This is a genomic window from Brachyspira hampsonii (genome assembly GCF_002214805.1).
Classification (GTDB): Bacteria; Spirochaetota; Brachyspiria; order Brachyspirales; family Brachyspiraceae; genus Brachyspira; species Brachyspira hampsonii.
In genome coordinates this window covers 2,537,543-2,595,213 of the sequence record NZ_CP019914.1, presented here as the reverse complement: position 1 = coordinate 2,595,213, position 57,671 = coordinate 2,537,543, and the positions used below count along the sequence as shown (strand labels likewise).

General features: G+C 27.2%; 44 protein-coding genes and 1 pseudogene (2 of these 45 running past the window's edge). 21 read left to right on the top strand and 24 right to left on the bottom strand.

Going from position 1 to position 57,671, the window contains the following annotated elements:
• The 4 genes from BHAMNSH16_RS11365 to BHAMNSH16_RS11350 all read right to left on the bottom strand — a co-directional run.
• A protein-coding gene (locus tag BHAMNSH16_RS11365) for an epoxyqueuosine reductase QueH (RefSeq protein ID WP_008726844.1) crosses the window boundary here: on the bottom strand, positions 1 to 446 show its 5' portion. Its footprint begins 100 nt before the window's first position; 446 of the gene's 546 nt are visible here — the first part of the coding sequence; the start codon lies at positions 444 to 446; its stop codon lies off the left edge, out of view.
• Between the two features lie 9 nt (positions 447 to 455).
• Positions 456 to 1,697, bottom strand: coding sequence for a hypothetical protein (locus tag BHAMNSH16_RS11360; protein WP_008726845.1), 1,242 nt, complete (start codon positions 1,695 to 1,697; stop codon positions 456 to 458).
• 171 nt (positions 1,698 to 1,868) lie between these two features.
• A complete protein-coding gene (locus tag BHAMNSH16_RS11355; RefSeq protein WP_008726847.1) occupies positions 1,869 to 2,858 on the bottom strand; it encodes a glycosyltransferase family 9 protein in 990 nt (329 codons plus the stop codon).
• 17 nt (positions 2,859 to 2,875) lie between these two features.
• Positions 2,876 to 4,003 carry an AI-2E family transporter gene (locus BHAMNSH16_RS11350; RefSeq protein WP_069731561.1) on the bottom strand — a complete coding sequence of 376 codons (1,128 nt, stop codon included), beginning with the start codon at positions 4,001 to 4,003 and terminating at the stop codon, positions 2,876 to 2,878.
• Positions 4,004 to 4,124: 121 nt separating this feature from the next.
• On the opposite strand from BHAMNSH16_RS11350, the gene BHAMNSH16_RS11345 reads away from it, so the two are divergent.
• The 8 genes from BHAMNSH16_RS11345 to BHAMNSH16_RS11315 all read left to right on the top strand — a co-directional run bounded on the left by BHAMNSH16_RS11345 (position 4,125) and on the right by BHAMNSH16_RS11315 (position 14,718).
• The gene (locus tag BHAMNSH16_RS11345; RefSeq protein ID WP_069731562.1) at positions 4,125 to 7,514 is read left to right on the top strand and encodes a UvrD-helicase domain-containing protein; all 3,390 of its coding nucleotides are present in this window, start codon (positions 4,125 to 4,127) and stop codon (positions 7,512 to 7,514) included.
• Positions 7,515 to 7,670: 156 nt separating this feature from the next.
• Positions 7,671 to 8,384 (top strand): tetratricopeptide repeat protein, encoded by a 714-nt coding sequence (locus BHAMNSH16_RS11340; protein WP_069731563.1) that lies wholly within the window; start codon positions 7,671 to 7,673, stop codon positions 8,382 to 8,384.
• Entirely contained in the window at positions 8,381 to 9,634 is a 1,254-nt protein-coding gene (gene dprA / locus BHAMNSH16_RS11335) for a DNA-processing protein DprA (protein ID WP_069731564.1), read from the top strand. Before BHAMNSH16_RS11340 ends, dprA begins: the two co-directional genes overlap by 4 nt.
• Positions 9,635 to 9,683: 49 nt before the next feature.
• Positions 9,684 to 11,831 carry a type I DNA topoisomerase gene (topA, locus tag BHAMNSH16_RS11330; protein ID WP_008730397.1) on the top strand — a complete coding sequence of 716 codons (2,148 nt, stop codon included), beginning with the start codon at positions 9,684 to 9,686 and terminating at the stop codon, positions 11,829 to 11,831.
• Positions 11,777 to 12,721 (top strand): N-acetylmuramoyl-L-alanine amidase family protein, encoded by a 945-nt coding sequence (locus BHAMNSH16_RS11325; protein ID WP_008730396.1) that lies wholly within the window; start codon positions 11,777 to 11,779, stop codon positions 12,719 to 12,721. The genes topA and BHAMNSH16_RS11325 overlap by 55 nt, the downstream gene beginning before the upstream one ends.
• A 53-nt stretch (positions 12,722 to 12,774) precedes the next feature.
• Positions 12,775 to 13,350 carry an AAA family ATPase gene (locus tag BHAMNSH16_RS14675; RefSeq protein ID WP_241033612.1) on the top strand — a complete coding sequence of 192 codons (576 nt, stop codon included), beginning with the start codon at positions 12,775 to 12,777 and terminating at the stop codon, positions 13,348 to 13,350.
• Positions 13,340 to 14,119 carry an AAA family ATPase gene (locus BHAMNSH16_RS14670; RefSeq protein WP_241033611.1) on the top strand — a complete coding sequence of 260 codons (780 nt, stop codon included), beginning with the start codon at positions 13,340 to 13,342 and terminating at the stop codon, positions 14,117 to 14,119. The genes BHAMNSH16_RS14675 and BHAMNSH16_RS14670 overlap by 11 nt, the downstream gene beginning before the upstream one ends.
• Positions 14,116 to 14,718, top strand: coding sequence for a hypothetical protein (locus BHAMNSH16_RS11315; RefSeq protein ID WP_069731565.1), 603 nt, complete (start codon positions 14,116 to 14,118; stop codon positions 14,716 to 14,718). The genes BHAMNSH16_RS14670 and BHAMNSH16_RS11315 overlap by 4 nt, the downstream gene beginning before the upstream one ends.
• 5 nt (positions 14,719 to 14,723) lie before the next feature.
• On the opposite strand, the gene polA is transcribed toward BHAMNSH16_RS11315, so the two are convergent.
• From polA to murJ, 6 genes are all read right to left on the bottom strand, one after another.
• On the bottom strand, positions 14,724 to 17,489 hold the full coding sequence (gene polA, locus BHAMNSH16_RS11310; RefSeq protein WP_069731566.1) for a DNA polymerase I: 2,766 nt from the start codon (positions 17,487 to 17,489) through the stop codon (positions 14,724 to 14,726).
• A 53-nt stretch (positions 17,490 to 17,542) separates the two neighbouring features.
• Complete coding sequence (locus tag BHAMNSH16_RS11305; protein WP_206193849.1) at positions 17,543 to 18,883, bottom strand: TonB-dependent receptor domain-containing protein; 1,341 nt, start codon at positions 18,881 to 18,883, stop codon at positions 17,543 to 17,545.
• Positions 18,884 to 18,993: 110 nt separating this feature from the next.
• Positions 18,994 to 19,437: a DUF2752 domain-containing protein gene (locus BHAMNSH16_RS11300; protein ID WP_008727007.1), complete on the bottom strand. Its 444-nt coding sequence runs from the start codon at positions 19,435 to 19,437 to the stop codon at positions 18,994 to 18,996.
• A gap of 36 nt (positions 19,438 to 19,473) precedes the next feature.
• Entirely contained in the window at positions 19,474 to 19,857 is a 384-nt protein-coding gene (locus tag BHAMNSH16_RS11295) for a rod-binding protein (protein WP_008727009.1), read from the bottom strand.
• A 116-nt stretch (positions 19,858 to 19,973) separates the two neighbouring features.
• Positions 19,974 to 22,868, bottom strand: a complete 2,895-nt coding sequence (locus BHAMNSH16_RS11290) for a methyl-accepting chemotaxis protein (protein ID WP_069731568.1) — start codon at positions 22,866 to 22,868, stop codon at positions 19,974 to 19,976.
• An 81-nt stretch (positions 22,869 to 22,949) separates the two neighbouring features.
• Positions 22,950 to 24,563, bottom strand: coding sequence for a murein biosynthesis integral membrane protein MurJ (gene murJ / locus BHAMNSH16_RS11285; protein ID WP_069731569.1), 1,614 nt, complete (start codon positions 24,561 to 24,563; stop codon positions 22,950 to 22,952).
• Positions 24,564 to 25,670: 1,107 nt separating this feature from the next.
• Here murJ and BHAMNSH16_RS14665 point away from each other — a divergent pair.
• The 4 genes from BHAMNSH16_RS14665 (at position 25,671) to BHAMNSH16_RS11270 (ending at position 29,369) form a co-directional block, all read left to right on the top strand.
• Positions 25,671 to 25,817 carry a hypothetical protein gene (locus BHAMNSH16_RS14665; RefSeq protein WP_241033610.1) on the top strand — a complete coding sequence of 49 codons (147 nt, stop codon included), beginning with the start codon at positions 25,671 to 25,673 and terminating at the stop codon, positions 25,815 to 25,817.
• A gap of 60 nt (positions 25,818 to 25,877) precedes the next feature.
• Complete coding sequence (locus BHAMNSH16_RS14660; RefSeq protein ID WP_241033609.1) at positions 25,878 to 26,363, top strand: hypothetical protein; 486 nt, start codon at positions 25,878 to 25,880, stop codon at positions 26,361 to 26,363.
• Between the two features lie 465 nt (positions 26,364 to 26,828).
• Positions 26,829 to 28,373 carry a glutamine-hydrolyzing GMP synthase gene (guaA, locus tag BHAMNSH16_RS11275; RefSeq protein ID WP_008731777.1) on the top strand — a complete coding sequence of 515 codons (1,545 nt, stop codon included), beginning with the start codon at positions 26,829 to 26,831 and terminating at the stop codon, positions 28,371 to 28,373.
• Positions 28,374 to 28,394: 21 nt separating this feature from the next.
• A complete protein-coding gene (locus tag BHAMNSH16_RS11270) occupies positions 28,395 to 29,369 on the top strand; it encodes a DNA-methyltransferase (protein ID WP_069731570.1) in 975 nt (324 codons plus the stop codon).
• 93 nt (positions 29,370 to 29,462) lie between these two features.
• Here the strand turns inward: BHAMNSH16_RS11270 and BHAMNSH16_RS11265 are convergent.
• The 3 genes and pseudogenes from BHAMNSH16_RS11265 to BHAMNSH16_RS11255 all read right to left on the bottom strand — a co-directional run.
• A pseudogene (locus tag BHAMNSH16_RS11265) lies at positions 29,463 to 29,618 on the bottom strand (methyl-accepting chemotaxis protein); the annotation flags it as partial.
• Positions 29,619 to 29,957: 339 nt separating this feature from the next.
• A complete protein-coding gene (locus tag BHAMNSH16_RS11260; RefSeq protein ID WP_008731310.1) occupies positions 29,958 to 31,907 on the bottom strand; it encodes a methyl-accepting chemotaxis protein in 1,950 nt (649 codons plus the stop codon).
• A gap of 187 nt (positions 31,908 to 32,094) precedes the next feature.
• The gene (locus BHAMNSH16_RS11255) at positions 32,095 to 33,480 is read right to left on the bottom strand and encodes an MATE family efflux transporter (protein ID WP_008731314.1); all 1,386 of its coding nucleotides are present in this window, start codon (positions 33,478 to 33,480) and stop codon (positions 32,095 to 32,097) included.
• A gap of 138 nt (positions 33,481 to 33,618) precedes the next feature.
• Between BHAMNSH16_RS11255 and BHAMNSH16_RS11250 the strand changes: the two genes are divergently transcribed.
• A complete protein-coding gene (locus tag BHAMNSH16_RS11250) occupies positions 33,619 to 35,142 on the top strand; it encodes a bifunctional metallophosphatase/5'-nucleotidase (RefSeq protein ID WP_008731315.1) in 1,524 nt (507 codons plus the stop codon).
• Positions 35,143 to 35,203: 61 nt separating this feature from the next.
• Here BHAMNSH16_RS11250 and BHAMNSH16_RS11245 read toward each other — a convergent pair whose 3' ends face one another.
• From BHAMNSH16_RS11245 to BHAMNSH16_RS11215, 7 genes are all read right to left on the bottom strand, one after another.
• The gene (locus tag BHAMNSH16_RS11245) at positions 35,204 to 35,623 is read right to left on the bottom strand and encodes a rhodanese-like domain-containing protein (RefSeq protein ID WP_069731572.1); all 420 of its coding nucleotides are present in this window, start codon (positions 35,621 to 35,623) and stop codon (positions 35,204 to 35,206) included.
• Positions 35,624 to 35,837: 214 nt separating this feature from the next.
• Positions 35,838 to 37,871, bottom strand: coding sequence for an AAA family ATPase (locus BHAMNSH16_RS11240; RefSeq protein ID WP_069731573.1), 2,034 nt, complete (start codon positions 37,869 to 37,871; stop codon positions 35,838 to 35,840).
• Between the two features lie 352 nt (positions 37,872 to 38,223).
• Positions 38,224 to 42,531 carry an acyl-CoA dehydratase activase gene (locus tag BHAMNSH16_RS11235; RefSeq protein ID WP_008728458.1) on the bottom strand — a complete coding sequence of 1,436 codons (4,308 nt, stop codon included), beginning with the start codon at positions 42,529 to 42,531 and terminating at the stop codon, positions 38,224 to 38,226.
• Positions 42,532 to 42,551: 20 nt separating this feature from the next.
• The gene (locus tag BHAMNSH16_RS11230; RefSeq protein ID WP_008728459.1) at positions 42,552 to 42,902 is read right to left on the bottom strand and encodes an aspartate 1-decarboxylase; all 351 of its coding nucleotides are present in this window, start codon (positions 42,900 to 42,902) and stop codon (positions 42,552 to 42,554) included.
• Between the two features lie 142 nt (positions 42,903 to 43,044).
• Positions 43,045 to 43,869, bottom strand: coding sequence for a DUF2262 domain-containing protein (locus BHAMNSH16_RS11225; RefSeq protein ID WP_069731574.1), 825 nt, complete (start codon positions 43,867 to 43,869; stop codon positions 43,045 to 43,047).
• 94 nt (positions 43,870 to 43,963) lie between these two features.
• Positions 43,964 to 44,716 (bottom strand): leucine-rich repeat protein, encoded by a 753-nt coding sequence (locus tag BHAMNSH16_RS11220; RefSeq protein WP_008728706.1) that lies wholly within the window; start codon positions 44,714 to 44,716, stop codon positions 43,964 to 43,966.
• A gap of 20 nt (positions 44,717 to 44,736) precedes the next feature.
• Entirely contained in the window at positions 44,737 to 45,996 is a 1,260-nt protein-coding gene (locus BHAMNSH16_RS11215) for a hypothetical protein (protein ID WP_008728705.1), read from the bottom strand.
• Positions 45,997 to 46,267: 271 nt separating this feature from the next.
• Here BHAMNSH16_RS11215 and yedE point away from each other — a divergent pair, with 271 nt between their 5' ends.
• On the top strand, positions 46,268 to 47,353 hold the full coding sequence (gene yedE, locus BHAMNSH16_RS11210) for a YedE family putative selenium transporter (protein WP_008728704.1): 1,086 nt from the start codon (positions 46,268 to 46,270) through the stop codon (positions 47,351 to 47,353).
• A gap of 262 nt (positions 47,354 to 47,615) precedes the next feature.
• A complete protein-coding gene (locus BHAMNSH16_RS11205) occupies positions 47,616 to 47,849 on the top strand; it encodes a sulfurtransferase TusA family protein (protein WP_008728703.1) in 234 nt (77 codons plus the stop codon).
• 81 nt (positions 47,850 to 47,930) lie between these two features.
• Here BHAMNSH16_RS11205 and gatA read toward each other — a convergent pair whose 3' ends face one another.
• Together gatA and BHAMNSH16_RS11195 are read right to left on the bottom strand one after the other, a co-directional pair.
• A complete protein-coding gene (gatA, locus tag BHAMNSH16_RS11200) occupies positions 47,931 to 49,379 on the bottom strand; it encodes an Asp-tRNA(Asn)/Glu-tRNA(Gln) amidotransferase subunit GatA (protein ID WP_008728702.1) in 1,449 nt (482 codons plus the stop codon).
• 158 nt (positions 49,380 to 49,537) lie between these two features.
• Positions 49,538 to 50,440: a hypothetical protein gene (locus BHAMNSH16_RS11195; RefSeq protein ID WP_008728701.1), complete on the bottom strand. Its 903-nt coding sequence runs from the start codon at positions 50,438 to 50,440 to the stop codon at positions 49,538 to 49,540.
• 242 nt (positions 50,441 to 50,682) lie between these two features.
• Between BHAMNSH16_RS11195 and rpsF the strand changes: the two genes are divergently transcribed.
• The 6 genes from rpsF (at position 50,683) to BHAMNSH16_RS11165 (ending at position 55,348) form a co-directional block, all read left to right on the top strand.
• Positions 50,683 to 51,030 carry a 30S ribosomal protein S6 gene (gene rpsF, locus BHAMNSH16_RS11190; protein ID WP_008728700.1) on the top strand — a complete coding sequence of 116 codons (348 nt, stop codon included), beginning with the start codon at positions 50,683 to 50,685 and terminating at the stop codon, positions 51,028 to 51,030.
• 12 nt (positions 51,031 to 51,042) lie between these two features.
• Complete coding sequence (locus BHAMNSH16_RS11185) at positions 51,043 to 51,471, top strand: single-stranded DNA-binding protein (RefSeq protein ID WP_008728699.1); 429 nt, start codon at positions 51,043 to 51,045, stop codon at positions 51,469 to 51,471.
• Between the two features lie 34 nt (positions 51,472 to 51,505).
• Positions 51,506 to 51,835 carry a 30S ribosomal protein S18 gene (rpsR, locus tag BHAMNSH16_RS11180; RefSeq protein ID WP_008728698.1) on the top strand — a complete coding sequence of 110 codons (330 nt, stop codon included), beginning with the start codon at positions 51,506 to 51,508 and terminating at the stop codon, positions 51,833 to 51,835.
• A gap of 220 nt (positions 51,836 to 52,055) precedes the next feature.
• Positions 52,056 to 53,006 carry an aldo/keto reductase gene (locus tag BHAMNSH16_RS11175; protein ID WP_008728697.1) on the top strand — a complete coding sequence of 317 codons (951 nt, stop codon included), beginning with the start codon at positions 52,056 to 52,058 and terminating at the stop codon, positions 53,004 to 53,006.
• A gap of 106 nt (positions 53,007 to 53,112) precedes the next feature.
• Positions 53,113 to 53,691, top strand: coding sequence for a flavodoxin family protein (locus BHAMNSH16_RS11170; protein WP_008728695.1), 579 nt, complete (start codon positions 53,113 to 53,115; stop codon positions 53,689 to 53,691).
• 691 nt (positions 53,692 to 54,382) lie between these two features.
• Positions 54,383 to 55,348, top strand: a complete 966-nt coding sequence (locus BHAMNSH16_RS11165; protein ID WP_069731575.1) for a leucine-rich repeat domain-containing protein — start codon at positions 54,383 to 54,385, stop codon at positions 55,346 to 55,348.
• Between the two features lie 96 nt (positions 55,349 to 55,444).
• Here the strand turns inward: BHAMNSH16_RS11165 and purD are convergent, their stop codons facing one another.
• Positions 55,445 to 56,698 (bottom strand): phosphoribosylamine--glycine ligase, encoded by a 1,254-nt coding sequence (purD, locus tag BHAMNSH16_RS11160; RefSeq protein WP_008728692.1) that lies wholly within the window; start codon positions 56,696 to 56,698, stop codon positions 55,445 to 55,447.
• Between the two features lie 70 nt (positions 56,699 to 56,768).
• Positions 56,769 to 57,671: the 3' portion of an Rpn family recombination-promoting nuclease/putative transposase gene (locus BHAMNSH16_RS11155; protein WP_083250049.1), read on the bottom strand. 9 nt of this gene lie beyond the right edge of the window; the window shows 903 of its 912 coding nt (coding positions 10-912); the start codon falls outside the window, past its right edge; its stop codon occupies positions 56,769 to 56,771.

The following is a 57,671-nucleotide window of genomic DNA, read 5'->3' as shown; positions in this document are numbered from 1 at the left end:
TCAAAATGCAAATACTCTATCCCCTCATAACTCTCAGCTAAACTTTTACCTATCATCTCAATAACCTTGCTGTTTTTATGCGGGCTTACAGTCATTACAGTGGCAACATACTTGGCATTTATACTAGCAGCATATTCAAAAGCCTTTTTCATTCTATGCCTAAAACAAATACTGCATCTAGCACCTTTTTCAGGCTCATTCTCAAAACCTTTTATATCATTGTACCATTCAGCAACATCATTATCTTCTTCAGATATATAAGTTTTTATGCCCAAAGCTCTAGTATAATTTATAAACTCATCTCTTCTTCTTTGATATTCTTCAATAGGATATATATTAGGATTATAAAAATAAAATACAGAATCATAATCCTCTAAAATAGTACGCGGATAACTCATACAAACAGCACAGCAAGTATGAACAACCAATTTTTCTTTAATTTCCATAACTAAAAATTACCTCTTACTTGCCTTTAAAGTGATAGTCTTATCGTCAAAACTGCTTATTATTATCTGATAGCCCATATTTTTAGCTTTAGAATTAATATCAACTGCCAAATCTCTGCTGCTTCCTACATAAGTAACAACATATCTGGAAGATTCTCCTGATACTCCTCTATTATAAACATTTTTTAATCCTCCTATATTCTTTTTCAACGCATCTTCAAAACCAATAGATTCATCAAAATCAAGTCCGTTTACATATATAGTATACTCTGTGCCGTTTTGAACTTCACTCTGCCATTTATTAACTATTTGATTAACAAAATCATCTGATACATAATCTGCTGATTTCACCAAAGCTATAGAATGTGCATCCTTATCGCTTCCTCCAACACCTCCTGCCTGATGTGTAGCACGGGCTATAGTAGTATAATCTGATATATTAATTGCAGTTATTGCAACATCACTTCTGTAACTTTTCATAGCAGTGCCTTGTATGGTTGTAAAGAAAGCAGCATCAGCTTTTCCTATTATTGCTATTTGTGCTCCTGTGGCATCGGCTATTTTTTTTATAGATGATGATGAACGAAAACCTCTTGTATCTTCATAGCTTATATTTTCTTTTCTCATTACACTTTGCAATGATGAAGCACTAACAAATTTAAATCCTTTCTCACTCATATTTTTTTCTAATTCTACATTAAAAGATTCGCTTAAATTTCCTGTTTCATCAGTAACAAGCACAACTATAAGAGGAAGATTTTTCCTATCCATAAGTATGCCCATTGCCTGAAGATTATCCTCTATCATATCCACTCCAACTGTAGCTTCTATCTTAGAATACCAAACAGAACCGGATTTAGATATATTAATAACTTTATACGCTGATATATAACCTGTTGTATTATCATATATTTTAGAGCTTATAAGTCTGTTATTTTCTACTAAGGTATTACCCTGAACTATAGAACCAACAGCCTGTTCAACAGCATTTCTTTTAGCACTCTCGATAGCTCTTTCTATAGCATCAGCCTCGCCTCTTCCGTCAGCAGATGCATAACCTTCAACAGTTATTTTTGTAGTTTTTCCGCCCTTAAAATCAGGATTCTTCCAATTATTAACTATTCCTATTTCTCCTGTATCTTCTCCTACATATACACCGCCGCTTGATGTACTTTTAGAAGTTGTAGCACAAGATACAAAAAATAAAGATAAAAATATAAATAAATATAGCTTATTCAATGTAAATTCCATAGTCGTCATAAACCTCAATTAATATTTATATAAAACTATTATATAAGCAAAAAATAAAATTTTTAATAAAAAATAATGCTATTAACATATATTTTATAATAAAGTTATATTTTTTCAAGAAAGAAAATGTAATAAATTTAATTCATAAAATAATACTTTGTAAAAATAAAATCAAATATCTTTATAAACAGACAAAAGCACAGGCAGAATTTCTTCAGCCTCAAGTTTTTTTAAGCAGTCAATAGTTTTGCAGCCTCTTTTTATATATTCACATCGAAAACTTTTTAATGCTGTACAATATTTTTTTCTAGCCTCTATATTAAAAGCCTTTTCTCCCCTAGCTCCGTAGATCAACGGCAAAGTATCTCCGAATATACCTATAGAATATATATTGCATGCATTAGCTATATGTAAAGGGGCACTGTCTCCTCCAATCAATGCATAAGAATGTTTAATCACAGATATAAGCTCTCTAATACTCAATTTATTAGTAAAATCATCAGCTATTATATTTCCTAATCTTTTATTCATTTCATTAGAAAAATCTAAATCATCTTTAGAACCTATTAATATTATAGGAACCTGTTTTTCCTTATAAAATAAATCTATAAGTTTTGAAAAATTATCTATGCCGTATCTCTTACTTATTCTAGTAGCCCCTCCATGAACAAGCAAGGCATTCTTATAATTTCCCATTTTACTAATACCGAATTCATTTTCTTTTTCACTTAAAAAAATCTCTGTATTAATACCATCATCTTCTATATTCATAGGCTTCAATATAGAAAGAATTGTATCTACTATATGCCTTTTATGTTTTTTCCAAGAAGTTTTTTTATTAAGAAGAAATCCTCGGCATTCACTGTTTACTCCTGCCCTTATTGGTATTTTTGCTTTATATAAAAGTGAAGCTCCGTAAAATGCGGTTGTGGCAGAAATACCTATATCATAATTCTGATTGCTTATATATTCTGATACTTTATCATCTCCAATTATAATATTATTTATACAAGGATTTTCTCTTAAAATATCTATTCCTCTTATACCATTTACAACATCAATACTACAGTCATTATAGTGTTTTTTCAAAGCTCTTATAAGCGGAGTTATAAATATTGTATCTCCTATATAATTCATTCCTATAATCAATATCTTTGTCATACATAAAACTCTTATGATTATTTATATGATGATAACCTTCTTCTTTTGGCAATCCTTTCTTTTTTTTCTTCTAATAATCTCTCTTCATTGTATATTTTCATAATCTCAAAGAATAGTATAAAACTCAAAGGTCCCAATATTATTCCTGAAAGTCCGAAAAATAATACCCCGCCAAGTATAGCAAAGAAAATAAATAATGGATGAAGCTCTATTCTGTTCCCAAGAAGCAGAGGACGAACAAAATTATCAGGTATAGTAATAAATATCCAAGAACATACTATAAATATAATAGCTTTGATAATTTCTCCATCTATTGCAAATAATACCCCTAAAGGAATCCATATTATAGTAGTTCCTATTATAGGCATAAAAGATGCTATTATAGTAAGAAATGCAAATGTAAATGAATTTGTAACCCCAAATACAGTATATACTATAAAAGCACAAAAACCCTGAAATATTCCTGTAAACAAATTGCCGAAAACTATTCCTTTAATACCTTCAGAAACCTGTTTTATAAGTCTGTCAATATATTTCCTCTCTATAGGAATTAATGTTCTTACCTGATCTATTAAATATTCTCCGTCTACAAAAAAGAAAAATAAAGAAAACATCATAAATATAAATGAACTTACAAATCCGCCTGTACTTTTTAATAAGCCCGCTACATTCTGAGTAAGATATGAACTTATAAATGTTAAATTTGAAAGAGAAGAATCCTGTATTCTTTTTAATATAGTTTCCATAGACACATCTATAGGCAGAGATTTAAGAAAGTTATTTATGCTGGAATTATTAATAACTTCATTAACATCTAAATTCATAAAATACTTAATACCAATATTAGAAATATCTATAAGCTGAACTATTATAGTATAAGCTAATATACTTGTAGGAACTAAGAATATAATTAGAGATATAAGAGAAAAAAGCAATGCTAAAGTGTTTTTTTTAATCATGGAGATTTTATCTGTTTTTTTATAACTCTTTCCCATAGCCCTTATAAAAAGAGGATTTAATATGACATAAAAAACAACGGCAAAAAATATTATCATTCCGAATGGTTTTAATAATTTATACATTATAAATATAGACAGGAATATAAAAACTATAAAGAAAATATAGCCTATATTGTTTTTATTCATAAAATCTCCAAAAATAAAAAGTTTAATCAATGAAATTAATTAGGTTTTTATAATAATATATATAATATATTTTTCAAGCATTTTAATTTGAATTATTAAATATTTATGTTATTATATAAAAATGGTATTCAATTTAAATGATAAGCAAAAAGATATAATAAAATGTTTTGAAGATAATAGATTATGCTTTGTTAATGCATCAGCAGGTACGGGTAAAACAAGCACTATAACAGAAATATATTTAAAACTATTAGAAAATAAAGAAAAAGTTTCCAATATAGTAGTTATTACTTTCACAAAAGCAGCAGCTAATGAAATGCTTTTCAGAATAAGATCCAAAATAAGAAATAAAATAGAAAGTATAAAAAATACTGATGATGAAAAATCTTTAAAAGAAAAAAAATATTGGCAGAATGTTTATAAAGATATACTTACAAGTTCTAAAATTTCAACAATAAATGCATTTGCTAATTCTATAGCTATGGAAAATGCAATGTATCTTTCAATACCCCCTAATATGGCAATATTGGAAGACAGCATTGATATTCAGGAAACATTAAAAAGCGAAATTTTAAATATCTTAAGACAATCAAAACATGCTGAAACTATACGCTCGCTATATAGAATATCAACAGAGGATAGTAAAAATAAATTTGCTCAAAGAATACTGCAATTCCTATTAAAAATAAAACCGAGACTTGAAAATATAAACAGATTTGAAGAAAAAGCATTAGAAATCATAAAAATAGATGATAAAGAATATGATAAACTATATAATAACATATATAATTACAGCATAGAACTTATAAATGATAATTTAAAAAGCGGAAAACTTATAACAGAATGTAAAAATAGAATATCTCTTCTTCTTAATAAAATTGATTTGATAAAACACAAAGAAAAAATAAAAAAATTAACTTTGGAAGATTATGAATATATTAGAATTGCATTATCAGATGTATCGAGTGCCAAATTGGGAAATACTAAACATGATGAGTTTAAGGCTGTATTAGAAGATTTAAAAAAATGCACTGTATCTATGCTTAATTATGTTAATATATTATATAATGAAGAAAATTATAAAGCAGTAATAAACTTTATAAAAGAAACATACAATCATATAGAAAAAGTAAAATCTAATATAGGCATATACTCTCATGAAGATATGATGTATAAAGCCATAGAAGCATTAGAAAATGATGCTGTATCAAAAGAAATAAGAGATAATATATCAGCATTAATACTAGATGAGGCTCAGGATACTAGCATTTTGCAGTTTGACTTCATAAATTTAATAGTATTCGGACAAAGAGAGATAACAAGCACATCAAAAACAGATAAAAAATTAATGATAGTAGGAGACAGAAAGCAGTCTATATACAGATTTAGAAATGCTGATGTAAATGCTTTCACTAATACTCAGGAAAATTTCAGCAATTATGTAAGATATTTAAAAGACAATTATAGAAGCAATTCTATGCTAATAGATTTCTTTAATGATTTATTTAAAAGCACTGTATTTGTAAATGATGATATCAATTATAAAGATGAAGATGATCTGGATTATAATAAAAAAACAGATGATAAAGCAGTATCTTTACTAATATTTAATAATAATATAGAAGATGAAAGTATTCATTTATATGCAGATGATAAAACAGAATTAGAGGCTTATGCTATAGCTGAATATATAAAAAATAATTACAGCAATGATTATAAAAATACGGTTATACTTCTTCCAACATTCAGCAGATTAGATAAATATTTAAAAGCCTTATCAGATTATAAAATACCATACTATATAGACGGCGGAAATAAATTCTACTCAAGAGAAGAAATAGTATTAATAAAAACATTTTTGGAATATTTAATACTAAGAGATCATGCTAAACTTCCTGAAATACTTAGAAGCGAATTATTTGATATTGATATAGGCAATTTATCAGATTTTTTATTTAGTTTATATGTAAAAAATTTGGATATAAAAGACTATTTTCCAAAAATGGTATATGATGAAAATAAATACAAAGAAATAGAAAGTATAGCTAAGTCAAAAAGTTATTATAATCAATTAAAAACTGCCAAAGAATTATTAAATAATATAGAAAGTAAAATACATAAGATGAATGCCGCTGAAATAATAGAAACTATATGTATTGATACGAATTTTTATAATTATTTAATGACTATGAATGATGCTGAAATTTCTTATGCTAATATAGAAAAATTAAAAAAAATAGCAAATGATTTTGAAAATCAAACAGGCAATAATATTTATGATTTTGTATTAAATATCAAAAATACCAATGATAATGAAGCATACTCTGCAATACCAAAATTATCTGTAAAATCTGTAAAAATAATGACTATACATAAATCTAAAGGACTTGAATTTAATAATGTATTTGTGGCAGGGATAGGCGGATATATAAAATCTAATTTATCAGATTTTGATTTTATAGCAGATGCATCTTTTATAAAACTTCCTGTAAAAAATAAACATTACAGTGTAGATTTTTCTGCTTTAAATACGGACTACAATAAAAAAAGCGAACTTTCAGAAAAAAGAAGATTATTATATGTAGCACTAACAAGAGCATCAAATAATTTAATACTTTTAGGAGAGCATACCAAAGAAGAAACATACAGATCATATTTAGATAAATATCTTAATGATGAAACAAAAAAATATAAAGCCGATATTATAAGCGAAGATACAAAAGGATTGATAAAAATTGATAATATAGAAAATAAATTTATTACTACATATTTATACGGATTATCAGTAAAGCCAAATGAAGAGATAAATATTAAAAATGCCGAAGAAATAAAACAAAAAATAAACAGCATTTCAAAAAAAGATAAAAAAGAAAAAAGCAATGAATATATAAAAAATATTAATCCTTCTTTAAATAACATATTTAATAAAAATTATGTTAACATATCAAAGCTATTAGATAGAAAAATATCCAGATTAGAAAATGATATAAATAATACAGATAATCAATATAATGATGATATAGAAGTAATATCATATAAAGATATAGGAATAATAATACATAAAATGCTTGAATATTTTAACTTTGATAAATATCAAAAAGAAAAAGAAAAATATTTGGAAAAAATAAAATCATGCATTCTAAAAAGTAATAACCATTATAGCAAAGAGCAATTAACAGAAAGTTTAAATACAGCATTCAAAAAGTTATTTGAAAATAATCACATACAAAATATATTAAGCGGAAATGAAGAAATAATTTCAAGAGAACATACATTCCAACATTATGACGGAAAAGATTTAATAACAGGAAAAATTGATATTATAACTAAAAATAAAAATGATGAATATTATATTTTAGATTATAAAGTAGCTCAAGAAAGTGGATATAACATAAATAAATATCAATATCAATTAAATACTTATAAATTTATGTTTGAAAAGGTTCTTGAAAAGAAATATCCTAATATAGATAAAAATAAAATAAAAACTGATATTATATTTTTAAAATAAAGTGTAACTATTAACTTTTTATTCTAATTTTACGGCAAAAATATACTATATTTTTATATTATAGTGATATATTTTTATTAATTATTTCTATTATATTAATAATTTTCTTTACTTTTTTCTATTATATTGTATATATTATATTTGTGAGGAAAATAAATGAAAGTAATTTTTAAATATTTTACATTAATAATTTGTTTTTTATCTATAATATCATGTAATAAGCAGGTTATTTTCAATAGATTTAATTTAAATAGAGCTTACAGTCTATATGAAAAAGGAAAAAATGTAGATGATGATAAAGCCTTGCTTGAAATAACATCTACTTATAATGATATTATAAATCAGAAAATATATGCTCAGGATAGGCTTGCATCTGTATACAGAACTTTAGCAGAAAGAAGTTTAGTAAAAGAACAGTATGCTTATTCAGCAAAATATTTTAATGAAGCATTAAAAATACTTCCAAACAGTCCTTATTTAAGATACGGACTAGGAATATCTTATGCCAATTTAGCAGAAAGTGCTGATACTTATGAAAAAAAGAGTAATTTCATACAAAGGGCAGAAAGCAATATTAGTTTTGCTATAAATAAAGACCCTAATAATGCCAACTATTATGCGGCTTTAGCATCATTAAAAGGGTTACAAGAAAATAATTATGAGGAAGCATTTGATAATATAAAAAAAGCCGTAGAAATGAATCCTAATAATGCAGACTATTTAATGTTATTAGCAAGAATACAGTACAGCAGGGGAAATTATAATGAAGCAGTAGCTGCATACAGAAAAATACTCAATCTTCCTGTTGAAAATAATATAAAAGAAACGGTTTTAAAAAATATTGAGCAAATTATAGGACAGCAAAATTGAGTAAGAATTATGATATTAAAACTTATTTGATTGCCTTAAATCAAATTGATAAAGTAGGAGATAAAAGAATATCCGAGCTTATTAATCATTATGAATCTGTAGAAAATATTTTTGATGATAAAGAAGAAAATATAAAGGAATTATTAGAAAAAAAATTTAAATCTCAAATAGGCAGCTTTGATAAAAATGAAATATTAGATAAAGCAAATACAATAGTAGAAAAATCAAAAAATTATGGTATAGGAATATTAAGTTTATTTGATGAAGAATATCCTTTTAATTTAAAACAAATAGATAATCCTCCTTATATACTTTATTACAAGGGAGATTTAAAAAAACTAAGAAGAAATGCTATAGCTATAGTAGGTACAAGAGAGCCTACAAATGAAAGCCGTAAATATTCTTTTGAACTTGCAAGTAAATTATCATCTTTAAATATAACAGTTGTTTCCGGAATGGCTAAGGGAGTTGATAGAGAGGCACATCTTGGGGCTATATCATCACTTGTTAATACGGCTGCAGTTTTAGGAAGCGGAATAGATAATGTTTATCCTTCTGAAAACTTAAAAATATATAATAAATTAATAGAAAAAGGTGTAATAGTAAGCGAGTTTGAAATAGGAAGGAAACCAGACAGAATTAATTTTCCTAGAAGAAACAGAATAATATCAGGACTTTCATATGCTGTTGTTATGGTTGAAGCTGCAAGCAAGTCTGGTGCTTTGATAACAGTTGATTATGCTCTTAATCAGGGAAGAGATGTTTATATAGCGCCTTATGATGAAAAAAACAGTGCTTATTTTGGTAATCACAAATTATATAAAGATGGTGCTAAAATAGCATACAGCATTATGGATATACTAGAAGATTTTGATTCTATATTTTCAAATGATGATGATTATTTGAAGATGAAATTAAAATATTTTGAAGGCGGCGATATAAGTATTAAATCAAAAGAAAAAAATAAAAAAGAAGAAAGTAAAGAGAAAAAAGAAAATAAAAAACATAAAGAAGAAACTCAAGAAACTAATAAAAAACATAATAAGAAAGTTAATGAGCTTATCAGCAGTTTGAATGATGATGAAACTTCACTTTATAATATAATAAGTAAATCTGATAAAATACATATAGATGATATAGTGGAAGAGAGCAATATAAAAGTACATACTGCTGCATCTATTTTGATGCAGCTTGAAATTAAGGGTGTAATAAAGCAGTTATCTGGGAAATATTATACTATAGAAAAATAAATATTAATTATATATAACTTTTTAGGATATAAAATAAGGAGATTTAACTATGTCTAATACAATAACAGAAGAAAAAGCAAAAAAAACACCAGCTAAAAGGGGCAGGAAAGAATCAAAAAAGAAAAAACTTGTTATAGTGGAGTCTCCAGCAAAAGCTAAAACTATTAATAGATATTTGGGCTCTGATTATCTTGTAATGTCATCAATGGGGCATTTAATAGATTTGCCTAGAAGCAGACTAGCTATAGATGTTGATCATGGATTTGAACCAGAATATATTACAATAAGAGGAAGAGCTAAAATATTAAATGATTTAAAAAAAGAAGCTAAAAAGGCAGAAGAAGTTTTACTAGCAGCCGACGATGATAGAGAAGGAGAAAGCATTGCTTGGCATATAGGAAATAAAATAAGAGGTGTTAATTCTGCTGTACCTATAAAGAGAATAGTTTTTCATGAGATAACTAAAGATGCATTAAAGGAGGCCATTGATAAGCCTAGAGACATAGATATTTCAAAGGTAAATGCACAAAAGGCAAGAAGAGTATTAGACAGACTTATTGGTTATAATCTTAGTCCTTTGCTTTGGGATAAGATTAAAAGAGGACTTTCAGCAGGACGCGTACAGAATGTTGCTCTGCTTATAATATGCAACAGAGAAGATGAAATTGAAACTTTTGTACCAGTAGAATATTGGACATTCGGAGTATTTTTAAAGCATAAAAATAAAGAGTTTTTAGCAGACCTTCAAAAATATAAAGGTGAAAAACCAGATTTAAAAACAAAACAAGATGTTGAAGATATAATGGAGTATCTTAAAGATAAAACATACACAGTTTCAGGTATAGAAATAAAAGACAGATTAAGAAATCCTGGAGCTCCTTATACAACAAGTAAACTTCAGCAGGCGGCAAGCAGTGCATTAGGATACAGTGCTTCAAAAACTATGCAGGTAGCTCAATCCCTTTATGAAGGTGTTGACATTGCAGGAGAGGCAACAGGTTTAATAACTTATATGCGTACTGACAGTGTAAGAATATCTCCTGTAGCTCAGGAACAGGCAAGAGAGTTTATAGGTAAAGAGTATGGAAGTAATTATTTACCTGCAGAAGCCCCTACATACTCAGTAAAAAAGAATGCTCAGGATGCACACGAAGCTATAAGACCTACTAATGTATTTTTAACACCTGACACTATAAAAGAATATTTAAAAACAGATCAATATAAACTGTATAAACTTATATGGGAGAGATTTGTATCTTCTCAAATGCTTCCTGCAAAAATGAAAAATACAAGAGCGATAATAACAGCAGGAGACTGTGAGTTTTCACTTTCTTCCTCAAAAATAGAATTTGACGGATTTATGAAAGTTCTTACAATAGATAAAGAAGATAAAGAAAAGGCTTCAAAAATGCCTAATTTATCAAAAGATGATGTATGTGAATTTGTTGAAAATAATCCTCAGCAGCATTTCACTACGCCTCCTCCAAGATATACAGATGCTTCGCTCGTTAAAATATTAGAAGAATCTGGAATAGGAAGACCTTCTACTTATGCTCCTACTATCAAAACAATAATATCAAGGCATTATGTACAGAGAAAAGGAAAACAGTTAATACCTACAGAATTGGGAAAACTTGTTAATGAACTTATAAGCGAAAACTTCCCAGAACTTGTAAATATTAATTTCACAGCCGACATGGAAAGTAAACTTGATAAAATAGAAGACGATAATATAGAATGGAATAATATATTAAAAGAATTCTATCCTCATTTTTTGGATACATTGAAAACAGCTACTGAAAATATTAACAATATGAAAGACTTTTTCAATGAAGAAACAGATTTTGTATGCGAGAAATGCGGCAAGAAAATGATTAAAAGACTTGGAAAATACGGATATTTCATAGCATGTTCCGGATTTCCTGAATGTAAAAATACTAAAGGAATACCTTTCGGAGTATGTCCTAAATGTGGCGGAGATATTACTTTAAAAAGATCAAAAAGAGGAAGAGAATTCTACGGATGTTCCAATTATCCTAAATGCGATTTTGTAAGCTGGGATAAACCTCTTCAGGAGCCTTGTCCTAAATGCGGCGGACTGATGGTTGAGAAGAATATTAAAAACAAAGGATTGTTTAAAGTTTGTATCAAGGAAGATTGCGGTTATTCAGAGGAGATAAAAGAAGACGAAGAATAACATTATTTTTCATTATTGTATTAGCTCTGTTTAATACTTATTTAGTTTATGCACAAAATAATGATAAAATAAAACTAAATAATCTAAATATAAAAGTGGAGGATTTGAAAGAAGCTTTTAATCCTGCGGTAAGTAAATTTAATGAAAAAACTATATCTACAATAATTATAGATCCCGGACATGGCGGAAAAGACCCCGGTGCTATTGGAGTAAATAAATTATTTGAAAAAGATGTGGTTCTATCTTTTTCTTTAGAATTAAAAGAAGAGTTAGAAGAATTACTTCCCGATGTAAAAATAGTCTTAACGCGTACTAATGATATATATCCTACACTTGAAGATCGCTTTAAGATAGCAAATGAGGCTGCTAAAATAAATACTGATAAATCTAAAAATGCATTATTTGTAAGTGTGCATGCGAATGCTTCATTCAGTACAAGTGCTAGAGGTTTTGAGGCTTATTTTGTTAGTGCTCAGGAATCAAGCGAATATGCCAGAGCTGTGTCGATGTTTGAAAATGATGCTTTAGTAAAATTTGATAATATAGATACCTCCAAGTATGAAAATGATTCTTCTCAAATTACACATAATTACATGCTTGTAGAGCAGTATCAAAAAGAAAGTAAATTATTAGCAGAATCAATTACAGAAGAGGTTCTTAAAATATCAGGAGTTGCTAGAAGAACAAGACCTGTACAAAATGCTTTATTTTATGTATTAAAAGGTGCTGTAATGCCTTCAACATTAATAGAATTAGGATTTATCACAAACCCAACTGACGCCAAACTTATGAATACTAAAGAAACAAGATTAAAAATGGTAAAAGCAACTGCTAGAGGTATAAAGCAATACATAGAACTCTTTGAAAAGACTAAAGGTTTTACAAAATAATTTTTTACTATATTATAATATCATAAATCATTTAATAATAACTTGGAATTAATATGGAACTTCAATTAAGAAACATTGGAATGATAAAAGAGGCTGATATCATATTGGACGGACTTACTTTGATAGCAGGAGAAAATGATACAGGAAAAAGTACGGTAGGAAAGGCTTTATATGCTGTTGTTGCTGGCCTGAATAATGCTGAAAAAAATTATAAAGAATATGTTGAAGAAATAAAAATATCCCCAATAACAAGAAATATAGTAAGAAAATTAGAAAATGAATTCATCAAAAAAATGAATGATGAAAACTATTTAATTAGAAAAAATAAATTAGATATTAATGATTTTCAAGAAAAAATAAATGAAATAATAAGTTTTTTTGATTTTAATATTGATAATTTGGATAAACATTATCATATATTTGAAGATTATAAAAATACTCTTCAAGCATATGATTTATATAACTGTATAGAAGAAGATATAAAAGAATATTTTAATATACTAAAACATCAGCCAAATATTAATGAAATAAAATATTACAGTATCAAGCAGCATATATTAAATGAATTAAAAAATAATATACAATCTTTTAATGCTGAAAAAATCGAATATATCTATTTTGGAAGATAATAATAAAATTATAAACATAGATATTATAAATAACAAATTTGATGATGATGAATTAATAGGAAATGTATATGCATCTGACATAACATATATAGAAACTCCATTTATATTTAACATAATAGAAAATTACATTACACCTTATAAATTAAAAAAATATACGGTTGATAATCATTTAATAGATTTAAGTAAAAAAATAATTGAAAATAGAAATAAATATATTACAGATAATAATTATTTTCTTTTTGAAGAATTAAATAAAACAAAAAAATTATCAGATAGTATAACAAAAAATATCAATGGATTTATAGAATATGATGATGTAAAAAATATATTAATATTCCTAAAAAATAACAATTATATAGAACTTTCAAATACTGCTGTTGGTATAAAATCTTTTGCTATAATAGATTTGCTGCTTAAATCTGGAGTTTTTAATGATAAGCATATTTTAATACTAGATGAACCTGAAGTGCATTTGCACCCAAAATGGCAGATTGAATATGCTAAACTTATGGTTAAAATGGCTGAAGAATTGGATATACAAATTTTAATTAATTCTCATAGCCCATACTTTATAGAAGCTATACAAAAGTATTCTGAAAAGTCAGAGAAAATTGCTGATAAAACGAACTTTTATTTAAGTGAAAAACAAGATGATGATTATGCTGTAATAAAAAATATTAATGATGATATAGAAAGCATATACAAAACTTTAGCCGATGCTTACAGAAAATTAGATGAAGATACATTATGGAACGAAGCTAAAAAATGACATCAGAACAAATAAACTATATTACAAATCAATTAAATAACATATTAAATACAGATTTTAATAATTGTAAAGATAAGATATCAGAAGTATGCAAAGATTTTGATAAAGATATAAGCAAAATAAATTCGGATACAGAAGTTTTTGATTTTGATAAAATAACTTTTAATATAAAAAAGAATAACAGACCAAAATCAGCCGATATGATACATATACAAGATAATATAATATATTTAATAGAATTTAAAAATACATCTTTATTAATAAATTCAGAAAACAGTAAAGATTTTAAGCAAAAATTAAAAAATGAAATAAAATTAAAAGGCATAGAAAGTTTAATAACAATACATAAAATAATTAATAAAATGATAGATGCAAATATTAAATTTAATTCTATTTTAGAGTTAAATATATACTATTATCTAATAGCAAATGAAAATTCAGAAAACAATATTTCAGAAAATAAAGAAAATAGAAATAGAGTTAATATGAATGAAGATTGTGCCAGATTGACAACAGATTATAAAAACCGTTATTTCAAAGATATAAAAATATCGTCTTTTGAAAGTTTTGAAAAAGATTTCATTTCAAAATATTTTTGATATTATTAATGAACCTCTCCCCAGCTCATACCTTTATGTATATCAACGGTTATAGGAACATTAGTTTTTACAGAATGCTCCATTATTTCTTTCATTATAGTCATAGCCTTGTCTGCCTCTTTTTCAGAAACTTCTACTACTAATTCGTCATGAACTTGCATAACTATTTTGGCAGTTTTTAAATGATTTTTAAACTCTTTATGTATTGCAACCATAGCAACCTTTATCATATCAGCTGCACTTCCTTGAATAAGAGTATTTAACGCCATTCTTTCAGCCTCATTTCTAGCCATAGCATTTGAAGAATTAATAGTCTTTGATAAATCTCTAATTCTTCCGCACATAGTTCGTACATAGCCTTTATTTCTTACTTCCTCAACAACTTCTTCGCAGAAAGGCTTCACTCTTGAATAAGTAGAAAAATATCCCTTTATAAAATCTTCAGCTTCTTTGCGTTTTATTCCAAGCTCTTTTGAAAGTCCGAATGCTGTTTTACCATAAATGATAGAGAAATTTATTATCTTAGCAATATTTCTCATTGAGGCAGTTACATGATCTTTACTTACAGAATATATTTTCATTGCTGTTTTTCTGTGAATATCATCATTATTTTTGAATGCCTCTACTAATGCCGGGTCCTTACTGAAATGTGCTAATAATCTTAATTCTATTTGCGAATAGTCTGCTGCTATAAGTAAATTACCTTTTTCCGGTATAAATGTATTTCTTATCTCTCTGCCTTCTTCTCCTCTAACAGGAATATTCTGCAAATTAGGTTCTGATGATGATAATCTTCCTGTTGCTGTTACAGTTTGATTGAATGAAGCATGTATTCTTCCTGTTTTTTCATTTATTAAAGTAGGAAATACATCAAGATAAGTATTTTTTAATTTTGCATATTTTCTGTATGTAAGCATATATTCAGCTATCTTATACTTTTGAGAAAGCTCTGTTAATACTTCCTCATCGGTAGAAAATCCTGTTTTTGTTTTTTTGGTAGGAGGTATTCCTATTTTATCGAATAATATATACTCAAGCTGTTTAGGAGACTGCAAATTAAACTCTTCACCAGCCTCTTCGTATATTTTCTTTTTAGTCTTTTCTAATAGTGAAGAATACTCATCAGATAAAGCTTTCATTCTTTCGCTGCTTATATATACTCCGTCAAATTCCATATCGGCAAGTACGCTAACCAAAGGCATTTCTATATTAAAAAATAATTCCTCAAGATTATGAGTTTTTAAAAGCGGAGCAAAACATTCATAAAATCTAAATGTTACATCAGCATCTTCACAAGCATATTCAACAACATCTTTTAAAGGTACATCTAATAATGTCTTTTTAGCATTATCAGTTAAATCGCTGTATTTGATAGTATTGTATGAAAGATAGCCAATAGCTAAATCGTCCATATTATATCTTCCTCTTGTAGGATTAATCAAATATGCCGCCACCATAGTATCAAAGTACATATTGCCTATACTTTTGCCTATAGCCCTCATCATCTTGTACTCATATTTAAGATTATGCCCTATAACCTTTATATCTTCTTTTGCTAAAGTATCAAATACAAGATTCATACATTTTTCTTTATCTATTTTCGTTCTGCCGCTTAAATCTAAATAAAATGCTTCATTAGATTTCATAGCAAAAGAAATTCCTATAATAGCGTCTTTAAATACATCAAGCCCTGTAGTTTCAAAGTCTATACATACAAGCTTTTTACTGTTAATATCATTTAAAAGATTTTGAAGTTCGGTTTCATTTTCTATTAAATAATAACTTGCTTTATTATCTTTAGCACTAAGTATAGGACTTTCTTTATTTTGATTATCATTATTATTTATTTTTTCATCAGAAATTTTTACTTTTTCTTCTTTTTTAGCGGAAGAAGAACCATATATATATGAATTGATTTTATCTCTTATTTGCTTTAATTCTAATTCATCTAATATTTTATTAACTTCATCAATATTTATTTTACTGCTTGCTATCTCATTATAATCTAAATTAAAATCTTTAATATCTCTTTCAATAGTAGCAAGTTTATAGCTCATATATGCCATATCTTTTGATTCAATTAATTTTTCCTGAACTTTTCCTTTAATGGAATCAATATTTTCATATATTCCATCTAAACTTTTATATTCTTCGAGAAGTTTTAAAGCAGTTTTCTCCCCTACTCCTTTAACTCCCGGTATATTATCAGAAGCATCTCCCATAAGAGAAAGCAAATCTATTATTTGATTAGGATAAACTCCCCTTTTTTCTTTAACTGCCTGAGCATCATACTCCATAAGTTCATTATCTTTATTGCTTGCAACAACTCTTACATCATCGCAAACAAGCTGAAGTATATCCTTATCAGGAGAATAAATAATAGTCTTTATATTCTCTTTTTTGTTTTTTTCAGCAATAGTGCCTACTATATCATCGGCCTCATAATTGTCAAGAACTATCCTTGATATACCTAAAGCATCTATAAGATTATAAAGTATAGGTATCTGACTCCTTAAATCATCAGGCATGCTCTCTCTATTCTCTTTATACTCTTTATATATTTCATTTCTGAAAGTTTTTCTCGAACTATCCAAAGCTATAGCAACATATTCTGCCGGATATGTATTAATAAGCGAGAAATAAGTTCTCATAAAACCATTAATAGATGAAACATTCTGCCCCTTAGAGTTTAAAAGAGGTCTTTTCAAAAAAATAAAATGGTATCTGTAAAGTATACCAAAAGCGTCAATAATAAGAAATGTCTTTTTCATAATATTGTCATTATACTATTTTATGAAAAATAAGTAAATATTGAATTATATTATTATCTTAATTTTGATGTTACATTTACAAAGTATTCTCTGCTTGATATAGGATAACCTTTAATAGTTTCATATTTAACATCTAATACATTTTTAACTCCAAACTTTAATGATGTATATTTCTTAAATACAAAGGAACTTATAATATCAAAAGTAGTATATGATTTATCAACTTCAGATTTTGTTGTATTATTATATTGATCTCCTATATATTGTACATTAAAAAGTATGCTTGATTCAAAATCGCTATTTTGGCTATATATATATTCTAATGAAGTATTGAATTGATGTCTTGGAAGTCCGGGTAAATCATTATTATTTACACTTACATTATATAAATTTTTACCAACCAAATATGAATAATTCCCCTTTATTCTTATAGTTGAACTAATATCCTTTATTGGTATATTAAATATTATACTAGTTCTACTCCCCTGTGTTGTAAGATATTGATTATTATTTGTAAGTAAATCTTTTTTAGAACTTATAAAATACAAAGCCTCCAGAGTAACTATATCATGCGGCTTTAATGATATGCCTATATTTCCTCCCTGATAAATATTCTGATTTTTTATATTATTAGTATAACCTTTATTAAGCATTGCAATATCTGTCTGCATATTAACAAAATACTTTCCTGTTAAACTTATTTGTTTTACCGGATTTAATTTAAAATCTACATCTCCATTTATATATGATCTGAAATCAGCTGTTTTACTTTTCCTGCTGCTAAATCCTCTCTCCTCTCCTGAAGTATCTAAATTGAATTTCAATGAACTGTTATTTTGATTCTTTAGATTATATTCAAGTAAATTCATCTTTCCAGAAGACTTACTTTCATTAGTCTGCGTTTTTACATATTTAATAGTTTTATCTGATTCCATCTGAACATCTTTTAATAAATTCACATACAAAAGCTCTTCAGATTTAGAATATTTCTTACTTAAAATATTATATACAATACTTCCTATTGATCCGTAATAATCTATATAAATTGAGTCTATATCGTCTTTATTATATAGAAATAAATATACTTTTTTTTCTTCATTATTGAGTACTCTTCCATTCAATATAAATGTAGACTGCGAATATACCGTTTTATTTTTTATATCTATGCCGCAATATTCTTTTATTAATTCTGCTGTATTTTTTGCTTTAGAAGATTTTATTTGATTTTTACTTATATTGATTGATCTGTCTAAAAGAAATCCTTTTTCTTTATGAGATGCTTGAATCTCATTTGTTTCCTCTTCTATGATTTTATAATCAAATGTATTTTCATCTTCTGCATAAATATGAAAAGACAGAAACATATATAGCAATATCAATAAAAATACAGGCATATTTTTAATTCCTATCTTGTTTTTTATATAGTTAAAAAATATATAGAATTAAACCAATAAAATAGAAATTTGAAAAATTAATATTCATAAAATAAATTTACATAATATAATTATTTAAGAATATTTTTTACAATTGTGAATGCTTTGTAAAATTTACTGTCATAATTATATGTAAAAGGCTCTTCATTTGGGAATAGTAATACAAATCTAACAATATAGACTATTATAAAAATTAATAATATAGAGATTATAATGTAATTATTATGATAAATATAATTTGCAATTTTGAATCTTTTTCTAAAAATTACTGCAAAGAAAATAATACTTGGAAATATGAACAGCGGATGATAATAAAACGCCTTTTTAAAATCTAATTTCAACATTTCTATATGTGCTCTTGTCATTCCGCATCCGGGACATGGAAACCCTGTAACATTTCTAATCATACATAATTCATCTATAGAAATAGAATATATATCAGAATATTTATTACTGTCAGAATTTATAAAAAATGCTATAAAAGATATTAATATAAGTTTTAAAATTTTTATCATAATATTAAATTATTATGCTTATAAATTAAAACTATATTATACATATTTTTCCATTTGATTATATATGATATCAGCAAGACCAAAAGTTTTTGTTTTTGAGAATTCTTTTGCATACTCATCATAAAGCATATCCTCAAATATCTGTTCTGCCATACCTCCGTCTATTAAACCGCTTTTATTTACAGTTTTTCTCATCTCTTTAAGCATTTGATTAATCATCAAAGCTTCAAAGTCTTCGGATACTTGTCTTAGACGCTTTTTTTCAAAATCTTTATTATATTTAGATACTGCCTCATTAACATTTTCTGTATTAGCATCATCTATAGAGAATTTAGTATTTCCATATTGTTTTTTAGCATTTTCTAATTTAGTCAAATTGGCACTGCCCATACTTAAATTATATTTATCAGTTATATTCATAATATACATTTCCTATAATAAAATTATATCATTAATTATATCGGAAATGATTAAAAATATATTAGTAATAAAAAAGTCTGAACCATTAAAGATTCAGACCTTATATTTTATGATAATTACCAAGTTACTATATATTCAGTATAAATATAACCTTTACTTATAGACTTGGTCATTCTTACCTTAGAACCATTAGGATATTTAAATCTAAATATATTTTTTATTATTTCATCAAAATAAGTTTCTATCATAGAATCATAATTAGGGAAATAATGAAGATGGTAAATAATGCGTCTCTTTTCTGCTTTAACCACCTCTATATGAATATTTTTAAACATTTTCTTACTGAAATTAACAAAAACATCAGCTAAAGAATTCTTTTTAGCAATCTTGATAAATAATTTTTTCACAAAACTAAACTTTTTAAAATCATATCTAGCTTTTTCTCTTATACCTTCTCTAGCCCCATCATAAAACTCATCCATTATTGAAGTCATAGGTATGAAACAAGATGTAGATAAAGGATATTTCTTTCTAAATTTAGTCTTTTTAACATCTTTGAATATATCTTTACATTCATCAGGCATTTGCTCTAAAAGATGGCTGAATTTATCTTTTCCGAAAGTAGTTACAACAAATTTATAAATACTTTTAACAAAAGCCTGTCTGCTGTATGCTCTATCTCCTTCATTAATAATTTTGATTTTTTCTTTAATAACATCCTCAAAATCTTTTATAACATAATTGGACATTTCTTTTTCTAACATATCCATAGAATCGCTTGCAACATTAGATAGCTGTTCTATTTCTTTTATAAGTCCAAATACATTTCCTATATGATTTCCCATATCCTGTGTTTTAGAAACTATATCATCGCTATTTTCAGATACGAGTTTCATAGCCTCATCATTTTTCTTAGAGAAATCAGAAAGATTTACTAAATCATCTTTAGCTACGGATATTCTGCCATGCAAATTAGTATATTGTTCTTTAATATCTTTTACAGCATCATGCAGACTTTCTATTGATACGCTTATTTCTTTTGTAGAATCACATTTTTCATCTGCTACTTTTTTTACTTTAGTCATAGTATTAACAAAATTTTGAAGTTTAGCTAACATATCTTCTGTAGTTATTATTCTTTCTGTCATACTTGACATAATTTGATTCATTTCTTTTTCTATATCTCTTAATATTTTCCAAGCTTTTTCAGACTGTAAATTTGTTGTAGTAGCCAATTTTCTAATTTCTTCAGCAACAACAGCGAAACCTTTACCTTGCTCGCCGGCATGTGCTGCCTCAATAGCAGCGTTCATCGCTAACATATTTGTCTGCTGAGATATATCAATAGTTGAGTTTACAAAGTCTGTAATACCTCTTATAGAAGTTATTAATGATTTTGTAATATTCTCTGTTTTTACTATTTTTTCTTTGCTATCCTCTGCCAAAGCTACAACATGTTCTGATTCTTCTTTAGCCTTACCCACAGAAACAGACACTTCCTGCATATCCTTCTGCATGGTCATAGTTAATGAATTAATTTGATTTATGCTTACAGACTGATCATCAATTTTACTTTGAAGATTATTAGTCATATCATCTATAGAAATTAATTCTGCCAAACTTGAAGCTATAATTTTATATATTTCTAAATTACTTGTTTCTACATGTTTGAATTCGGTTTGCTGAGATGATATATTATCTATTATCATACTTACAGACTCAGTCATAGAACCAGCCGCTTCAGATATATCCGCCATCTTAACTTTTAAAGCATTGCTTTGTTCTTTTGATACTTTAAGAGTTTTTGATACACTTGAAAATACATGCTGAACCATATCAAAAAATATTCTTATCCAAGTACTTAAATCTCCAAGTGAGTCCCTAGAATTAATCTTACTTACATTAACAAATATATTATTATCAAATACACCGGATTCTAATTCCTGAGATATTCTATCCAAAGGCTTTAATGATATAGGAATAGTAATATTCAAAACTACTATTATTACTATAATCGCAACTATTAATATAAAGAATATTGTATTATTAGTTGTAACTAATACATTATAGAAAAAGCTTGTAGGAACATACATAAATATATTATAAAAACCATTATCAAACTGTTTAAATAACAATGTATAAGTATTATCTCCAACTTTATAATTTTCCATTATTCTAGTATTAGTATAAAATGTTGTGTTATTTATTAAATTATTAATCCATTCTATATCTTTTAAATCACTTAATATATAGTTAGGATTATCATGATAAACTATTTTCCTATCTCTAGAATCGAATATAACAGTATTAAAAGGTCCTGTCTTTACTATATTTGTAAACATTTCATGAACTATTTCCAAAGAAACATCTGATAAAGCAACTCCTATAAGATTATCATTAACTGTAGAATATATTGGAGAAGAAAAAGAAATAACTTTCTGAGGCTTATCAATATTCTTCAAATATGGAGAAGAGTAATAAATAGTTCTAGGTCTTTTAGCTTCTCTATTCCAAGTTTCAGGAATAGCTAAATAATAAAATTCCTCTTTATTATAATTATCTACAGCACTTTCTATTTTCGGCTGCATATTACCAGTATTTCCTACATCATACAAATACAGAGAATAAAGACCTCTCATATAAGGATTATTAGCTATGATATCAGGTTCAAAATATATACCATTTGCTATAACATGATGCAAACCTAATTGAGATTTATGGAATCTATATATTACCGATCTTAAATTAGTAGCAACATCAGTAACAGTTCCTGTAGAGTATAAATCATAAGATACAGTAGCTATATCTGCCAAAGAAACAGTACCTACCGTAGTTGAATTAAATATATTATCAAAAGTAGAAGATACATCATAAAAATAGTTCTGTGAAATATTCATCGCAGAATTATATAATGCCTCTCTATTTGTTTTAGTGTTTATAAAAATTGTTGGAGATAATGCTAAAATTACAACTATAATAACTAATAAAAGTACCTTATTTTTTAAACTCATAGAAAAAACCTTATATTAAATAAAAAAAATTATTACTTAAATTGTCGGATATTTTTGAGTTATTATTAAGAATGATATATATTATTTTTTTATAAACTTTCTTGATAATCTGCCTTTAAACATATTAATAAAAGAAACAAAATCATCATTTCTTAATATAATATTTATTATAGAATAAAAGACTACTCCTAATAATATTACTGCAAATACTTTTAATATAAAAAATATCCTAGAATCTGCATTGCCGGATAATAAATAATATTTCATTCCATAAACAGAAGCCGCCATAAACAAACTAGCAGCCAATGTCTTTAAAACCTCTATTTTTTTATTTATTATCGATTTCACTGCCATTCTCTTTATAAGCAATATATATAGTATACAAAAAGATACAATATTTGCAACAACACTTGATATAGATATTCCTATAATATCGAATTTAAATATATAAACACATAAATAATTACTAAAAGCATTGATAATAAATGTAAAAAATGCTACATATACGGGAGTTTTCATATCTTTCATAGCATAAAATGACTGTACAAGTATTCTATAGCTTGCCACAAAAAATAATGATATAGATAAATACCTTAAAGCACTTGATACTAAATATGTAGATTTTGAAGAAAAAGCTCCATACTCAAATATCATTCTCACAATTTCTCTGCCCAATACCACAAATCCGAAAGTTGCAGGAATAGTAACTAAAGCAACTAACCTCAAAGAATAACCTAAATTCTCAACAGCCTCATCTTTTTTATTGTCGGCTATTAATTTACTTAAAGTAGGAAGCATAACTGTTGCAACACTTACAGCAAAAACACCTAAAACAAATTCATGTATTCTAGTAGCAAAAGTAACAGCTGAAACCCTGCCCTCTCCTATAGCTCCTGCAAATGCCGTAGAAACAAGCAAATTTATCTGATATATACTAGCCCCAAAAATACCGGGAGCAAATAATTTTATCATCTTTAAAACATAAGGTTCTTTAAAATGAAAATAAGGCTTGAAACTAAAACCTTGTTTATATACAAAAGGCATTTGATATGCAAATTGAACAAATCCTCCAAGCAATACTGCAAAGGCGAATACATAAGCCATATTATTAAAAAAATCAGGCAGAAAGAATTTAAAGAACAATGCCATAGATATAATTACAGTATTTAGAAGTATAGGACTAGCTGCTGATATGGAATAATAACCTCTTATATTAAGTACGCCCTGCATTAAAGCTGCTAAAGATATAAAAAAAAGATAAGGAAACATTATTCTTGATAAATCCGATGCTAGATTAAGTGCCTCTATATTGTTATGTGCTGATTTATAAAGTATTCTAACAAGCAAATGGGATATTATTATACCAATACATACAACAACTATCAATATTAATCCTAATAATGTAAAAACTGCCCTAAAAAATTTCTTTGATTCTTCAATACCTTTTTCTTTTTCAAGTTCAGTAAATACAGGTATAAAGCTAGCGACCATATTACCTTCAGCAAATAATCGCCTCAATAAATTTGGAAGTATAAATCCTATTGCAAAAGCATCTGCTATGAATGTAGTACCAAGCAAAGCCGCCTGTATCTGATCTCTTACAAGCCCAAATACTCTGCTTACTGTTGTTACCAATGACATTTTTAATGATGATTTAGCTATCTTTTCTTTGCTTAATGTTTTATTCTCTGACATATTGCCTCTATTATTTATTAAATTTACAACTCAAATAATAATTTTATTAATTTCATATAAAAATCTTTTTAAATATAACAGTGTATAAACAATATTATAAAAGTATATAAAATAAATTAGTTATTGTATATTCTGCTATATAACATCTATAATATTATTAACACATAAGTCTATTATTTTTTAGAATTTTCAAAAAATGGCTATCTGTTCATTAAATAGTCTAAAATTACATTAGTATCAATTAAAATTCTTTTCATCTCTATATTCTTCTAGTTCTTTTTTATAATAAAAATTTTCAGGCAATCTGCCTTGATATTTCTTTAAATTTTCTAAAGCCTGTTTTTTATCATTTATTATTTTTTCATTTGAATCATTAATTATTATATATTAAATCTATAATAATTATATATCAAAATTTATTTTATTAAATTATTTTTTAAGATTTATACTATTTTTGTAATATAGCTTTCCCATACCAAACATGCAGAATAAAAAACGAAAACCAAATAAAAAAGTAATAAAAGAGAATTAACATATTTTAATTAACATAATATTGTTTAATTAATGGGCACTTGGGCGGGCATGCTTTTTCTAATTAGACTATAAAGTAATTAAAAATTCTATATTCTAAAAAAATAAAAAACTTTAAAGGGCGGGGTATGTAAATATATTTTTATATCTATTGACATAATTCTTTTATTAACACAAAGAATAAAATATTAAATGCTATATTTTAACTAAAATTTATAATTTACCTTAAATATAAAATCAGTATGGTTTTGAAATAATTTCATACCCGCACTTTTGGGTTATTTTTACAGTGAGAAATAAAAAATTGATAAACCTATAAATTTATAGTATATATTTTTTAAGTTTTTAAATATAAGATAAAACATTCATTTTTAATAAAACTAAATTAAATGAGTTTGCATGCAAAAAATAGTGTTATCAGTTTTAATATTTATTTCACTATTTACTAAATCGGCATTTACATAATTTGAAGCTAGTATATATGTACCAATAGGCATTACTTCTACATTTCCTAATATAGAGGATCCTAAATGGAATTTTGTCAGAAATATTTATATAGATACAACTAAATCAGATATGAGTTTTAATATTGGGGTTACTGGAAATTTTGGGTATAGATTCAATATAAATGAAAATAATGCTATAAGTATATTAACTGAAATAGGCTATTCAAGACTTGATTTCGCTTCTAGATTTAAAGCCCAAACTGATAATAATTATTGAAACAATCAAATATATAGTGCGGCTCAGAATTTAGTTTTTCATACATTAAATATAGGATTAATGCCCAAATATGCTGTTAATCTTACATCTTTGCTAAAAAATATTAATCCAAACTATGAAGGTAAAATGGAGCTTAATATAGGTATAGGCTTTGGAATGAAAATAGCATTATCTGGTGGATATTATAATACAATGAATAATAATGCTGATGAAAATTATAAAAGTCATTTGGCAGAAAAATATTCATTCAAAGATATAAAAAGAAAATTTGATTATCCGTTTATACCATATATAAAACTTCAGATAGATGATTATTTTTATTTTAATGAGAAAATAGCTTTTTTATTTGGTGTAAGTTTAATATATAATTTTGATATATTCTATGATATTGCTAATATGTCTTATGAAGATTATCAAAAAATATACAGCGGATATCCAAGTGTTGGAGGCGGTGCTGTTGGTTACTATGACAATTATAATATCAAAAAATACGGTTTTTCTAGTTTTGAAATAGCTTTTAATTTAGGAATGAAATTTGGAAATTAATATATTAAAAAGATAATAATATAAAACTATAAATTTAAGTAAAACTTGGGCGGGCATGTTTTTATATATAGGTATCAGATATAAATAGAATTAAAAATTCAAATTAAACAATAAAGTATAAAGGGCGGGGAATGTAAATAGATTTTTAACTTTATTCTAATACCCCACCCTTTATATTTAATGATTAATTTTGGATTTATAATTTTATTTATATTTATTGCTTTAATATGAATTAGAACACCCACCCTATATTTTTTTAAACTTGATGTGCTAATTAACGCACGATTAACCTTTTATACAAAATAAATAATATAAGTAATGCAATTTAATTATACAAAAAATCAATTTACCGTGCATAGTAAAAAATTTTAATGTATATTTTATATTATGATAACTATTAATTGAAATTTTATTATTTTGGTATAATATTATTCAATTAATCGCATTTCATAAAAGAGGAAATATATGCAAAGCAATATAGATAAGGTTTTAATACTAGATTTCGGCTCACAATTTACTCAGCTTATTACAAGAAGAATAAGGGAATTGAATGTTTATTCAGAGATACACCCTTTTCATGTTTCAATAGATTTTATAAAAGAATTTAATCCTAAAGCAATAATACTTTCAGGAGGTCCTTCAAGTGTATATGAAGAAGATGCCCCTAAAGTTGATAAAGCATTATTTGAATTAGGTATTCCAATACTTGGTATATGCTACGGTATGCAGATAATAGTATATTCTATGGGCGGAAAAGTTGAAAGTGCTTCAAAAAGAGAATATGGAAAAGCAGAAATTGAAATAACTAATCATGAAAGCATATTCAAATCATTTGATAAAAAAAATATAGTATGGATGAGCCATGGAGATAGTATAAAATCTATACCAGAAGGTTTTGAACTTATAGCAAAAACTCCTAATACAGAACTTGCGGCTATAGAAAATAAACAAAAAAATATTTATGCTATACAGTTTCACCCTGAAGTAGTTCACACTGAAAATGGAATAAAAATTATAGAAAACTTTTTATTTAATATTTGTAAATGCGAGAAAAATTGGAATATGGGCTCTTTTATAGAATATGAGGTTAATAGAATAAAAGAGAGAGTAGGGGATAAAAATGTAATACTTGGACTTTCTGGAGGAGTTGATTCTTCAGTGGCTGCTGTATTAATAGAAAAAGCTATAGGAAAACAGCTTAAATGTATATTCGTTAATAACGGTCTTTTAAGAAAAGATGAGGACAAAAAAGTAGTAGAAGTATTTAGAGATAATTTTAATATTGATTTGATATATGTTGATGCTTCAAAGAGATTTTTGGATAAATTAGCATGTGTTACAGACCCAGAGCAAAAAAGAAAAATAATAGGTCATGAATTTGTAAATGTATTCAGTGATGAGGCTAAAAAAATAGAGAATGTGGGCTTTTTAGCACAGGGTACGCTTTATCCAGATGTTATAGAGAGTGTATCATTAAGGGGAAGTTCTGCAGTGATAAAAAGCCATCATAATGTAGGCGGACTTCCTAAAGACATGAAATTTGAACTTTTAGAGCCTTTCAGAGAATTATTCAAAGATGAAGTTAGAGAAATTGGGCTTGAATTAAAATTACCGGAAGATATTGTATACAGACAGCCTTTTCCAGGACCTGGCTTGGCAGTTAGAATACTTGGAGACATTACAGAAGAGAGAGTTAAAATACTTCAGGAGGCTGATGATATAGTTGTTGCTGAAATAAAAAAGGCAGGGCTTTACAGAAAATTATGGCAGTCATTTGCTGTGCTTCTTCCTGTAAAAAGTGTTGGTGTTATGGGCGACGGCAGAACTTATGAGCAGGTTTGTGCTGTTAGAGCTGTTGAGAGTGTTGATGCTATGACTGCAGATTGGGCTAAAATTGACTACAATGTATTAGGTATAATATCAAACAGAATAATAAATGAAGTAAAAGGTATTAACCGTGTTGTTTATGATATATCTTCAAAACCGCCTGCTACTATAGAATGGGAATAATTTTATAATTGCGGAAAATACATGAATACAAAAGTTAAATCAGTTAAGAATAAAACTATTGATTTTGATATAAATACTGAAGAAGGAAAATTCTACTTTAATAAATGTATTATAGATAATGAAAATATAACAGAATATAAAAGAGAAGATATTATAAACAAAACTATAAATGGAAATACTTTTGATGTATTAAAAAAAATAGAAAAAAATATAGCTGATTTAATGATAGTTGATCCGCCTTATAATATATCCAAAAATTATCATGGTTTTAAATTTAAAGATATAGATAATTTAAGCTATGAAAAATACACTCATCTATGGGTAGAAAGCATTATTCCAATATTAAAAGAAAATGCCACAATATATGTATGCTGCGATTGGAAATCTAGTCTTATAATAGGAAATGTTTTAGATAAATATTTCAATATACAAAACAGAATCACTTGGCAGAGAGAGAAAGGCAGAGGGGCAAAAAATAATTGGAAGAATGGAATGGAAGATATTTGGTTTGCTACCCTATCCAATAAATATACTTTCAATGTAGATGATGTCAAGATAAGAAGAAAAGTAATAGCTCCATACCGAATAGAAGGGAAACCCAAAGATTGGATAGAAACAGAAGATGGAAATTTCAGAGATACATGTCCGTCTAATTTTTGGGATGATATATCAGTTCCTTATTGGTCTATGTCTGAGAACACTGCTCACCCTACACAAAAGCCCGAAAAGTTAATTGCTAAATTGATATTAGCCAGCTCAAATGCCAATGATTTTATATTTGATCCTTTTTTGGGAAGCGGCACTACTTCGGTAGTAGCCAAGAAGCTAGGCAGAAATTATTCAGGGATAGAACAGCATAAAACATATTGTGCTTGGGCAGAAAAAAGAATAGAGCTTGCCGAACAGAATAAAGAAATACAAGGCTATACTGATAATGTATTTTGGGAGCGAAACACTATATCAATGCAGAAAAAAATAAAAAATATTAATCAGTAATTATTATTCCATTACCAATTTTTTAAGTTATAAACTAGCAGCCTCTACCAAAGCATTAAGTGCAAGTATATTAGTTTGAAAAGCTATTCCTTATATAAGTTTAGTAATATCCATTATTTTGGCACTAGCTTCATATACATCATTCATTTTATTCACACTGTCTGATACTATAGCTCCGACTTTATTCAAAGATTCCTTAGCATCTGAAACCATAGAAGCACTTTGGGCAACACTTTCAGCAGCATTTTTTACCGTCTTAACAACTTTATTTATAATTATAATTGGAATCATTATCAATAATAGTATTAATATAATTAAACTAATTTTTACCTGAAGACTTACTCTTTTAAACATAAATTAAACCTTTATATAAGATTAATTTTTTATAATAATTATACTAAAATAAAAACTATATATTTATAAAGATTTTTAAATATTTAAATATACGATTCGCTAATAATGGCATTACTATATTTTAAATTAATTTCGAATTTCTAACAAAAAACCCTAATATTTCCTAATATATTATACATAATTTACATATATATTTCAATCGTAAAAAAATAATTTTAATAAAATATTATATAATTAAGATTTTAATTTAAAATATTCTATAGCTTTAATCAAATCATTTGCCTCACTGAGAAGAGATTCAGAAGCAGAAGCAGCTTCAGACACTAAAGCAGCATTCTTTTGTATAGAAGAATCTATATTACTAATTTCAATATTTACCTGATTTATTCCATTTTCCTGTTCCTGTACAGCAGCATTAATTTTATCCATTATAGAGGAAGCTCTATCCATTTTTTCTAGTATTTCATTAAACATATCCTGAGACTGCTGAACACTTGCAGCAGCTAATTTTATTTTATCATTATTATCTGTAATTAATGAAGTAATATTTTTTACAGATTCCTGAGTATTCTGTGCTAAATTCCTTACTTCGCTAGCTACAACCGCAAATCCTCGTCCCTGTTCACCAGCTCTAGCAGCCTCTACCGAAGCATTAAGTGCAAGTATATTAGTTTGAAAGGCTATTCCTTCTATAAGTTTAGTAATATCCATTATTTTGGCACTAGCTTCATATACATCATTCATTTTATTCACACTGTCTGATACTATATCACCAGCTTTATTTAAAGACTGTTTCGCATCTGATACCATAGAAGCACTTTGGGCAACACTTTCTGATGATTCTTTTATAGCACTAGCCATTTCATTCATAGATTCTGCTGTTTCTTCCAAGCTGGAGGCTTGAGTTTCTGTTCTTTGAGATAAATCATTATTACCTATTAATACCTCATTAGCAGCTGTGGAAACTTGTTCTGCTGAATGCTTAACTGTATTTATTATATTATTAAAATTGTTCATAGCTTTATCCCAGCCTCTTGCTATATCTCCCCATTCATCAGTTCTATTATAAAGTCTTTTAGGTATCTCAACAGTTAAATCTCCTTGAGACATAAAAGTAATATCATTAGCTAAAACCTTTATCAAATTAGATACTTTTGTTTTAATTATTATAGGCACAATTATAGAACTTATAATAATTATCATTAAAGATATTGCAATCATAACATTTCTTATAGTATTACTTTCTTTTAATACTTCATCATTAGGGGCTGTTACCTTTAATCCCCAATACTTATTTTTTATTATTTCCATAGGAGTAAATGAATAGGTATAATATTTTTGCAATGTACCGCTGAAATTTTGAAATAATACGCTCTTTCCATTTACAATATTTTCAAATACATTATGAACTCTGTAATAAGGATATATATCATGAAGTTCTTTAAATATATATTCTTCTTTATCACTATCATAAACAATCAATCCTGAATTATCAAAAAGCGTTGTTGTTGTACCATTGAATAATTGAATATTCTCTAATATACCATAAATGGTGTCTATAAGAACATCTACACAAATTACACCTATAGTTCTATTTCCTGATTTTATAGGTACAGCCCAAGTATAAATCATAGCATTATTATGCAAAGGAGAACTATATACATCTGTAATATATATTTCTCCGCTTCTTAAAGTTTCTGTATAATACTTTTCCTGAAATATTTTATTATCAAAATAATTATCTTTAATAATATCATTATCTCTTGATACATAATAATTAAATCGTCCGCCTGAAGAACCATATTTCTCAGAGTTTGCATAATCATTATCATTTCCGATTATATTAGGCTCAAATGCTATTAATAATCCGTTTACTCTTTTAGGCAAATTATTCAAAAAATTATATGATACTCTTTCATAAAAATTTCTATCTAAAATATTATCATTATAAAATCCAGATAAAGTATTTGCTAAACCTGTTATATATTCTGAATCTCTATACATAAAAGACTTTAGCATAACAACTTCATATTTAGCTTTATTATCAAGTATGCTATATATAAGTTTTATAGTTGATTTTCTCACATATACTATATTAACAATATTTGATATTATAAGCATTATTATTAAAGGTACTAATATTACTAGACTAATTTTTATATTTAAATTTAATTTTTTTAACATAATAAAAAACCCTAAATCATCAATTAAAATATAGTATACTATAAATAATATTATTTTTCAATATAAAATTAATTATGTTATAATTTTTATTAATAAAAAAAAGACATAATATATATAAATATAATTGATAATTATATTTTTTAATAATTATTATTAATTAAAAACAATAAAATATTATATAATATTACTATATAGAACTATTTTTAAGTAATCTTTTAAAAGAAATAGTAAATAATGTTACAGTTGTACAAACAGCTAAAAAATCAGCTATAGGTTCTGCAAGCAGTACCGCCATTACTTTATTTTCAAAAAATATTGGCAATATAAATATAAGCGGTATTAATAATATAACCTTTCTTAATATAGCTAAGAATGCCGATATTTTAGCATTTCCCAAAGCAACAAATGTCTGCTGACATGCAGTTTGTGCTCCAAATATTAATGAAGCTGCCATATATATTTTTAAAGCCCAAATAGCATAATTTATTAATTCTCCATTACTTGTAAATATTCTTACGAAAACATAAGGAAAAAATTCAGATATAAACCACATTAAAAAAGAAAATGAAACGCAACTTATTAAAAGTATCTTAAAAGTAGATTTGACTCTATTTAAATTATTTGCTCCGTAATTATAACTTACAATAGGCTGAGCCCCTTGAGTAAGTCCCATTATAGGAAGAAAAGAAAACTGCATAATGCTGCTTAGTATTGTCATAGCACCAACGGCTAAATCTCCTCCATATTTCAAAAGTGATGTATTGAAAGACACAAATAAAATACTTTCTGTAAACTGCATTATAAATGGAGAAAAACCTAAAGCTAAACATGGAAGTACTATACTAGGAGATATCTTCAAATTTTTTAATTTCAATTTTAATATGCTTCTATTTGAAGTCATAAAAGAAAGTATCCATATACAAGATATAGCCTGCGATATAATAGTGGCAAGTGCTGCACCTCTCACATCCATATTAAATACAAATATAAATATAGGATCTAATATTATATTAGTTAAAGCACCTATCAAAACTGTAAACATACTTGTTTTTGCTTTACCCTGTGCAGTAATAAAAGCATTGAGTCCTAAAGCTAATTGAACAAATATTGTTCCCATTGAATATATTCTTAAATATCTTAATGCATATATAATAGTATTTTCACTTGCTCCGAAAACCATAAGAAGAGGTTTGGAAAATAATAATAATATTATAGTTAAAGTTACCGAAATAATAATTAATGTCATAGCACAGTTTCCGACTATTTCTTCTGCTTTATTATAATCCTGCTTTCCCATCATAATAGAAGCACGAGGTGCTCCTCCCATGCTTATAAGATATGCAAATGCCGACACAGCCATTATAACAGGCATTGTAACTCCTACACCCGTTAAAGCCATTGCTCCAATGTCAGGAATATGACCTATATACATTCTGTCTACAACATTATAAAGTACATTTATTATTTGTGCCGCTATTGCAGGAAGTGCTAATTGAAAAAGTAATTTTCCTACAGGCTTATTGGCAAGATCATTTGACTTTGAATTATTATTAAATACTGCTTCATTACTCATAATTATCTCATCTATTATTTTTTAATATAGTTTACATTTTATATATCATAAACCTATTTATATTTTAGTCAAACTTTAAATTATTGACTTTAAAAGTTAATATTATATCATTAAACTATTATATGCTAGGATATTAAAATGAAAAACTTATATCTATTAATTATTTTTATTTTTATTTTTATTTTATCATGTTCCAATAATACAAATAATCAAAAAGTTATTACAATAGTACATGTAAATGACACACATTCAAAAAATAAGGAATTCATTACTATATCAAAAGAAGACGGCTCTACAAACAGATACGCAGGTGCCGCCAGAAGAAAAACTTTTATTGATAATGTAAAAAAAGAAAATGAAAATGTTATAGTAATGCATGCAGGCGATACGATTGCAGGAAGCGTATTTTCTATTGTATATCAAGGTATGGACGAGGCAGAACTTATGAATGACATGGGGTTTAATGTGTCAACTTTGGGAAATCATGAATTTGATTTTGGAATAGAACAGTTAAATAATATTATGAGCAATAGAAATTTCCCAACAATAGCATGCAATGTTAAAGTAAAAGCAACAGGTGAAAATTATGTTCTTCCATATATAGTAACAAATATTAACGGCATACACACAGCAATAGTAGGAGTTTTGCAAAGTGAAAAAATGAATATAATTCAGGGACTTGATTATATAGATATAGAAGATGAGGTTACATCTTTAAAAAATCTCTTAGCAGAAATACCATTAAATACTACAAACGATATAACAATTCTATTAAGTCATGCAGGATTCGATACTGATAAAAAAATAGCTCAGGAAATACCAAATACATTTAATATAATAATAGGAGGACATACTCATACTCTATTAAATAGTCCTGTTGTTATAGGAAAAACAACAATAGTTCAGGCAGGAGAATACGGAGAGTATATTGGCACCATTGATGTAATATTCAAAAACGGCAAATATGCCTATCCTGAATGTAAACTCAATAGATTAGATGAAAACATAAAAGAAGATGAAAATATATTAGCTAAAATACATCAAATGCAGATTGAAGTGGATAAAGAGTTTAATATCGAAATAGCAAAACTTCCCTATGAACTTACTGATGAAAATGTCAGAAATAAATCCACTGCTTTAGGAAATTTCGTTTCTGATATAGCTGCTTCATCTCAGGAAGGTATTGATATAGCATTAATAAATTCAGGTTCTTTACGAGGAAAACTTCCAAGCGGAAAAGTTACATTAGGAAATATGTATGAGTTTTTCCCATTTGACAATTTAATAATACTTACAACTTTAAATGGAAAAGATTTAAAAAATATATTAGAATTATCAGCTTCGAGAAAAGGAGAAGGAGCATTTTTACAGGTTTCAAAAGACTGCATTATTAATTTTGACAGCAATGGAAAACTTTTAGAATCATATATAAAAGGAAAAATTATAAATGATAATGAAAAATATGTAGTTGCAGTTGCTGATTATATATTTAACGGAGGCGAAAAATATATTGATGAAAGCGGAAAACCTTTATTTCAGTACGGTGAAAATATTATACATACAGGACTTGATATAAGAGATTTAATAATAAAAACTTTAAAAGAATATAAAAATGTTCCGGAAAGTGCTATTGATAATACAGAGCGTATAATATTTCAATGATCTGTTACATAAAAAAGGGGCTGCAATAAACAGTCCCTATTTTTTAAATTAATAATTATCATTATTTCAAAGCAGCTGAAAGTTCTCCATATCCTGCATCTTTGAGATAATTAACATTTTTACATCCATTATCAATCAAATACTGCACTGTTTTTCCAGAGCGTCCGCCTGTTTTGCAATAGAACATATATTTTTTATTTTTATCCAATGATAAAAGTTTTTTGCTGTAGCCTTTAGCTCTATAATCAATATTGACAGCATTTTTTATAGTTCCTGTTTCTTTAATTTCTTGAGGTGTTCTGACATCAACTAATATTATATTAGGATCAGATTTCAATAATGATATAAAATCATTAAGAGCTAAGCCGTTTTTATTAACAACTTTTACATTGTCAAGTTCGTATGAAGCTTCATTAGTTTGTGCATTACATACAACAGCTGTTAATAATAATGTGATGATAATAAAAAGATTTCTTTTCATAGGTCTACTCCCTACCGGTATATTTAATTTCTTAATTAGACGAATGCATCATATAAAAGTTCCCTAAAATATTAATTTTTTATTATTTTTTGAGAAAATTTAATTTTTTTTGTATTTTATAATTTAAGGCAATAAATTCAAATATTTTATTAAAATTAATGATAAAAAATAGTATATAAATAATATCCCATTCTATTTTGAATATAATTTTCTATTAATCTATTTCTCTAATAACCTTAAAGAAATTATCAATAGTTTTTTGAGATATCATATTTTTTTCATAATAGTCTATTATATTATTTTTGAACAAAGCAGAAATTAAAGCATCTTTATGATTTTCATATATTTTATAAGTTTGTTTATCTTTATCATCAAATAAATCTTCTATTGTAATAAAATTAGAACTTATATCTTCAAGCTGAGTTATTCTTAAATTTGTTCCTTCTGCTAACTCTGTAAATTGATCTGCTGAAATATCGCTGTCAATTAATAGAATTGGCTTAGCAGAAAGTTTACATAAAGAATCTATTATATCATTTTTCTTTCTTTCATCATTAGGTCTTCCCACCCCATTAATAGGCATGAACGCTGTATTTATTTCTCTATTTTCTATATGCTCCATTAATAATTTAAAAGCTGTAAGATAATTATAATCTGTAATACCTTCAACATATACTATTTTAGTATCTCTCATAATATCTATATGCTTAACTCCAAATGCATTGATAATTTTTTCTAATGTATCCACCTTACCATAAGTAGCCGAAAAGTCATTTTCTATTTTTACTCCTATGCCGTCTTGTTTAGGCTCTACTATTTTTAATTCATCTAAATAATGAATATCTGCAAAATAAGGAATTTGAGTAGATGTAATTATAGTAATACCATTATCTTTAGAAAACTCTTTTAAAAATTTTCTTAGTTCTTTTATTAAAGGTACCGATAAATGCTGTTCTGGTTCATCAATTATTATTATATCACCTTTTTTTAATTCATTAGGATTTATTGTATTGAAGAATAAACTAAAAAACCAATTAAAGCCTTCAGATTCATTTTCTAAATTTGTAAGCCCGTTTTTAGTTTCAAAATATATTTTTATAGAACGCTCCTCTAATGCTATTTTAAATTTATATTCATTATCTGATTTATAAAGCTCATTGAATTTTTTTGATACAGTACCATCAAAAAGCTTATTTATTTCACTTTCTGTCTGCTTTGTAAAAGCAACATCCAATAATATATCAGTATAGTTTTCTATTAAATTATTATACATTTCCATATTATCAGAGGCTTTGAATAATGAACGCAGGAAATTAGATTTATATATAATATTATCTATTCTAGTTCCATAACATTTTACTGTAAGCTCACTATCATTTATATTTTCTCTATGAACATATATATTTATATCTTTACATTCAATTTCTTTTAATATATATAATAATTTTTCAAAATAATTTTTATCAATTAAATTGTCATTAAAATTGAACTCGCAATATTTAGAAGCTTCATTTTCTATATAGAATGTTTTATCAAGCAAGCTAATTAATAATTTTAATTTATCTACATTTTCATTTTCTTTGTACTTAGAAATTATATCCATTATTTTTGATACAGTATAATTTAATATATCTTCGTAAGTGTATTCTTTTTTTGATTTATTATCAAGTTCATAATTATTTTTATAAATATCATAAATATAATTCCATCTATAAATTATATTTTTTTCATCTATATTTTTTTTATTATTCTTTTCATCTATGTTCATTTCGGTTTTAAATATATAATCTGTTATCTTTAATAGATAATCTTTACTTAATATACTATCAGTATTAATTTTATTTTCTTCTAATTCCCATACAAGTTCATATTTATATTCATATTCTTCGCTATAGCCTTCTTTTTTTATCTCTATAGCTTCACACTTACCTTTATATATAATACCGCTGTCTGATTCAATAAATATTTCTAATTCAGGTTTGCATCCTATAAAACTTTCTATTTTAGGGTTATCTATTTTATCATCTATACCGCCTTTAAATGCTTTTTCTACAGCTGAAAGTATATTAGTTTTACCAGTACCGTTTGCCCCTATGATGCTTATTAATGCCCCCTGCTCTACATCGCCGTTAAGATATAATCTGCCGTATTTTACTTCATCTTCTTTTTTAGATGTATTATTTTCTTTATTATTTATTATTACAGGATTGATGTTTCTAAAGTTTTTAATTGTTAAGTATCTTTTCATAAGTTTTATCCTTTTATTTTATGTATTTATTATTTCACACCGATTCTTTTAATATGCCACCATTTCAGAAGCCTTACTCTGCATACTAACAAAGTCATAGCCTATAAGCATGCTCAGATCAGACTGCATATTTATATACTTAAATAATATTTTATACAATATATAAAACATTATTTTTATAATTGATAAATTAAAAAAATTTCATACATAATCATCTTGTAAAGCAATTTTGAAACAAGTATATTATTTGTAAAACTACATCTAAGAAAAAATGTAAACAATAAAAAAGGTTCGCAAAAAGCATCAAACTAATTGCAAACCTTTTATTTTATTTTTTATTGATTACTAAAAATTATTTAGCATATTCTCCAACTGACTCTTTAACATAATTGATATTCACTGAAGTATTCATGCTGTCTTTAGCAGAACGAACGAAGAACTCTAAACGGTTTATAGTATTAACTTCACTAGCACCAGCATCCATATCCAAATAAAGAAGATTCAAATCAGGATATCTAGTTTTAAGTCTAGTTTCAATACCTCTAGCTATAATATGATTAGCAATACAACCAAAAGGCTGAAGACAAAGTACATTATTTACGCCTTCTTCTGCGAAAGTTGCTATTTCACCCGGTAAAAGCCAAGCCTCTCCGAATTGATTAGTCATAGCAGTAACCTTAGCAGCATTTTCAGCTATATGGCGTATATGATGAGCAGGTCTGAAACCTTTGAATTTAGACATCATCTGATTTATAGAATCTATTCTCATATCAATAACTTTTTCAGATATTTTAGAGCCGTAATAGCCTAAGAATGATACATCTCTTGCATTAGTTTCTTTATTAACCTGTTCGCTTATAACTTTCTGTACAAAGAAGTCAAATACAGGAGGAACTATCACCTCAACACCTTTTGACATTAACCAATCGCAAACATCTCCGTTAGCAAATTTATTATATTTTACATAAATCTCTCCAACTAAACCGGCCTTAGGAAGAGATAAATCTTCATTAGTTTCAATGGCATTAAACTCTGCTATAGCCTGTTTTAATAATTTATCAGTGGCTTTAAGAGCAAAATCTTTAGGGTGTAAAGCTATATATTTATTAGCAAGAGCCAAAGATTCTCCTTTTTTTACCTCTCTTGCCGCACAATAATAATACATTGTAGATATAGCATCAGCATAAGGCATAGCTATAATACCCTCTTTCATCAAATCAATTTTTGAAAGCTCGAAACCCGGCTGATCATTAATAACTGTTAAACCAACTGTAACAACAGGAACATCAGGATAACCTGCATTAATTAAACCTCTTTTTATAAGAGAAGCATAATTACTAGCACGGCATTGTCCTCCTGTTTGAGTAATACCGGCAGCTATATTTTTAGGATCATATTGTCCGCTTTGTACGGCTCTTATAATATCCCCTATTACTATTGTTGCAGGATAACATATATCCTGATTGGCATATCTTAAACCAAGTTCAACTGATTCAACATCTGGTTCCGGAAGAGGAATTGTATCATATCCGCTTCTCTCTAATAGAGTTAAAATCATAGGATCATAGAATTGTCCGAATTTAGGTACAAGTATTGCTCGTCTGTCATTTTTCTCATATCTTTTAATAATAGTTCTGTTAGGCTCATCACTTACAGTAAAATCACCTTTCATCTTCATACTTTCTATCATAGAGCGTATTCTTAATCTGATACTTCCGGGACTTGAAATTTCATCAACTTTTACCAAAGTAGGACTCTTACCATAAGCATTAAGTATAGATTTTATTTCATCTGAAGTAGTAGCATCAGGACCGCATCCGAAACTGTTAATCTGAACTATCTCAAGTTTCATATCTTTTTGTTTGCAAGCCCATAAAGCAGCTTTAAACATTTTATTAGGATAAGACCATTGTGTTAATACTTGAACATCGGCAAGAGATTCATCTATATCCAAACCGTCTTCTGTAATAACATTGATACCGAATGAAGCAATAGTTTCAGGTATCTTATGATTGATTAATGGGTCTATATGATAAGGTCTGCTTACTATAAGTATTGTAGGAGTTTGAGTTTCTTTGGCATGTTCTATTATTTTTTTGCCTTCAGCTCTTAATTCTTCTTTAATTCTTACCTGTTCCTTTAAAGCCATTTTGAAAGCTCTGTCGAAATCTTTTTTATTTATTCCTAAAACTTTAACAAAATAAGCCTTACAGCCTTTATATAATAAGTCTTCATTCAAGAAAGAAATTGTCGGAGCATCAAAAGGTATGCCGTATTTAGTTAATGGACTAATAGAACTGTCTATTACATCAGGGTATCCTGTAACTACAGGACAGTTATAACTATTAACACTTCCGTCATCTTCAGTTTTTTCTAATACTACAGAAGGATAGAATATTCTGTCTACTTTAGACTCTATCAAATCATATATATGTCCGTTGGCTATTTTAGCAGGGAAACATATATTATCACTCATAACAGTACCAGAACCTTTTTCTGCTATAGCCATACTAGAAGGAGATGATAACTGTACTCTGTATCCGCATTCTACAAGTATAGTAGCCCAGAATGGGAAGTTTTGATACATATTAAGTACGCGAGGTATACCAATAGTGCCTTTTATTTCATCTGAGGCTGGAGCTAAAGGTCTGTCAAAAAGAAGAGAAAGTTTTTTCTGAGTAATATCCATACCGTATTTCTTTTCGCCTGTACCTTTATTTGAGAATATTCTTTCACATTTATTTCCTGTATAGAATGATTTTAAATCTTTGAATTTCAATCTTGTAACAGTACAAAGGTTTTCGCAGCCTTTACAAGTAAGCTGTTTTCTTTCATAATCATTAGCTTCCTGTAAATTATCCAAACCTATAAAAGTAGTATCTTCTTCTTTAGTATTATAAGTATCCAAAGCAAGCAAGGCACATCCATAAGCACCCATAAGCTCTGATATATCAGGACGAATAACTTTTTTATCTAAGAATTTTTCTACAGAACGAAGAACAGCAGAGTTTTTGAAAGTACCGCCCTGAACTACTATATGATCTCCTAAAATAGAAGTATCAGTAATTTTTAATACTTTAGTAAAACAGTTTAATGTAACACTTTTAGCAAGACCAGCAGAAATATCAGAAACAGAAGAACCTTCTCTTAATGATTGTTTTACTTTACTGTTCATAAATACTGTACAGCGGCTTCCCAAATCGCAAGGACTTGCAGATTCGCAGGCAATATTAGCAAAATCAGCAACTTTATAACCCATTCCGCGTGCAAATGTTTCTATGAATGAACCGCAGCCTGAAGAACAAGCTTCATTAATTTCAATATTTTCTATAATACCGTCTTTAATGAATATAGCCTTCATATCCTGTCCGCCTATATCAAGTATGAAGCTGACATCTTTATCAAAAGCCTTAGCTCCTCTGTAATGAGCCATAGTTTCAACGATACCTTCGTCCATATTGAAAGCAGCTTTTATTAAATCTTCTCCATATCCTGTAACAGCAGTTCTTGCTATATTTATTTTAATATTCTTTTCATCTAATTCTTTTTTAATCTCTGTAAGACCTTCAGTAACAGCACCTACAGGATTACCATTGTTATTTCTGTAATGTCTTAAAACTACCTGTCCGTCCTCATCAATAATAACAATTTTTGTAGTAGTAGATCCGGAATCTATACCTAAGAATGTATTTTTACCATTAACAGTAGACACATCCGCAGATTTTACTTTATCTTTGCTGTGATCTTCCTGCCACTTTTCATATTCTTCCTGACTTGTAAATAAAGCTTCTCTTGTTTTAGAATTAGTGATTTTTACTTCTGCTGAAATATTTTCAACTAATTTAGTAAAATCAGAAACTTTTATTATAGTCTGCTCTTCTATTTCTCCGAAAGCAGCACCTATTGCAGCAGTTAATTCTGGATGCTCAACAGTATACATATCATCTTCTGTAGCATCTAAAAGAGCTAAGAAAGTCCTTCTTAATTCCGGAAGGAATGTTAAAGGACCGCCTGTAAATAATATTTTAGGCTTAATCTCAAAACCTTTAGCTAAAGTATTAACAGTTTGAACAGCAACAGCTTGGAATATACTTTTAGCAATATCCGCTTTAGGTATATCACGGCTTATAAGAGTCTGTACATCTGTTTTAGCGAATACTCCGCATCTGCTTGCCATAGGATATATAGAAGTTGATTTTTCAGCTAATGTAGAAAGCTCTGAAGGCTGAACATTAAGAAGTGTAGCCATTTGATCTATGAAAGCACCTGTACCGCCGGCACAGTTACCGTTCATTCTTATATCAGCTTTGAAATTATCATCAAATACTATGATTTTAGCATCTTCTCCTCCTATATCTATCAAAGTTCTTCCATAAGGATAAATCTTTCTGATAGCTGTTGAAGAAGCAATTACCTCTTGTACAAAGCTAACACCTGTCTTCTCGCATATACCCATACCTGCTGTACCTGTCATAGCAAGTGAAAGTTTCAGATCACCATGCATAGCATGTAAATTATCTAATATTGACAATAATGTATCTTTTATATCCGCATTATGCCTAACATAAGTTTTAAATATCATATTATTGTCATTATCATATACAACCATTTTTGCGGTAGTTGAACCAATATCAATACCTGCTTTGAAAATTTTTTCCATAATATCTCTCCTAATTTTTATTATTCAAGTACCATATTATACGAATTAACAAATATTATTTTAGTTTTATAATTCTTTATATTTTCTTCCGGTATATGTCCGTAAGAAAGAATTATTATAGTATCATCTTTTTTGGCATAATGAACATTGTCTCCATTTATGCCTATGATACCTGTACCCCTTATACCTTTAACAACTTCAGTTTCAAAGCGAATATCATTACTTAAATTAATAACAGATACCCTCTCCCCGCCCATTATATCCGATTTATCGAGCAGAGCTTCATCTATTGTTATTGAATCTCTAAAATTTAAATCTGTCCTTGTAACTGTAAGTCTATTTATTTTGGATTTTATGACACTTCTCATCATATATAAAAATCCATAATCATTTTTACAAATATTTTACCGATTATATTAGAAAATGTCAATATTACAAATATAAATATTTATTAATAATAGTTATTATATACTATTATTAATAATAATATAATAACACATATTATACATATAATCAAAAAGGACTTATAAAAGCATTAAATAAATTTCCATTTAAATTACCCTCAGAAATTATATCCATTTTAAAAACTCTTTTATTTCCCAATCTATAATTAATATAATCATCTTTTTCATGAACTATAATTTCCAAAAAATCAATTTTACTCATAAACTCTTTAATAAATACTTCCTCATCAATAACACTTCCCCCATTTTTAGAAACAATATTATTACCCTCTCTGATAATTTTTCTAGCAGAATAATCTTTTATTTTTTTATCAAATTCTTCTTTATTTAAAAATACATTTCTTAAAAATGAAACCGCTTTATCTTTATCAATTTCAGTAGAATCATCAAATGCTATAAGCACTTTTTTATCATTAAGCCATTCAATATCTTTATCAAAAGCCCCAACCATTCTATTGTATAAAAAACTCCCAAGAACTTCATCATTATAGTAAATAGGCTCTAAATACTCTTTAAGCATTTTATTCAAATCTTCATCTTTGTAATTATTATCTATAATATCAGCAAGCAAAAACTCAGCAAGCTCATCTCCCTGTTCTTTCTCATATCTCACTTTTAATTTAACAATAGATTCTCTCTTAATTATCTTTTTATAATAATCCAATTCTTTTTCATCAATTTTCATTCTTACAACTATTTTTTTATTTTTTTCTATATATCCTGTTTCAATGTCTTTATACGCAATGCATATAATAAGAACATTAATTTTATCATCATCTTCTGTTCTTGCCCCAAAGAAATCAGGAGACCCTACTATAAATGCTGCATCTTTATATTCTTCTAAAAATTCACTTTCTTTTTGTAAATAAAACATTATAAATCCATTAATAAAAATAAATAATTTTATAAATTAAAAAAACTGCTCTATTATTTAAACAAACTAAATTTTATTATACCAATCTAGTAAATTAACGAACAATAGCTTTCTCATCAAACTCACCTTTAAATTTTACCTCTTTCCATTTGTATCCAGCCCATTTAGGCCAACTGCCGTAACCAGATGTCGGATTAGGATTCATATCAGATTCTGAAACTTCATTCCTATTGATATTAGCCAAATATAATGTCATTTGTTCTAAAGATATTCCAGTCCATGATTCTCCGGGAGTATCTCCTCCTTTAAATATTATTTTAGTTCCATAATATAGAACTGTTGTTAATTTTGTACAATTAGCAAACATGTTCGGACGCATAGTAACTAAGCTAGCAGGTATGATTAAAATTTCTAAATTTGAACAATCCTGAAAAACATTATAATATATTTCTCCTATATCATACGGAAAATAAATAGCTTTTAAATTTGTTTTACTTTGAAAAAAATTGCCCCATATTTTACTACCGTCGCTTCTATTATATGATGCATATCTTAAATCTAAATATACTAAAAGTTTATTATTCTCTAGACAGTTAGCAATACTTGTCAATGAATCAGGATTTACTATGCCTCTTATACAAAGCATATCTTTAGTGCTGCTTTTTCCTATGGAGTACAATATATCCTCACAAGAAAATTGAGAACCGCCTCCGGGTATATAATCTAGATTTATATAATATTTAGTATAATCAAAATTTGTTACTTCATCTTCCGGTTTAAGGAATTCACTATTGCATGAATATAAAATAAAAATCATTAATACTAAAAAAACAAATAATTTTTTCATAAATTAATCTCCAAAATAAACTAATTATTTTTAGGCTCTCCTACAAATTTATAAACAAATGGTACAAATGTGAAAGAAAAACTTTTTGAATATAATGCATATTCAATAGATATAGATTGATAAAATATATCTATAGTTAGTCCAAATCTTATATCATAATAAAAATATGAGTTTTTAAGCTCAAACGAAGGAAGATCTGTATAAAAATCATATATTGTACTGTTTGGAAGTATAGATTTAATAGTGTTTAAAGAAAATTTACCCATTAAATCCAAAGTAGAATACACTAAATCAACCCCAACCGAACCATAAATTGCAAAATAATCAATATATGGAACTTTACCCTGCGGTTTAAATCCAAAAACAATCTTAGGTGTTGCTGCAAAACTAATCCACTTATTTTTCAAATTTGCATCCGAAGTTATAAAAGCACCTGTATTTATAGAATGATCTGCATAAACACTTTGATAAGAAGAAGAATTTTTATATGACAATTCTAATGTACCATAATCAAAATTAAAATCAGTTCTCATATCTAAAAATATATATTTGTTTCTATATATATAAAATTTCAAATCTAATCCTGTATGAACTCCTAAAGCCTCAACATATATATCTGTTATGAAAGGTTTAAATAAATCACTATATCCTGGCATAAAAGCAACCCTCAAACCAATAGATAATGGAGCAGTCCACGCATTAATAGAAGAAAAAATTTGAACATACGGAAGTGCCACTCTATCTATAGAATTGATTAAATTAACTAAATTATTGTCATACTTTTCATACTTAGTAAAAGTTTCATAAGTCATATTAACATAAGTACCTATTCCAATAGTACCTAATGGGAAATGCATGGGTATCACTAAGCCATAATTATCTCCGGAGGCAGCATTAAAAAACGCTTTTCTTTTCAATTTATCCATCACCAAAGAAGAAATACCTAAATTAAAGGCATAGGTATTGTATAAATATTCAGGACCTGCCATCATTAATACAGCATATTCATTTTCTGTATACAAAGAAATTAAAGAAGGATCACTAATTACTTTATTCCAATCATCAGGATTTATATTGTTTATATAATTCTTAGCACCTTCAAAAAATTGTTCTAGATATTTATTTTGTAATACCCAATTTACTATATCAGGAGAATTTAACCCTTTAGAATTTAAATAAGAAGCATAAAAATTTTGTATGTCTGAAGAAGAAGTTTGAGCATAAATTATATTAATACAAATAATATATATAACTATGATACTAATAAAATACTTAAACATACTACAATAACCCTAACATGATTAAATATAAAAAAAATTTACAAATGTCAATATAAAGTTTTATGTTTTAAAATACAAAAAATAAAAATTATTATATACAATATCATATACTGTTCATTAAAATATTATATTATGAAAATTTCATTTAAATTGTTTAATTTGAATAAAGATTAAAAGATTTTAAATAATAAAAATATTTTAGATATTAATATATTGATAATAAATATTTTTTGTTATAAAATTACATAAAAATATATTAAAGGAGTTGAAAATGAAGAAAAACATTTTCACAAGCTCTATAGGAGTTATAATAGCCGGTGCTGTTATAGGTGCTATAGCTGCTTGGCTCTCTGTAATGGGCAATCCTGCTAATATGGGTATATGTATTGCATGCTTCACCCGAGATTTAGCAGGGGCTTTGGGATTACATAGAGCGGCTGCTGTACAATATATAAGACCTGAATTAATAGGGCTTGTTATTGGTGCTACAGTTTCGGCAATACTCTCTAAAGAATTCGTTCCTAAGGGGGGAAGTTCGCCTATTATAAGATTCTGTTTAGGCTTCTTTGCTATGATAGGGGCTTTAGTTTTTCTAGGATGTCCTTGGAGAACTTTGCTTAGAGTGGCTGGAGGAGATATTAACGGAATATTTGGCTTAATAGGCATTATTATAGGCGGAGGAATAGGAGTTTTCTTCTGGAAGCAAAATTTCTCTTTAGGTCAGCCAAAAGCTTATAAAAATAAGTTAGTAGGTTTCCTTCCATTAATTATATCAATAATGCTTTTGATTTTATTATTGAAACAAACTAAATTTTCTGAAGGCGGACCAATATTCTTTTCTGAATCAGGTCCGGGAAGTATGAAAGCCCCTATAATTATATCATTAATAGCTGCAATAGTTATAGGCTTCATAGCTCAAAAATCAAGATTCTGTACTGTAGGCGGACTTAGAGACGGAATATTTATGAAAGATTTCCATATGACTAAAGGTGTTATAGCTTTTATCGTTGCTGCTTTTATAGTTAATATAGCTACAAGCAGATTTAATTTATCTATGGAAAATCAGCCAATAGCCCATACAAATATTTTATGGAATACTGTATCAATGATTCTTACAGGATTAGCTTTCACTTTAGGTGCAGGATGTCCCGGAAGACAAATGATACAATCTGCGGAAGGAAATATGGACAGTTTTATATTCGTTATAGGTATGTTAGTTGGTGCCGGATTTGCTCATAACTTTAATTTAGCAAGTTCTACTTCTGGACCTACTACTTACGGAATGGGAGCTGTTATTTTAGGATTGGTATTTTGTATAATCATTGGCTTTACAATGAAAGAAAATACTGCTGAATGATATATTTCTCTTACAGCCGTGTGCTGCAATAATATAAAAAGAGATATACCGCAAAAAATTTTTGGAAGTAATATAATAATCTTTGCCTCTGCTTTGTATTCTTAAAACTTAATAAAGTTATGATAATACAAAGCGGAGGCATGGGTTATAAAAAAGATTTAGATAAAAAATATAATATTTATAATTAAGAATTTTTCTAAATAAAACTTACATAATTTGAAAAAATACTCTGCATCTTTAAATTAATTTAAAAGGATTTTATATGCCCGATACTATAAAAGTAGATACTAGAGGAATGTCATGTTCTCAGGCTTCTTTTCAGGCAAAATGTGCTGCTATTAATAATACAGAATTAAATACTATTATAGAAGTTTTGGTAAGCGGACATTCAAGCTGTGAAAGTGTTATCAGAGGATGCAAAAAATACGGTTATGAAGGAACCTTCAAACATATAGAAAATGAAGATATACTTGTAACTTTAACAAAAGTAAAATAATTAATATCATTTAAACATTCTTACAAATACATAAAAAAGGAGGCATTAAAGCCCCCTTATATATTCAAAACTAAAATTCAATTATTTATTAGCCAATTCATGAGCATAAGCCATTCTAAACATATCAACTTCATTAAATTGCTTAGTAATAAATTGTATACCAATAGGCATATTATTTTTATCTGCCCCGCAAGGTACGCTCATAGCAGGTAATCCAACCAAGTTAATGTTAGAAACATAACTATCAGCCAAGAAACTTAAAGCACTGTCTGTTTGATCTCTAGTACCTAAAAGACCTGCAGTTACAGGAGAAGTAGGAGAAATTATAACATCAACATTTTTGAATGCATTATCAAAGTCCATCTGCATAAGTTTTCTTACTTTCAAAGCATGCTGATAATGGCTGTAGAAGAATTTTTTACCTGTCATCAAAGTACCGAACAATATTCTAGCCCTAGTTTCAAAAGCAAGCCCTACACTTCTTGAAGTATAATAATATTCATCTAAATTGAAATCGCCTTTAGGGTGATATCCGTATCTTATACCGTCATATCTTCCCATATTAGAAGCAACCTCAACATCCATAACAGCTGTATAAACTCTTGAACCATATTTAGCATTAGGCAAACTAATATCAACAATTTCAGCACCCTGATCTTTTAATTTACCTATAGCCTCCATAACATTCTCTTTAACATCATGAGATATTAAATCTGTATCATAATACTCTTTAGCAAGTCCTATTTTCATACCTTTAATATTTCCGTCTAAATATGAATTATAATCAGGTACAGGAATATTTAAAGTAGTAGATTCTTTAGGGTCAAATCCTGAAATAATCTTAGTCATTAAAGCAGCATCTTTAACATCTTTAGTTAATGGTCCCACTTGGTCTAAACTGCTTGCCATAGCAACACATCCTAATCTAGGAACTCTGCCGTAAGTAGGCTTAACACCAACTATACCGCAGAAAGAAGCCGGCTGTCTTATAGATCCGCCTGTATCACTGCCCAAAGCACCAAAAGCAAAATTAGCAGCAACTGCAGCAGCAGAACCGCCTGAAGAACCTCCCGGAACATGGTCTCTGTTTTTAGGATTTCTAGTAACTCCGTAATTTGAAGTTTCTGTAGTGCCTCCCATAGCAAACTCATCCATATTAGTTCTGCCTATGATAATAGCACCGTTATCTATTAATCTTTGAACTGTAGGTGCTGTGTAAGGAGCTTTATACCCTTCAAGCATCTTTGAAGAAGCTGTCATCAAATGATCTTTATAACATAAATTATCTTTAATAGCTAAAGGAACTCCAAGCAAAGGTAAATCTTCTCCATTATTGATTCTTTCTTGTGCTTTTTTAGCCTGTTCTAATGCTTCCTCTTTGAAAATTTCAATATATGCATATATTTTATCATCTCTTTTATTGTCCTCTTCTATATTCTTAATAATAGAATCAACTAATGTAGGAGCATCTATTTCTTTATTTTTTAATTTCTCTCTTATTTGAATTATAGTCAATTCATTTAACTCCATAATAAAAAACCTCTCCCATTAATAAAAGTTATTAATTTGAAAGATTATATCATGTATAAATGTTTTTTGCAAAAAATAAATATATTTTTTAAACTATAATATAAAAAAATAGAGAGCCTGCAAAATACAGACCCTCTATTTATTAAAATCAATTATAATTACTGAGCATTATCAGTAGCTTGAGTATTATTATTATTCTCATCTGCATTTTCATCTTTAGGAGGATTAATTTCAGGTGGTATTCCTACAGGAACATCAGCAAAATCAAAATAATTTTCATAATATGATTTTTGGAATCTATTAGCTATAGGCTGCATTCTAAAATTATCTACATAAGAAGCAACAAAGTTAATACTTTTACCGCCGTAAGTAGCATAATAAACTGCTAAAGAAGTATTAGCCGCACTGTTGGCATAATTACCATATCTCATAGAAGTAAAATCATCAAAAGTAGTGTATCCGCTATTGTGGAAACCGCCGTATTTAGTGTGGAAACCGCCTAAAGTTCTGCTGAATAAACCTCTTGACATTACATATCCAGGGTGAGCATATTCTTTGCCTTCATTTCTCTCTTTATACTGCTGTAAAGTGTAATCGCCTTCATAAACAGCACTTACAGCAAATAATTTATCTTCATGAAAGAAGAATTTATAAGCCCATTTAGTTTCTTTTCCTGCTAAAGTAGCATCATCGTTAATATTATCAGCTCTAACTGTCATACATTTAAATTCATTAGTAACTACATAGTTAAAATATAAAATACCAGAATCTCTTGTGAAAAGTTCTGAAACATCATTAGTAGTAAATTTAACATTTATCCATTTCATAGTATGAGGATTATACCATACTAAATCTGGGTCAGGATATTTACTAACATAAAATGTACCGCTTACAGGTTCAGCAGCAGCTGAAGAGAAATTAGAAGCCATTAATATCTCATTTACTTCATCTGGACTAATTCCATAAGGAACCATATCATGGAACATATATGGAATTGTTTCATAAGCAAAAGCAGAGATACTTACAGCTACAAACAAAAACATAACTAGCAATTTTTTCATTTTGTTCTCCAAGATTTTTATTATTTATTATTATACTATTATTGAATAATAAAATCAAATGCATTATGTTTACTTGCAGATATTTTTTATACTTTTATTAAACATAACTTAATAATAAAGTTATATATATTGACTTTTTGTAAAAAATAATTTATTATATTTTGATTAAAATACATACTTCGCTTCTTTTGTGATAAAATTAATACAAACTCAGAGAAGCTTTGTCCAAGGAGTTAAAAACGATGAGAGAATATGAAATATTATTCGTAACAGAAATCAATGACGCTGTGCATCAAAATGCAAAAGATCATGTAAAAACTATTCTTCAAAATTATAATGCTGAAATCTTTAATGAAGCTGATTACGGTATTCATAATTTAAGCTACCCTATTCGTAAAGTTAATCAGGGTAAATTCTACTATTACCATTTTAGATGCGACGGCAGCAGTTTATCAAGCATTGAAAAAGAACTTCGTTATGAGCTTAGCATATTAAGATTTATAATAGTTCGTTTAGATGAAATTATTCAAAAAAATAAAAAAGAAAATAATAAAGAAAATGTTAATGAAGAAGCTTCTAAAGAGGCTTAAGCAGGTTTTATTATGGCTACAGATTTTAACAGTGTAACTTTAATAGGAAGACTTACAGCAGATCCTGTATCTAAATATTTACCTAGCGGAAGTGCTGTTGCTGAGTTTTCTATAGCAAATAATTATTATGTAAGCAGCAAAAATGCTACTGAAGTTAATTACTTTGATGTTGTTGCTTTTGGAAAAATGGCTGAAACTGTAAGCAAATATCTTACAAAAGGAAAGCAAGTTGCTGTGATGGGTACTTTAAGACAGGAAAGATGGCAAGATAAAGATACTAATACTGCAAGATCTAAAGTGAGAATCATTATGCAGTCTATGCAAATGCTTGGAACTTCTGCTAATGCTGCTTCCGGTATGGATACAGCCTATTCTCTTTCTGCTTCTAGCGGAAATGTTGATTTAGGCAGTTTTGAAGATGATGATGAAGTGCCATTTTAATAATTAAGAGTATAATTTTTTTAGGAGAAAAACAATGGATTTAGAAAATAATAATGTAGAAAATAATAATAACGAAGAAGAGGTAAAAGCTAAAGGTGAAAGAAAGCCTCATTTTAATAAAGAAGCTAATGAAAAAGATGGAAGAAAAAAATTCTTTAAGAAAAAAGTTTGCTATTTCTGCAAAAATAATATTGATGTATTAGATTATAAAGATATCAAATTATTAAAAAGATATGTTAAAGACAGCGGTAAAATTATACCTAAACGCTTAAACGGTACTTGCTCTAAACATCAAAGATTAGTTACTAAAGCTATTAAAAGAGCTAGAAATATAGCACTTTTACCTTATGAAACTAGATATTAATTTTTACTGAAATATAAAAATTATGAAAGCTGCTGTTAATTACGGCGGCTTTTTTATTTTAACTCTTTTCTTTTATAACAAAATATCAATAATTAATAAATATAATAATCTCACTTCCATACCTATTAAGCATAATTAAATATAACAATTAAATATTTGATATTATAAAAAAAATATTTATAATCCAAAATAATTTAATAACTATAAAGGAGTTCATTTTATGGAAATAAAAATGCCTAAAATAGCATTAGGAGCTTGGTCTTGGGGATCAGGTTTGGCAGGGGGAGATCAAGTTTTTGGAAATAGTTTATTTGAAGAAGAATTAAAACCTGTATTTGATAAAGCAATGTCATTAGGTCTAAATTTATGGGATACTGCGACAGTTTATGGAGAAGGTAGTTCAGAGCGTATATTGGGTAATTTTATTAAAACTTTGACAAATATAGATGATATTATAATCTCAACAAAATTTACTCCTCAAATAGCTGGAAAATCTGATAATCCTATTCAAGAAATGCTTGATGAAAGTAAAAAACGTCTTAATACTGACAAAATAGATATTTATTGGATTCATAATCCATTAGACTTTGAAAAATGGATAAATTATATAATACCAATAGCTAAAGATAAACAAATTAAAAGTATTGGACTTTCAAACTTCAATATAGAACAAATTAAAGAAGCTGAAGATATACTTGAAAAAGAGGGATTAAAAATATCAGCTATTCAAAATCATTTTAGTCTATTAGATAGATTTTCTGAAAACTCTGGCATATTAAAATATTCTAAAGATAAGGGAATTATATTTTTTTCTTATATGGTTTTAGAACAAGGAGCATTAACAGGAAAATATAATAGCACAAATCCATTCAAAAAAGATACTGCAAGAGATAAGGCTTATAATTCTCACTTAAAAGAATTGGAAATATTGATTGAAGGATTAAAAACCGTGGGTAAAAAATATAATGCAAGCCCCGCACAAGTTAGCATTGCTTGGGCTATATCTAAAGGAACTTTACCTATTATTGGAGTTACAAAAGTACATCAAGTTGAAGAAGCAAAAGAGGCTGAAAATATTCAATTAAAAGAAGATGAAATTAAATATTTAGAAAAATTGGCAGATGATACTAATATAAAAACAGTAAGAGAATGGGAAGAGAATATGAAATAGTTTTATAATAAATAAAAAACTAAAAAATAATGTTTAAATATTAATTTTTATATAAGATTAGTATTTAAACATTATGATAAATAATAGATAAAAGAGGTTTTATAAAATGAAAGTATTAGCTATTAATGGAAGTGCGAGAAAAGACGGAAATACTGCTATTCTTATAAATATAATATTTGAAGAGCTTAACAAGGAAGGAATCGAAACTGAAATGATACAATTAGCAAGACAAGTGATAGAACCTTGTAAAGCATGCTGGGGCTGTGCTAAAAAAACTAACTGTGTGCATAGAAATGATAATTTTCAGGAATATTTTGATAAGATGAAGAATGCTGATGGTATCATATTAGCATCTCCTGTTTACAGTGCAAATATTTCTTCTAATCTTCAGGCATTTTTAGAGAGGGCATCCGTTATTTCTGATATGCATAGGGATAAAAACTTATTTAAATATAAGGCTGGGGCTTCTGTTTGTGCTTCAAGGAGAGGCGGTGCTTTGAATGCGATTGATGCTATGAATCATTTTTTAATTATTCAGGATATGTTTTTAGCAGGATCAAGCTATTGGACTTTTGCTTTTGGTAAAGATATTGAAGATGTTAAAAATGATGAAGAAGGAATAAAAACTATAAAAAATCTTGGTATAAATATAGCTTATTTAATGAAGGCTTTAGATAGAAGATAAAAAATATCATAGTGTTATTCATATATTTTTATTTATTTTAAAATTTTATAATTAAAATATATTTTTTATTCTAGTTATAGAATATGCCTGCAGTATATAAAAGAATTAGATATGCAAATATATAAATTAAAAAATTCATTTCTTCGCAAATTATAATTATCTTAATATTAATAATTTTTTAAAAAATATGTAAAATTCTAAAATATAGATTGACAGATAACAAAATAAATATAAAATTCACAGCTAATTAATGAAAAATTGGATACGCTGATATTAAATAAATTTTTATTACATTTCCACACCCTTTTTCTTTATTGCTTAAATATCAAATTTTAATTATTATTTTATTAATAGCAAAACTAGAAATTGCACTGCCCGCCCAAATTTTTAATTAACTTTTTAATATATTCAACGCACGGTAAGCAAAATTTATTACATAATTTAAATTCTTATTACTAGTTCATTTATATTTATAATACTGTTCTGCGTGCGGTTAATACACCCTAAATTTTAATAAAATTTAGGGTGGGTGCTGTAATTTCAATTGTAAACAAAAAAGAAATATAATACAAAAATAACATATAAATTTAAAAAGCCTAAAGGGCGGGATTCTGTATAAGTAAAAAACAAATTTCTAATAAGAATTATATTTTTATTGACAATAATTCTAAATAATTGTTATAATATTATTATGAAAAAAATAATATTATTAACTATAATACTATTAATACCGCTGCTTTTATCATGCAGAAATAGTATTACCCCAGCATCATATATAAATTCTACTGATAATGAATATTTAGAATACTTGGAATACGGGCTAGAAATAGATGAGGCCAATACTCAAAATATGGAAGAAGCATTAGTACGATATGCTAATAACAATAATGGAAAATATAAATTAATATTTAAAGGAACATCAACTAAAAAATATGATATTTGGAGTTCAATTACTCAAATGCTTAATTATATTTCTTTGGAAAACATAGAAATTGAAGTATCTCTAAAATATGTAAATTTTCCTAACAATAAAATACAAGATTATTTATTTGGAGCAAATGCCATTAATAAATCAGTAAAAAAAATAATACTTCCAGACACAATAACAGAGATAGGTGAATATTCTTTTTATTGTCCGGGATTAACAAATATAAATCTTCCTAATACATTAACTAAGATAGGCAGAAGGGGATTTGTAGGATGTTATGATTTAAAAACTTTGAAATTACCTAATTCATTAAATGTTATAGATGAGTTAGCATTTTCATTATGCAGATTTGAAAGTATAGAAATTCCTGATTCTGTAACTTCTATAGGCAAATCAGCATTCCACGACTGCGATAATTTAACATACATAAAATTACCTAATAATTTATATACTATATCTGATAGTATGTTTGAAAGCTGTAATTTATTAAATACAATAACTATACCTGCATCTGTAAAATTAATAGAAAAAAATGCTTTTTATTATGACAGAAATTTGGAAAGTGTAAGATTCTTAAATGATGATCCTTCATCAATGATTATTGCTAATAATGCATTTATAGGATGCAGTTTAAAAACAATATATATACCATCAAGCAGTAAAGCTTTAGATGAGACTTGGAGAACTACTTTAAATTTAGATCCATCTGTAAATATTGTAAGAGAATAATATAAAATTTTGGGTTTATATTAAGTATTATACTTCTTAATACAGACCCAAAATTATGAAATTCATTATATTAGTAAATTTAATTTTTTAATATATTTATTTTATTAATCCTATATCTTTTCTATAGTATTTATCTTTAAAATCTATTTTTTCAATATCTTCGTAAGTTAACTTTCTAGCCTCTTCTAAAGTATCTGCTATATTAACAACATTAAGAACGCGTCCGCCGTCAGTAACAATATTATTATTTTCATCTATTTTTGCACCGGCAATAAAACATTTGCCTTTTATATTTTCAATGCCTTCTATTTTGTATCCTTTGTTATAGATTGCTGGATATCCGCCCGATGCCATTACAACACAGCATGCATGTTTGTTTTTCCATTTGATATTTAAATTTGATAAATCTTTTTTCATAGCTGCTTCTATAATAGATAAATAGTCAGTATCTAAAAGCTGAAGTACAGCCTGAGTTTCAGGGTCTCCCATTCTTACATTATATTCAAGTAAGTATACCCCTTTTTTTGTTATCATAATACCAAAAAATATTATGCCTGCAAATGACATCTTTTCAGATTTTATTCCTTTGAGTGTAGGCTCTAATATATCTTTTATAAATAACTCCTCTACCTCTTTTGTATAATAAGGATTAGGAGCAATAACTCCCATTCCTCCTGTATTATTTCCAGTATCATTATCACCTATCTTTTTATGATCTTTAGCAGATATAAAAGGTATTATAACATTGCTGTCAGTTACTGAAAGTATAGATGCTTCAACACCTTCCAAAAACTCTTCTATTACTATTTCATCTCCAGCTTCTTTAAATATTTTTTTTACCATTATATCTTCTAAGGCATTTTGAGCCTCTTTTTTATCTTGGCATATCAGAACGCCTTTGCCTAAAGCAAGTCCGCTAGCCTTTATAACTATAGGATAACTGCATTTATTTAAATACTCACTTGCTTTATTATAATCTGTAAATGTTTCATATTCAGCGGTTTTTACACCATACTTTTTCATGAAATTTTTAGCATAAACTTTGGAGCCTTCAAGTATAGCAGCATGTTTATTAGGTCCGAATATTTTTAATCCGTTTTCTTCAAACTTATCAGCTATTCCGTATACAAGCATCTCTTCGCTTCCTACAATAGTTAAATCAATACTTTCATTTTTAGCGAAATTTAATATTTCATCTATAGCAGAAATTTTGACATTTTCGCATTTATCTTCTCTGGCTGTTCCAGCATTACCTAAGGCACAATATATTTTTGATACTCTTTCATTTTTACTCAAATTATTGCAAATGGCATGCTCTCTGGCACCTGAGCCTATAACTAATATTTTCATATTTTTTCCTTAATTTTTTTATTTTATAAAAACTATTTTCTATAACTATATAGATACTAGTAATTTTTTGTTATAACTTTTCTACTTCCTCTATACTCAAACCTGTATTATTACTGATAAACTTAATATCTAAACCAGATTTTTTAAGACTTTTAGCTATACTTAAAGCTTTATTTTTTTCACCCTTTTCTATACCCTTTTCTATACCCTTTTCTATACCCTTTTCTATACCCTCTTTTATTCCTTCCTCTCTCTCCCTCTTTAACATTAAAGTTTGTCCATATAAAAAAGCATCTCTAGCATTATAAACTTCCATTTCTTTTTCACTTGATATAAATCTTTCATATTTATCTATTACTTTAGGCATAATATCATTGACCTCCTTTAATTTTTCTTTAACTTTTTTATTTAAATCCTTAACTGTAAAAAACTCTATCCAAGATAATATCTTATTTTTCTTGATATCATCTATATTTGAATTATTAAGAACTTTTATAAATCTTGGTACTTCTATTATATGCATTTGCATCACATCCAATGATACCTGATGATTTTCAGTATCTATAAGCTTAAAACATCTGTGTGCCTTACCTTCATCATAAAAGTCCATATTAAAATTCACAAAATTAATACTTATTACCTGACTAATAATATCATAGGATTCATTTTCATTTAATTCACTAACAATATTTTTTGATATATAATAAAATATTCTTTTTACAAAATCTATATTTCCAGATAATTGTATTTCTATAATAATTTTCTTATTGTCTTTAGTAATTGCTTTAATATCAAGAACAGATTCTTTAAGATTAATATTTTCAGGTAGATTATGAGGATTAATTATTTCTAAATTATGTACTTCTTGAAAGCATGAATCCCTAAGAACGCAATTAACTATATTTTCAAGTATATCTTCATTTCCAATAGAGCCTAAAAGATAGCGTACAAAGTAATCATTCATTCTGTTAAT

What these genes read in the sequence shown, in the direction of transcription:
- BHAMNSH16_RS11360 (WP_008726845.1), bottom strand. Translation starts at nt 1,697, where the DNA reads ATGGAATTTACATTGAATAAGCTATATTTATTTATATTTTTATCTTTA.
- BHAMNSH16_RS11355 (WP_008726847.1), bottom strand. Translation starts at nt 2,858, where the DNA reads ATGACAAAGATATTGATTATAGGAATGAATTATATAGGAGATACAATA.
- BHAMNSH16_RS11350 (WP_069731561.1), bottom strand. Translation starts at nt 4,003, where the DNA reads ATGAATAAAAACAATATAGGCTATATTTTCTTTATAGTTTTTATATTC.
- BHAMNSH16_RS11345 (WP_069731562.1), top strand. Translation starts at nt 4,125, where the DNA reads ATGGTATTCAATTTAAATGATAAGCAAAAAGATATAATAAAATGTTTT.
- BHAMNSH16_RS11340 (WP_069731563.1), top strand. Translation starts at nt 7,671, where the DNA reads ATGAAAGTAATTTTTAAATATTTTACATTAATAATTTGTTTTTTATCT.
- topA (WP_008730397.1), top strand. Translation starts at nt 9,684, where the DNA reads ATGTCTAATACAATAACAGAAGAAAAAGCAAAAAAAACACCAGCTAAA.
- BHAMNSH16_RS14675 (WP_241033612.1), top strand. Translation starts at nt 12,775, where the DNA reads ATGGAACTTCAATTAAGAAACATTGGAATGATAAAAGAGGCTGATATC.
- BHAMNSH16_RS11315 (WP_069731565.1), top strand. Translation starts at nt 14,116, where the DNA reads ATGACATCAGAACAAATAAACTATATTACAAATCAATTAAATAACATA.
- polA (WP_069731566.1), bottom strand. Translation starts at nt 17,489, where the DNA reads ATGAAAAAGACATTTCTTATTATTGACGCTTTTGGTATACTTTACAGA.
- BHAMNSH16_RS11305 (WP_206193849.1), bottom strand. Translation starts at nt 18,883, where the DNA reads ATGCCTGTATTTTTATTGATATTGCTATATATGTTTCTGTCTTTTCAT.
- BHAMNSH16_RS11300 (WP_008727007.1), bottom strand. Translation starts at nt 19,437, where the DNA reads ATGATAAAAATTTTAAAACTTATATTAATATCTTTTATAGCATTTTTT.
- BHAMNSH16_RS11295 (WP_008727009.1), bottom strand. Translation starts at nt 19,857, where the DNA reads ATGAATATAACTGATAAATATAATTTAAGTATGGGCAGTGCCAATTTG.
- BHAMNSH16_RS11290 (WP_069731568.1), bottom strand. Translation starts at nt 22,868, where the DNA reads ATGAGTTTAAAAAATAAGGTACTTTTATTAGTTATTATAGTTGTAATT.
- murJ (WP_069731569.1), bottom strand. Translation starts at nt 24,563, where the DNA reads ATGTCAGAGAATAAAACATTAAGCAAAGAAAAGATAGCTAAATCATCA.
- BHAMNSH16_RS14665 (WP_241033610.1), top strand. Translation starts at nt 25,671, where the DNA reads ATGAGTTTTAATATTGGGGTTACTGGAAATTTTGGGTATAGATTCAAT.
- BHAMNSH16_RS14660 (WP_241033609.1), top strand. Translation starts at nt 25,878, where the DNA reads ATGCCCAAATATGCTGTTAATCTTACATCTTTGCTAAAAAATATTAAT.
- guaA (WP_008731777.1), top strand. Translation starts at nt 26,829, where the DNA reads ATGCAAAGCAATATAGATAAGGTTTTAATACTAGATTTCGGCTCACAA.
- BHAMNSH16_RS11270 (WP_069731570.1), top strand. Translation starts at nt 28,395, where the DNA reads ATGAATACAAAAGTTAAATCAGTTAAGAATAAAACTATTGATTTTGAT.
- BHAMNSH16_RS11260 (WP_008731310.1), bottom strand. Translation starts at nt 31,907, where the DNA reads ATGTTAAAAAAATTAAATTTAAATATAAAAATTAGTCTAGTAATATTA.
- BHAMNSH16_RS11255 (WP_008731314.1), bottom strand. Translation starts at nt 33,480, where the DNA reads ATGAGTAATGAAGCAGTATTTAATAATAATTCAAAGTCAAATGATCTT.
- BHAMNSH16_RS11250 (WP_008731315.1), top strand. Translation starts at nt 33,619, where the DNA reads ATGAAAAACTTATATCTATTAATTATTTTTATTTTTATTTTTATTTTA.
- BHAMNSH16_RS11245 (WP_069731572.1), bottom strand. Translation starts at nt 35,623, where the DNA reads ATGAAAAGAAATCTTTTTATTATCATCACATTATTATTAACAGCTGTT.
- BHAMNSH16_RS11240 (WP_069731573.1), bottom strand. Translation starts at nt 37,871, where the DNA reads ATGAAAAGATACTTAACAATTAAAAACTTTAGAAACATCAATCCTGTA.
- BHAMNSH16_RS11235 (WP_008728458.1), bottom strand. Translation starts at nt 42,531, where the DNA reads ATGGAAAAAATTTTCAAAGCAGGTATTGATATTGGTTCAACTACCGCA.
- BHAMNSH16_RS11230 (WP_008728459.1), bottom strand. Translation starts at nt 42,902, where the DNA reads ATGATGAGAAGTGTCATAAAATCCAAAATAAATAGACTTACAGTTACA.
- BHAMNSH16_RS11225 (WP_069731574.1), bottom strand. Translation starts at nt 43,869, where the DNA reads ATGTTTTATTTACAAAAAGAAAGTGAATTTTTAGAAGAATATAAAGAT.
- BHAMNSH16_RS11220 (WP_008728706.1), bottom strand. Translation starts at nt 44,716, where the DNA reads ATGAAAAAATTATTTGTTTTTTTAGTATTAATGATTTTTATTTTATAT.
- BHAMNSH16_RS11215 (WP_008728705.1), bottom strand. Translation starts at nt 45,996, where the DNA reads ATGTTTAAGTATTTTATTAGTATCATAGTTATATATATTATTTGTATT.
- yedE (WP_008728704.1), top strand. Translation starts at nt 46,268, where the DNA reads ATGAAGAAAAACATTTTCACAAGCTCTATAGGAGTTATAATAGCCGGT.
- BHAMNSH16_RS11205 (WP_008728703.1), top strand. Translation starts at nt 47,616, where the DNA reads ATGCCCGATACTATAAAAGTAGATACTAGAGGAATGTCATGTTCTCAG.
- gatA (WP_008728702.1), bottom strand. Translation starts at nt 49,379, where the DNA reads ATGGAGTTAAATGAATTGACTATAATTCAAATAAGAGAGAAATTAAAA.
- BHAMNSH16_RS11195 (WP_008728701.1), bottom strand. Translation starts at nt 50,440, where the DNA reads ATGAAAAAATTGCTAGTTATGTTTTTGTTTGTAGCTGTAAGTATCTCT.
- rpsF (WP_008728700.1), top strand. Translation starts at nt 50,683, where the DNA reads ATGAGAGAATATGAAATATTATTCGTAACAGAAATCAATGACGCTGTG.
- BHAMNSH16_RS11185 (WP_008728699.1), top strand. Translation starts at nt 51,043, where the DNA reads ATGGCTACAGATTTTAACAGTGTAACTTTAATAGGAAGACTTACAGCA.
- rpsR (WP_008728698.1), top strand. Translation starts at nt 51,506, where the DNA reads ATGGATTTAGAAAATAATAATGTAGAAAATAATAATAACGAAGAAGAG.
- BHAMNSH16_RS11175 (WP_008728697.1), top strand. Translation starts at nt 52,056, where the DNA reads ATGGAAATAAAAATGCCTAAAATAGCATTAGGAGCTTGGTCTTGGGGA.
- BHAMNSH16_RS11170 (WP_008728695.1), top strand. Translation starts at nt 53,113, where the DNA reads ATGAAAGTATTAGCTATTAATGGAAGTGCGAGAAAAGACGGAAATACT.
- BHAMNSH16_RS11165 (WP_069731575.1), top strand. Translation starts at nt 54,383, where the DNA reads ATGAAAAAAATAATATTATTAACTATAATACTATTAATACCGCTGCTT.
- purD (WP_008728692.1), bottom strand. Translation starts at nt 56,698, where the DNA reads ATGAAAATATTAGTTATAGGCTCAGGTGCCAGAGAGCATGCCATTTGC.